General features: G+C 64.5%; 55 protein-coding genes and 2 tRNA genes (1 of these 57 only partly in view). 34 read left to right on the forward strand and 23 right to left on the reverse strand.

Going from position 1 to position 54,461, the window contains the following annotated elements; all coding sequences use genetic code 11:
• The coding region (locus MXAZACID_RS19085; RefSeq protein ID WP_008492348.1) for a hypothetical protein at nt 1–194 on the forward strand (194 nt) is incomplete at its 5' end.
• 29 nt (nt 195–223) lie between these two features.
• Here the strand turns inward: MXAZACID_RS19085 and MXAZACID_RS01940 are convergent.
• The 5 genes from MXAZACID_RS01940 to MXAZACID_RS01960 all read right to left on the reverse strand — a co-directional run bounded on the left by MXAZACID_RS01940 (nt 224) and on the right by MXAZACID_RS01960 (nt 3,513).
• Nucleotides 224–1,546 carry an MFS transporter gene (locus MXAZACID_RS01940; RefSeq protein WP_008492349.1) on the reverse strand — a complete coding sequence of 441 codons (1,323 nt, stop codon included), beginning with the start codon at nt 1,544–1,546 and terminating at the stop codon, nt 224–226.
• Between the two features lie 99 nt (nt 1,547–1,645).
• Complete coding sequence (locus MXAZACID_RS01945; protein ID WP_008492350.1) at nt 1,646–1,828, reverse strand: hypothetical protein; 183 nt, start codon at nt 1,826–1,828, stop codon at nt 1,646–1,648.
• A 113-nt stretch (nt 1,829–1,941) separates the two neighbouring features.
• Nucleotides 1,942–2,850, reverse strand: coding sequence for a L,D-transpeptidase (locus MXAZACID_RS01950; protein ID WP_205619720.1), 909 nt, complete (start codon nt 2,848–2,850; stop codon nt 1,942–1,944).
• Between the two features lie 124 nt (nt 2,851–2,974).
• A complete protein-coding gene (locus MXAZACID_RS01955; RefSeq protein ID WP_008492352.1) occupies nt 2,975–3,328 on the reverse strand; it encodes a hypothetical protein in 354 nt (117 codons plus the stop codon).
• A gap of 111 nt (nt 3,329–3,439) precedes the next feature.
• Nucleotides 3,440–3,513: transfer RNA gene (locus MXAZACID_RS01960), tRNA-Cys, on the reverse strand.
• Nucleotides 3,514–3,674: 161 nt separating this feature from the next.
• Between MXAZACID_RS01960 and MXAZACID_RS01965 the strand changes: the two genes are divergently transcribed.
• The 7 genes from MXAZACID_RS01965 to MXAZACID_RS01995 all read left to right on the forward strand — a co-directional run bounded on the left by MXAZACID_RS01965 (nt 3,675) and on the right by MXAZACID_RS01995 (nt 11,446).
• Complete coding sequence (locus MXAZACID_RS01965) at nt 3,675–4,346, forward strand: protein-L-isoaspartate O-methyltransferase (RefSeq protein WP_008492354.1); 672 nt, start codon at nt 3,675–3,677, stop codon at nt 4,344–4,346.
• 17 nt (nt 4,347–4,363) lie between these two features.
• Nucleotides 4,364–5,866, forward strand: coding sequence for a TolC family outer membrane protein (locus tag MXAZACID_RS01970; protein WP_008492355.1), 1,503 nt, complete (start codon nt 4,364–4,366; stop codon nt 5,864–5,866).
• A gap of 103 nt (nt 5,867–5,969) precedes the next feature.
• Nucleotides 5,970–6,860, forward strand: a complete 891-nt coding sequence (locus MXAZACID_RS01975) for a DUF2497 domain-containing protein (protein WP_008492356.1) — start codon at nt 5,970–5,972, stop codon at nt 6,858–6,860.
• 144 nt (nt 6,861–7,004) lie between these two features.
• Complete coding sequence (locus tag MXAZACID_RS01980; protein WP_008492357.1) at nt 7,005–9,650, forward strand: valine--tRNA ligase; 2,646 nt, start codon at nt 7,005–7,007, stop codon at nt 9,648–9,650.
• Between the two features lie 7 nt (nt 9,651–9,657).
• Nucleotides 9,658–10,674, forward strand: a complete 1,017-nt coding sequence (locus MXAZACID_RS01985; RefSeq protein ID WP_008492358.1) for a glycosyltransferase family 4 protein — start codon at nt 9,658–9,660, stop codon at nt 10,672–10,674.
• A complete protein-coding gene (locus MXAZACID_RS01990; RefSeq protein WP_008492359.1) occupies nt 10,671–11,114 on the forward strand; it encodes a GNAT family N-acetyltransferase in 444 nt (147 codons plus the stop codon). Before MXAZACID_RS01985 ends, MXAZACID_RS01990 begins: the two co-directional genes overlap by 4 nt.
• The gene (locus MXAZACID_RS01995; RefSeq protein WP_008492360.1) at nt 11,111–11,446 is read left to right on the forward strand and encodes a hypothetical protein; all 336 of its coding nucleotides are present in this window, start codon (nt 11,111–11,113) and stop codon (nt 11,444–11,446) included. The genes MXAZACID_RS01990 and MXAZACID_RS01995 overlap by 4 nt, the downstream gene beginning before the upstream one ends.
• Before the next feature lie 165 nt (nt 11,447–11,611).
• Here MXAZACID_RS01995 and MXAZACID_RS02000 read toward each other — a convergent pair whose 3' ends face one another.
• From MXAZACID_RS02000 to pepN, 3 genes are read right to left on the reverse strand one after another with little or no spacing between them, the layout of a single operon-like run.
• On the reverse strand, nt 11,612–12,295 hold the full coding sequence (locus MXAZACID_RS02000) for a glutathione S-transferase N-terminal domain-containing protein (RefSeq protein WP_008492361.1): 684 nt from the start codon (nt 12,293–12,295) through the stop codon (nt 11,612–11,614).
• A complete protein-coding gene (locus tag MXAZACID_RS02005; RefSeq protein ID WP_008492362.1) occupies nt 12,292–12,978 on the reverse strand; it encodes a glutathione binding-like protein in 687 nt (228 codons plus the stop codon). The genes MXAZACID_RS02000 and MXAZACID_RS02005 overlap by 4 nt, the downstream gene beginning before the upstream one ends.
• Before the next feature lie 11 nt (nt 12,979–12,989).
• On the reverse strand, nt 12,990–15,575 hold the full coding sequence (gene pepN / locus MXAZACID_RS02010) for an aminopeptidase N (protein WP_008492363.1): 2,586 nt from the start codon (nt 15,573–15,575) through the stop codon (nt 12,990–12,992).
• A gap of 58 nt (nt 15,576–15,633) precedes the next feature.
• On the opposite strand from pepN, the gene MXAZACID_RS02015 reads away from it, so the two are divergent.
• On the forward strand, nt 15,634–16,773 hold the full coding sequence (locus MXAZACID_RS02015) for a GNAT family N-acetyltransferase (protein WP_008492364.1): 1,140 nt from the start codon (nt 15,634–15,636) through the stop codon (nt 16,771–16,773).
• A 110-nt stretch (nt 16,774–16,883) separates the two neighbouring features.
• Here the strand turns inward: MXAZACID_RS02015 and MXAZACID_RS02020 are convergent, their stop codons facing one another.
• The 5 genes from MXAZACID_RS02020 to MXAZACID_RS02040 form a co-directional block, all read right to left on the reverse strand.
• A complete protein-coding gene (locus tag MXAZACID_RS02020; protein WP_008492365.1) occupies nt 16,884–17,990 on the reverse strand; it encodes an ABC transporter substrate-binding protein in 1,107 nt (368 codons plus the stop codon).
• 75 nt (nt 17,991–18,065) lie between these two features.
• Complete coding sequence (locus tag MXAZACID_RS02025; RefSeq protein ID WP_008492366.1) at nt 18,066–18,785, reverse strand: ABC transporter ATP-binding protein; 720 nt, start codon at nt 18,783–18,785, stop codon at nt 18,066–18,068.
• A complete protein-coding gene (locus MXAZACID_RS02030; RefSeq protein ID WP_008492367.1) occupies nt 18,782–19,609 on the reverse strand; it encodes an ABC transporter ATP-binding protein in 828 nt (275 codons plus the stop codon). The genes MXAZACID_RS02025 and MXAZACID_RS02030 overlap by 4 nt, the downstream gene beginning before the upstream one ends.
• A 3-nt stretch (nt 19,610–19,612) precedes the next feature.
• Nucleotides 19,613–20,884, reverse strand: coding sequence for a high-affinity branched-chain amino acid ABC transporter permease LivM (gene livM / locus MXAZACID_RS02035; RefSeq protein WP_008492368.1), 1,272 nt, complete (start codon nt 20,882–20,884; stop codon nt 19,613–19,615).
• Between the two features lie 2 nt (nt 20,885–20,886).
• Nucleotides 20,887–21,795 (reverse strand): branched-chain amino acid ABC transporter permease, encoded by a 909-nt coding sequence (locus MXAZACID_RS02040; RefSeq protein ID WP_008492369.1) that lies wholly within the window; start codon nt 21,793–21,795, stop codon nt 20,887–20,889.
• A 191-nt stretch (nt 21,796–21,986) separates the two neighbouring features.
• On the opposite strand from MXAZACID_RS02040, the gene MXAZACID_RS02045 reads away from it, so the two are divergent.
• Both MXAZACID_RS02045 and MXAZACID_RS02050 read left to right on the forward strand, forming a co-directional pair.
• Nucleotides 21,987–22,062: transfer RNA gene (locus tag MXAZACID_RS02045), tRNA-Lys, on the forward strand.
• Nucleotides 22,063–22,267: 205 nt separating this feature from the next.
• Nucleotides 22,268–23,104 carry an EAL domain-containing protein gene (locus tag MXAZACID_RS02050; RefSeq protein WP_083878410.1) on the forward strand — a complete coding sequence of 279 codons (837 nt, stop codon included), beginning with the start codon at nt 22,268–22,270 and terminating at the stop codon, nt 23,102–23,104.
• Nucleotides 23,105–23,222: 118 nt separating this feature from the next.
• Here MXAZACID_RS02050 and MXAZACID_RS02055 read toward each other — a convergent pair whose 3' ends face one another.
• The gene (locus tag MXAZACID_RS02055; protein ID WP_008492373.1) at nt 23,223–23,654 is read right to left on the reverse strand and encodes a CoA-binding protein; all 432 of its coding nucleotides are present in this window, start codon (nt 23,652–23,654) and stop codon (nt 23,223–23,225) included.
• A gap of 41 nt (nt 23,655–23,695) precedes the next feature.
• On the opposite strand from MXAZACID_RS02055, the gene MXAZACID_RS02060 reads away from it, so the two are divergent.
• Nucleotides 23,696–25,429 carry a glycosyl hydrolase family 17 protein gene (locus MXAZACID_RS02060; RefSeq protein ID WP_008492374.1) on the forward strand — a complete coding sequence of 578 codons (1,734 nt, stop codon included), beginning with the start codon at nt 23,696–23,698 and terminating at the stop codon, nt 25,427–25,429.
• On the opposite strand, the gene MXAZACID_RS18120 is transcribed toward MXAZACID_RS02060, so the two are convergent.
• Entirely contained in the window at nt 25,417–25,824 is a 408-nt protein-coding gene (locus MXAZACID_RS18120; protein ID WP_008492375.1) for a GFA family protein, read from the reverse strand. The genes MXAZACID_RS02060 and MXAZACID_RS18120 overlap by 13 nt on opposite strands.
• Nucleotides 25,824–26,402, reverse strand: coding sequence for a cupin domain-containing protein (locus MXAZACID_RS02070; protein WP_008492376.1), 579 nt, complete (start codon nt 26,400–26,402; stop codon nt 25,824–25,826). The genes MXAZACID_RS18120 and MXAZACID_RS02070 overlap by 1 nt, the downstream gene beginning before the upstream one ends.
• Nucleotides 26,403–26,629: 227 nt before the next feature.
• On the opposite strand from MXAZACID_RS02070, the gene MXAZACID_RS02075 reads away from it, so the two are divergent.
• From MXAZACID_RS02075 to MXAZACID_RS02110, 8 genes are all read left to right on the forward strand, one after another.
• A complete protein-coding gene (locus tag MXAZACID_RS02075) occupies nt 26,630–27,739 on the forward strand; it encodes an ABC transporter ATP-binding protein (protein WP_008492377.1) in 1,110 nt (369 codons plus the stop codon).
• Complete coding sequence (locus tag MXAZACID_RS02080; RefSeq protein ID WP_008492378.1) at nt 27,736–28,650, forward strand: ABC transporter permease; 915 nt, start codon at nt 27,736–27,738, stop codon at nt 28,648–28,650. Before MXAZACID_RS02075 ends, MXAZACID_RS02080 begins: the two co-directional genes overlap by 4 nt.
• On the forward strand, nt 28,647–29,483 hold the full coding sequence (locus MXAZACID_RS02085; RefSeq protein WP_008492380.1) for an ABC transporter permease: 837 nt from the start codon (nt 28,647–28,649) through the stop codon (nt 29,481–29,483). Before MXAZACID_RS02080 ends, MXAZACID_RS02085 begins: the two co-directional genes overlap by 4 nt.
• On the forward strand, nt 29,483–30,544 hold the full coding sequence (locus tag MXAZACID_RS02090; protein ID WP_008492381.1) for a spermidine/putrescine ABC transporter substrate-binding protein: 1,062 nt from the start codon (nt 29,483–29,485) through the stop codon (nt 30,542–30,544). The genes MXAZACID_RS02085 and MXAZACID_RS02090 overlap by 1 nt, the downstream gene beginning before the upstream one ends.
• A 53-nt stretch (nt 30,545–30,597) precedes the next feature.
• Complete coding sequence (locus tag MXAZACID_RS02095; RefSeq protein WP_008492382.1) at nt 30,598–31,947, forward strand: glutamine synthetase family protein; 1,350 nt, start codon at nt 30,598–30,600, stop codon at nt 31,945–31,947.
• A gap of 147 nt (nt 31,948–32,094) precedes the next feature.
• A complete protein-coding gene (locus MXAZACID_RS02100) occupies nt 32,095–33,351 on the forward strand; it encodes an FAD-binding oxidoreductase (RefSeq protein ID WP_008492383.1) in 1,257 nt (418 codons plus the stop codon).
• 67 nt (nt 33,352–33,418) lie between these two features.
• Nucleotides 33,419–34,288: a universal stress protein gene (locus MXAZACID_RS02105; RefSeq protein WP_008492384.1), complete on the forward strand. Its 870-nt coding sequence runs from the start codon at nt 33,419–33,421 to the stop codon at nt 34,286–34,288.
• A gap of 202 nt (nt 34,289–34,490) precedes the next feature.
• On the forward strand, nt 34,491–36,050 hold the full coding sequence (locus MXAZACID_RS02110; protein ID WP_008492386.1) for a Do family serine endopeptidase: 1,560 nt from the start codon (nt 34,491–34,493) through the stop codon (nt 36,048–36,050).
• Between the two features lie 79 nt (nt 36,051–36,129).
• On the opposite strand, the gene hrcA is transcribed toward MXAZACID_RS02110, so the two are convergent.
• On the reverse strand, nt 36,130–37,197 hold the full coding sequence (hrcA, locus tag MXAZACID_RS02115; protein WP_008492387.1) for a heat-inducible transcriptional repressor HrcA: 1,068 nt from the start codon (nt 37,195–37,197) through the stop codon (nt 36,130–36,132).
• 51 nt (nt 37,198–37,248) lie between these two features.
• Here hrcA and rph point away from each other — a divergent pair, with 51 nt between their 5' ends.
• Nucleotides 37,249–37,962, forward strand: coding sequence for a ribonuclease PH (gene rph / locus MXAZACID_RS02120; RefSeq protein WP_008492388.1), 714 nt, complete (start codon nt 37,249–37,251; stop codon nt 37,960–37,962).
• Nucleotides 37,963–38,126: 164 nt separating this feature from the next.
• A complete protein-coding gene (gene ispD / locus MXAZACID_RS02125; RefSeq protein ID WP_008492389.1) occupies nt 38,127–38,804 on the forward strand; it encodes a 2-C-methyl-D-erythritol 4-phosphate cytidylyltransferase in 678 nt (225 codons plus the stop codon).
• A gap of 9 nt (nt 38,805–38,813) precedes the next feature.
• Here ispD and MXAZACID_RS02130 read toward each other — a convergent pair whose 3' ends face one another.
• Nucleotides 38,814–39,521: a hypothetical protein gene (locus tag MXAZACID_RS02130; protein ID WP_008492390.1), complete on the reverse strand. Its 708-nt coding sequence runs from the start codon at nt 39,519–39,521 to the stop codon at nt 38,814–38,816.
• 157 nt (nt 39,522–39,678) lie between these two features.
• Here MXAZACID_RS02130 and MXAZACID_RS02135 point away from each other — a divergent pair, with 157 nt between their 5' ends.
• Nucleotides 39,679–40,389, forward strand: a complete 711-nt coding sequence (locus MXAZACID_RS02135; protein ID WP_008492391.1) for an SIMPL domain-containing protein — start codon at nt 39,679–39,681, stop codon at nt 40,387–40,389.
• Nucleotides 40,390–40,410: 21 nt separating this feature from the next.
• Here MXAZACID_RS02135 and MXAZACID_RS02140 read toward each other — a convergent pair whose 3' ends face one another.
• Nucleotides 40,411–41,310 carry a LysR substrate-binding domain-containing protein gene (locus tag MXAZACID_RS02140; protein ID WP_008492393.1) on the reverse strand — a complete coding sequence of 300 codons (900 nt, stop codon included), beginning with the start codon at nt 41,308–41,310 and terminating at the stop codon, nt 40,411–40,413.
• A gap of 103 nt (nt 41,311–41,413) precedes the next feature.
• On the opposite strand from MXAZACID_RS02140, the gene MXAZACID_RS02145 reads away from it, so the two are divergent.
• On the forward strand, nt 41,414–41,638 hold the full coding sequence (locus MXAZACID_RS02145) for a DUF1127 domain-containing protein (RefSeq protein ID WP_039884660.1): 225 nt from the start codon (nt 41,414–41,416) through the stop codon (nt 41,636–41,638).
• Between the two features lie 111 nt (nt 41,639–41,749).
• Here MXAZACID_RS02145 and MXAZACID_RS02150 read toward each other — a convergent pair whose 3' ends face one another.
• Nucleotides 41,750–42,781, reverse strand: coding sequence for an aspartate-semialdehyde dehydrogenase (locus MXAZACID_RS02150; RefSeq protein WP_008492395.1), 1,032 nt, complete (start codon nt 42,779–42,781; stop codon nt 41,750–41,752).
• Nucleotides 42,782–43,181: 400 nt separating this feature from the next.
• Here MXAZACID_RS02150 and MXAZACID_RS02155 point away from each other — a divergent pair, with 400 nt between their 5' ends.
• Nucleotides 43,182–43,448 (forward strand): hypothetical protein, encoded by a 267-nt coding sequence (locus MXAZACID_RS02155; protein WP_008492396.1) that lies wholly within the window; start codon nt 43,182–43,184, stop codon nt 43,446–43,448.
• A 31-nt stretch (nt 43,449–43,479) separates the two neighbouring features.
• On the opposite strand, the gene MXAZACID_RS02160 is transcribed toward MXAZACID_RS02155, so the two are convergent.
• Entirely contained in the window at nt 43,480–44,856 is a 1,377-nt protein-coding gene (locus tag MXAZACID_RS02160; protein ID WP_008492397.1) for an MDR family MFS transporter, read from the reverse strand.
• A gap of 97 nt (nt 44,857–44,953) precedes the next feature.
• Here MXAZACID_RS02160 and MXAZACID_RS02165 point away from each other — a divergent pair, with 97 nt between their 5' ends.
• From MXAZACID_RS02165 to MXAZACID_RS19975, 7 genes are all read left to right on the forward strand, one after another.
• Complete coding sequence (locus tag MXAZACID_RS02165) at nt 44,954–45,526, forward strand: DUF2889 domain-containing protein (RefSeq protein ID WP_008492398.1); 573 nt, start codon at nt 44,954–44,956, stop codon at nt 45,524–45,526.
• Nucleotides 45,527–45,666: 140 nt separating this feature from the next.
• Nucleotides 45,667–46,230, forward strand: a complete 564-nt coding sequence (gene atpH, locus MXAZACID_RS02170) for an ATP synthase F1 subunit delta (protein WP_008492399.1) — start codon at nt 45,667–45,669, stop codon at nt 46,228–46,230.
• Between the two features lies 1 nt (nt 46,231).
• Nucleotides 46,232–47,764, forward strand: coding sequence for a F0F1 ATP synthase subunit alpha (atpA, locus tag MXAZACID_RS02175; RefSeq protein WP_008492401.1), 1,533 nt, complete (start codon nt 46,232–46,234; stop codon nt 47,762–47,764).
• A gap of 4 nt (nt 47,765–47,768) precedes the next feature.
• A complete protein-coding gene (locus MXAZACID_RS02180) occupies nt 47,769–48,644 on the forward strand; it encodes a F0F1 ATP synthase subunit gamma (RefSeq protein WP_008492403.1) in 876 nt (291 codons plus the stop codon).
• Nucleotides 48,645–48,654: 10 nt separating this feature from the next.
• The gene (atpD, locus tag MXAZACID_RS02185; protein ID WP_008492404.1) at nt 48,655–50,088 is read left to right on the forward strand and encodes a F0F1 ATP synthase subunit beta; all 1,434 of its coding nucleotides are present in this window, start codon (nt 48,655–48,657) and stop codon (nt 50,086–50,088) included.
• A gap of 3 nt (nt 50,089–50,091) precedes the next feature.
• Nucleotides 50,092–50,352, forward strand: coding sequence for a F0F1 ATP synthase subunit epsilon (locus MXAZACID_RS19970; protein WP_008492405.1), 261 nt, complete (start codon nt 50,092–50,094; stop codon nt 50,350–50,352).
• Complete coding sequence (locus tag MXAZACID_RS19975; RefSeq protein WP_008492406.1) at nt 50,321–50,509, forward strand: hypothetical protein; 189 nt, start codon at nt 50,321–50,323, stop codon at nt 50,507–50,509. The genes MXAZACID_RS19970 and MXAZACID_RS19975 overlap by 32 nt, the downstream gene beginning before the upstream one ends.
• 90 nt (nt 50,510–50,599) lie before the next feature.
• Here MXAZACID_RS19975 and MXAZACID_RS02195 read toward each other — a convergent pair whose 3' ends face one another.
• Complete coding sequence (locus MXAZACID_RS02195; RefSeq protein ID WP_008492407.1) at nt 50,600–51,361, reverse strand: GDSL-type esterase/lipase family protein; 762 nt, start codon at nt 51,359–51,361, stop codon at nt 50,600–50,602.
• Complete coding sequence (locus MXAZACID_RS02200) at nt 51,358–52,191, reverse strand: undecaprenyl-diphosphate phosphatase (RefSeq protein WP_026439992.1); 834 nt, start codon at nt 52,189–52,191, stop codon at nt 51,358–51,360. The genes MXAZACID_RS02195 and MXAZACID_RS02200 overlap by 4 nt, the downstream gene beginning before the upstream one ends.
• Before the next feature lie 116 nt (nt 52,192–52,307).
• On the opposite strand from MXAZACID_RS02200, the gene MXAZACID_RS02205 reads away from it, so the two are divergent.
• Both MXAZACID_RS02205 and MXAZACID_RS02210 read left to right on the forward strand, forming a co-directional pair.
• On the forward strand, nt 52,308–53,447 hold the full coding sequence (locus MXAZACID_RS02205) for an MFS transporter (protein ID WP_008492409.1): 1,140 nt from the start codon (nt 52,308–52,310) through the stop codon (nt 53,445–53,447).
• Nucleotides 53,444–54,461: the 5' portion of an SLC13 family permease gene (locus MXAZACID_RS02210; RefSeq protein ID WP_039884662.1), read on the forward strand. The gene runs 203 nt beyond the window's last position; 1,018 of the gene's 1,221 nt are visible here — the first part of the coding sequence; the start codon lies at nt 53,444–53,446; its stop codon lies off the right edge, out of view. The genes MXAZACID_RS02205 and MXAZACID_RS02210 overlap by 4 nt, the downstream gene beginning before the upstream one ends.

Consider the following 54,461-nt stretch of genomic DNA (forward strand, 5'->3'; position numbering starts at 1 on the left):
AACAGGCGCCCGGGCTTTCTGCGGCCAGCCTCGCCAAGCTGGCGGCGCGCTTCGGCCCGGCCCGGCGGTCCTTGCGCCGCTTCGGCGTCGGGCGCGATTGGGCGGTGCCGAAGGCAGAGACGCGGCCGGGGATGACGCTGGAGGATATGTTCTCCTTCGAGACCCAATGCCGTCTGATGGGCGCCGAGGCCTGAACGCAGGGGGGAGCCTCCTGCCAAGAAGCTCAGTCGGCAGCCGTGGCGGAGAGCGGTGTTGAGAGCGCCTCCAGCGATTGCCCCTCGGCGGGAACCGCCAGGAATGCCGCCAGCACGCCCGCCCCGGCCATCAGCGCCCCGGCGAAGAGATAGCCCCCGCAAATGGCCAGCGGCGAGCCGTCGCCGATGAGCCGGCCAAAGACCAGAGGTGCCAGCACGCCCCCCAGCGCGGTGCCGAAGGCGTAGAACAAAGCGATCGCCAGGGCCCGGATTTCCAGCGGAAACAGCTCGCTCGCGGTGAGATAGGCGGCGCTGGCGGCGGAGGAGGCAATGAAGAAGATCGCCGCCCAGGCCAGGGTCTGCGTCGTCGCGTCGAACCATCCGTGCAGAAACCCGTAGCCGGTGGCGGCGAGCAGCACGCCGGAGAGGATATAGGTGGCGGCCAGCATGATCCGCCGCCCCAGCGTATCAAAGAGCCAGCCCAGCCATAGCGGCCCGAGAAAATTCCCTGCCGCCAGCGGCAACAGATACAAGCCGGCGCGCCCCTGTGGGACGTGATAGAAGCGCGTGAGCATCAGCGCGTAGGTGAAGAACAGCGCATTATATAAAAACGCCTGCGCCGCCATCAGCGCCAGCACCAGAATGGTGCGGGCGCGGTAGGTGCGCAGCAGCACCGGCAGGATCACGCCCAGCCCGAAGCTCTTGCGCGGCTGCAGCGTCAGTTTCGGCAGATCGTCTGGCACGTCACTGTCCGTCCGTGCCTCGATCTCGCGCATCAGCGCCTCGGCCTCCTGCGCGCGCCCATGGGTGATCAGCCAGCGCGGGCTCTCAGGGATGATCCGCCGCAGTGCCAGCACCCCCAGCCCGATCACCGCGCCAATGCCAAATCCCAACCGCCAGCCGAGATCTTCCGGCAGCCAATGCGGATTGAGCAGGACCAGGCTCATCCCCGCGCCGATCACCGCCCCCAGCCAATAGGTGCCGTTGAGGCCGAGGGCGACGCGCCCGCGCAGCCGGGCCGGGATCAGCTCATCCACCGCCGAATTCACCGCGGCATATTCCCCGCCGATGCCCAGCCCCGTCAGCAGCCGGAAGGCCCCCAGCGCGGCGCCGTTCCAGGCAAAAGCGCTCAGCGCCACCCCGGCCAGATAGCAACCCAGCGTGAGGAAGAAAATCCGCCGCCGGCCGAACCGGTCTGTCGCCGCCCCGAACAGCAAGGCCCCGGCCACGGCCCCGGCGAGATAGCAGGAGCCGATCGCCCCCACCGCCTGCGGGCTGAGATTCAGCGTGTGCGGGCTGGTCAGCACCGCGCCCAGCGCGCCGATGATGGTAACCTCCAGCCCGTCCAGCATCCAGCTCGCCCCGAGCCCTGCCAGCACCAGCGCGTGAAAGCGGCTCCAGCGCAGCCGGTCGAGTCGCGCCGGGATATCGGTGGTGATCCGGCGAATGGCTCAGAACCCGGCGAAGCTGGCGGGATTCTGCGCCGTATCCTCGGTCTCGATCTCCGCCGGCTGGGTGATCCGCTTGCGCTGCGGCTTGGCGTTCAAATCTTCCCCGCCCGTCGGCGGGCTGGTCTGCGGGCGCGGGGCTGGTGTACTCTTGGCGGGTTCCTGGCGGGGATTATGATTTTTCATGCCCCCTTCTAGCAAACCGCGCCGGGGCAATCCTGACCTCTGAATGAGGAGCCCGTCACGATCTCCCGCCCGCGGGCGCCGGGGCGGAGCCCGATAATCACCGCCGCCCCGGCTCAGCTGTGATTGATGCTCTTCATGTAATTCGCCCAGTTCTGCTCGATCTGCTGCGCCTCCTGCGGGTCGGACAGCGGCGCGTCGGGCTCGGAGCTGTCGACTACCACCAGCTTGTCCCCGGCCAGCGGCGATTGCACATGGTCCGGTCCGAACAGCCAGGCAATTTCCGGATCGCTTGCTGCCTTCGGCGCCAGGTCCGCGTCGAGCAGCCCGTGATGGTCGATGAAGACATTGAACTTGGTGGGAATATGGATGCAGGCCTCGGACTCCGGCGTGCCCAGCTTGGGCTCCAGATAGACCGGATCGGTCGCGTGCATTTCCAGCCGCACCACCGCCACCTGGCCGGGATGGCGCCAATCGGCGGTGGTGGACCAGCCGAAATCATAAACCCGCAAGCCCTTGGCGCCGATGCCGCGAATGCCGTTCTGGTTCACCGTGCCCTGGGCGCGGTAGCCGGGGATGCTGCCATCATTGATCATCACCCCCACCGGGGTCTTGAAATGCTCGGCCTGGCCTGGGCGGCCGGTGCTCACTTTTACCGCCCCCAGTACTTCCCATGCGGCGCCGGGCTGGGCGAACACCACCAGCAGGCGCTGCACCTTCACCGCGCGGTCCACCACCATCACCAGCTGCGGATGATCGATCGGCACATTGCGGGTCTGCAGCGCCTTGCGGGCGAGGGCGATGGCGCGGTCGCGTTCCGCCTGCGGCACCGCCACATCCTGGGTGCCGAGGGCCAGCTTCATCTCGTCGGCGAGGTGGAGGGCCTGCGCCGCCGGGTCGGCGGGCGAGACAGCGGGCTGAGCATTCTGCCCCGCCTGCTGGGGCGCCGGGGCGATGGTGGTCACGGGTTGCGCCCGCGCCGGGCCAGCCGCCGCGAGGGCGAGCGCGATCAAAGCGGCAGCCAAGGGGGGGACGAAAAACACTAAAAGTCTCGGGCATGACGAATCCGCAGTCTAAGCCCCTCAAATTGTCTCGTCCGGGCCGCGCAAGTCAAATTTTATCGTTGAAATACCGGTGGTTTGCGGAAAGTCATGGCGATGGGGTGACAGCCTTGGGGGGCAGGGACAGCAAATCGTCCTGGACTTTTTTCAGCTTCTCCGGGGTCAGCCGGCCGCCGGAGAGCGGGGCCAGATCCGACAGGCTCATGCTGTTGAACATCTGATAATGGGGGCTGGCCATCATCCCCGGCAGATCGCGCTCCAGCACCGCCTTGCCGCGCGGATCCGCCGCGATCTGGTCGATCGGCGTTTGCAGCGAAAAAGGCTCCGCGACAGGGGGGGATAAGACCGGCGCCGGCGGCGTTGGCGCTGTCCCGCACCCCGAAAGAGCGGCGAGCAGTCCCAGACAGAGAGGAGATTTCCAGAGTCGCGGGGCTTCGAGCATGGCCCATCTTAGAGCCTCGGTGGGGATTGTATAGAACAAGCCGCGTTGGCCGGCGGCGGGGCGCGCATCCCCGGCTTGTGGCGGAGGGACGCTGTCGGGGGCACCGATAAATGGAGGTCCGGGCGGGAATCGAACCCACATTCGCGGATTTGCAGTCCGCTGCATCACCACTCTGCCACCGGACCGGCTTGGTGTGGGCCCTATATCCTCGGGCGGGGGGCGTCGGTCAAGCCGGGTTTCACGGCTTTGCCAAAAATCTGCGCAGGCGGCCGGGTGGAACCGCCGCAGTTGAGTTTGCCACCGCCCCGCCGCTATAAGGTTCGCACTTGCGAAGCGGAAAGGTACCATGGCTCATACCGATGAATTTGCGACGGCGCGCGGCAATATGGTGGATTCGCAGGTCCGCCCCAACCATGTGCATGATCTGCGGGTGATCGGCACCATGCGCGTGCTGCCGCGCGAAGCCTTCGCCCCGGTGGCCGCCCAGGCCTATTCAGATGCCGATCTGAAGCTGGGCGAGGGGCGGTATATGCTCAAGCCGATGGTCACGGCGCGGCTGGCGCAGATGGCCCTGGCGCCGTCCGCTTCCACCCAGCAGAAGCTGCATATTCTGGTGATCGGCGCCGGCCGCGGCTATCTCGCGGCGCTGCTGAGCCTCGCCGGGGCCGATGTGGTGGCGCTGGAAGAAGAGCCGCGCCTGAATAATGGCGCCCTGGCCGCGCACGCGCCGCTGGTGCAGGCGGTGAGCGGCCCACTGGCCGCCGGCTGGCCGGCCGCCGGCCCTTACGATGTCATCGTCATCGAAGGCGCGGTCACCGAGATCCCCGCCATTCTGGCCGCGCAGCTCACTCCGCAGGGGCGGGTGGTGACGATTCTGGCGGATGACGCCGCCCCCGGCGCGATCGGGCGCGCGGTGATCGCCGAAGCGGTACCGGGTGGCTATACCAGCCTGCCGGTGTTCGATTGCGCGGCCCGGCTGCTGCCGCAATTCGCGCCAGCCCCCGCCTTCGTATTTTGAACCGGGAGGGCAGAGCCTTGCCGCGCCTGTTCTGGCTGTCCGGCGTGGCGCTGGCGATGCTGCCCGCCGCCGCCTGCGCCGCCCCGCCCGCCAATCTCACCGATGCGCTGGTCGCGGCCTATTATAACAACCCCACCCTGCAGGAGCAGCGCGCGGCGCTGCGCCAGGCGGATGAAGAGGTGCCAACCGCGCTGGCCGGCTGGAAGCCGACGGTGGAGTTGCAGGGGCAGTTTGGTCGTGTCACCGGCGCCGAGAAATACAACACCACCTCCTTCGATCCGCTGACCCAAAAATACGTGACCACCTCCAGCAAGGTGCCGGAAAACGGGACGGAGAAGACCGCCCAGGTCACGGTGACGCAACCGATCTATAAGGGCGGCAAAACCATCGCCCAGACTCGGCAATCGAAGAACGATGTCGCCGCCGCCCGCGCGCAGCTGCTCTCCCAGGAGCAGACGATCTTCCAGAATGTCGTGCAGGATTATGTCGCGGTGGTGGCCGACCAGAAGCTGCTCGCCTTGCAGCAGAGCAACCAGGACGTGCTGACCAAGCAGCTGCACGATACCCAGACCCAGTTCAATCTCGGCGAAATCACCATGACCTCGGTGGCCCAGGCTCAGGCCTCGCTGGCGCAGGCCCAGGAGCAGGTGCAGGTGGCGCAGGGCAATCTGCGCATCGCCCGGGAGAATTTCCGGCAGCTGGTGGGTGAATATCCGGCCGATGCGCTGGCGCCGCCGCAGCCTCTGGTGTTGCCGGTCAGCGGCAAGGCGGATGCCGGCAAGGTGGCGGTGGCCAATAATCCGGACGTGGTGGCCGCGGAATTCAACGATGCCTCGCAGAAGGATGCGGTGGATGTCGCCTTCTCGGCGCTGATGCCGCAGCTTTCGTTGCAGGCCTCGGCCTATAAGCAATCCGGCAGTTCCGGCCAGAACACCTATACCAGCGGCGCCTCCTTCATCGGCCAGCTGACGGTGCCGCTCTATCAGGGCGGCTCGGAATATGCCGCCATCCGCCAGGCCAAGGCCAAGGAGCAACAGGCTTTCGCCGCCGTGCTGGTGGCGCAGCGCAAGGCCTATTCGCAGGCGACCCAGAGCTGGGAGGGGATGGTCTCATCGCGCGCCGCGGTGCTGGCCAGCAATGCGCAGATCAAGGCCGACGCGATCGCCCTGGACGGGACGGAGCGCGAGGAGCTGGTTGGCACCCGCACCACGCTGGATGTGCTCAATGCCCAGCAGGCGGTGCTCACCTCCCAGGTGCAGCAGGTGCAGAATATCGCGCAGATGGTGAATTATTCCTACGCCATCGCCGCCGCGATCGGCCGATTGACCGCGCGGGACTTGAATTTGCCTGTACATGCGTATGATGATCAGAAATATTACGACGCAGTTAAGTATGCCGGATTCGGAACGGGTGCGGCGGCGGATCGGCGGGCGGGCATCGCGCCAGATGGCGAGCTGCTGAATGCCCCGCCTGTTCCGCCGGTGGTACCGGTATCTGATTCGGCGCAGACCGCGCCCTAGAGCCTCACGCTTTTCGCGCGAGGCTCTAGAGTTGATATTAGCGAGCAAATTTATCCGGTCGAACGAGTCGGTTTGATCGGATGTTGCCCTAGAAGGAGGCAGGATGAGCGACGGCGACGGCATTTCCAACCGCCCCGGCCCGGCCAGCGCGGCGGAACCTTCGATGGAGGAGATCCTCGCCTCTATCCGGCGGATTCTGTCCGAAGAAGAGAGCGGCGGCAAGCGCCAGGCGGCCTCTGACGAGCTGGTGCTGCGGGCCAGCATGCGCGTACTCTCGCCCGAACTGCCCGCCTCCGCCACCGAGCCGCCGCGCACACCGGACCCGGTCATTTCGCCGGAAGAGCCGTCCTTGCCGCAGCCCGGGCATTTCGCCCAGGCGCCGAGCTTCGAGCCGCCGCCTGCCCTGGAACCCGCGCCGATCACCATCCATGTCGAGCCCGAGCCGGTGCCGACCCCGGTCTGGCAGCAAACGCCGTTTCCGCCCGCTGACGAGCAGGCCCCGCCGGCTTATTATCAACAACCGGCGGCGCCGGCCTACCCCCAGGAACCGGCGGCACCGTTCCATGACGCCGCGCCCGCGCAGCCGGCCTATCCGCCGCCGCATGAGCCGATTTATCAATCTCCTCAACCGCCCTCGATTTTCTCGGCCCAGCCCGCATCCGAGACGCTGTTTCCGATGCAGGCCGAGCCCTCTTATTTCGACCCCCAGCCCAGCCAGAAGGATGAGACCATGGACGAGCAGTTTCAGGGCCCGGAAGGGCTGGTCGGCGATCAGGCCGTGTCCGATATCAGCAACTCGATCGGCGCGCTGGTGCGCAGTGTCAGCGCCGAGCGCGCCGCTGGCGTCGGCCGCGCCGGTGTCACCATCGAGGATATCGTCCGCGAGGAGATGAAGCCGGTGCTGAAGGCCTGGCTGGATACGCATCTGCCGAGCCTGGTGGAGCGCATGGTCCGCGCCGAGATCAATCGTGTGATCGAACAGGCGCAGCGCTGATCCCCTCCCCAGACTAGCCTTTTCAAAGACGGGGGGAACGGCCGTAAGGCGCCCCCCCCAAGCCCGCCCCGGCGCGCCCCGCCGGTTTTTGTTTTCCCAGTAAGTTCGCCCAGGCCCGGGCGTTGAGGTTTTGACGTGACGACATTGGATAAGAGTTTCGAGCCGGCCTCCTGCGAGGCGCGGCTTTATGCCGGTTGGGAAGCTTCCGGCGCCTTCGCCGCCCAGCCGGGCCGCGACGCCGAACCCTACACGATCATGATCCCGCCGCCGAACGTCACCGGCAGCCTGCATGTGGGCCACGCGCTGACGATGACGCTGCAGGATATTCTGGTCCGCTACCGGCGCATGCAGGGGCGCGACGTGCTCTGGCAGCCGGGCACCGACCATGCCGGCATCGCCACCCAGATGGTGGTGGAGCGGCTGCTGGATAAGGAAGGGGTCTCCCGCAAGGAACTCGGCCGTGAGACTTTCCTCTCCCGGGTCTGGCAGTGGAAGGCGGAATCCGGCGGCAACATCACCCGCCAGCTGCGCCGCCTCGGCGCCTCGCCGGACTGGGCGCGTGAGCGTTTCACCATGGATGAGGGGCTCTCCGTCGCCGTGCGCGAAGTGTTCGTGCGGCTGTTCGAGGAAGGGCTGATCTACCAGGATAAACGCCTGGTGAACTGGGACACCGCCTTGCAGACCGCGATCTCGGACCTTGAGGTCGAGAGCCGGGATGTGAAAGGCCATATGTGGTATATTCGCTATCCGGTTGAGGGGGACGAGGAGATCATCGTCGCCACCACCCGCCCGGAGACGATGCTGGCGGATACCGCCGTGGCGGTGCATCCCGAGAACGAGACGTACAAGCATCTGATCGGCAAGATCGTCACTTTGCCGCTGACCGGCCGGAAGATCCCGGTGGTCGCCGATGAGTATGCCGACCCGGAGAAAGGCACGGGTGCGGTGAAGATCACCCCGGCGCATGATTTCAACGATTTCGAGGTCGGCAAGCGGCACGGGCTGGAGATGCCCTCGATGCTCGACAAGCAGGGCCGCATCACGCTGGCTGAACTTGGCGAGATGCCGGATTTCGTACGCTCGCTCGAAGGGCTGGACCGGTTTGCCGCGCGAAAACTGATCGTCGCCGAGCTGGAGGCGCAGGAGCTGCTGGTGGAGGTGAAGCCGCACCCGCATATGGTCCCCTATGGCGACCGCTCCGGCACCGTGATTGAGCCGTTCCTCACCACCCAATGGTATTGCAACGCCCATGTGCTGGCGCAGCCGGCGATCAAGGCGGTGGAAGAGGGGCGGATCAATTTCGTGCCCAAGCAATGGGAAAACACCTTCTTCGCCTGGATGCGCGACATCCAGCCCTGGTGCATTTCCCGTCAGCTCTGGTGGGGCCATCGCATCCCGGCCTGGTATGACGAGGCGGGCAAGGTGTACGTGGCGCGCACTGCGGAAGAGGCACAGGCCAAGGCCGGGGGCGGTGTGACGCTGACCCAGGATGAGGACGTGCTGGATACCTGGTTCTCCTCCGCCCTGTGGCCGTTCTCGACCCTGGGCTGGCCGGAACAGACGCCGGAACTGGCGAAATATTACCCGACCGATACGCTGGTGACCGGCTTTGACATCATCTTCTTCTGGGTCGCCCGGATGATGATGATGGGGCTGCATTTCATGGGGGATGTGCCGTTCCGCACCATCTATATCCATGGGCTGGTCCGCGACGAGAAGGGCCAGAAAATGTCCAAATCCAAGGGCAATGTGCTGGACCCCCTGACCCTGATCGACGAATACGGCGCCGATGCGCTGCGCTACTCCGTCGCCGCTGCGGCGGGGCAGGGGCGGGATGTGAAGCTGGGGGCGAAGATCGTCGAAACCAATCGTGGCTTCATCACCAAGATCTGGAACGCGGCGCGCTTCCTGGAAATGAACGGGGTGAAGCCGAACCCGGATTTCAAGCCGGAGAACGCGAAATTGCCGCTCTGCCGCTGGATTTTGGAGTGTGCGGCGTCGGCGTGTAATGCGGCGACTGCGGGTCTCGAAAATTTTCGACCCGACGATTATGCCAAAGTTTGCTACCATTTTGTTTGGGACGAATTTTGCGATTGGTTTGTCGAACTCGCAAAACCAAGCTTTTCAACGGGCGATGCCGAAGAGGTTCGCAATACGGCTGCTTACGTGCTCGGGGTTATGCTGCGATTGTTGCATCCCCTAATGCCTTTTGTCACTGAAGAGCTGTGGGACCATTTTGGTTACGGCTCGTCCGGAGCGCTGATCACTGCTCGTTGGCCGCAAGAGGAAAGCGTACTTCACAGCGGCGATCGACCGGTTGGCCCCCGAGAGATAGATTGGCTTAAGGCGATTATTTCGGAAATTAGGTCCGTGCGATCCGAGATCAATGTTCCCCCGTCGGTAAAGTCCGAGGTGTTGCTGCAGGATGCGTCGCCCAAATCATTGGAGTGGGCAGAGACATATTTTGAAGCGATCTCCCGCCTCGCCCGCGTGTCAAAAATCGGCCCGCTCGACGGTCCGGTGCCGAAGAATGCCGCCCAGGCGGTGCTGGGCGAGGCCACGATCATCCTGCCGCTGGAAGGGCTGATCGACCTCGAAGCCGAGAAGAAGCGCCTCGCCGCCGCGTTGGCGAAGGCCGAGAGCGAGTTGAAAAAGGTGCAGGCCAAGCTCGGCAATGCCGATTTCACCTCCCGCGCCCCGGAAGCGATCCTCGAAGAGCATCGCGAGCGCGAGCAGAGTTTCGGCAATGAGGTGACGCGCCTTTCGGCGGCGCTCTCCCGCCTCGCCTGAGGGCCGCATGCGCATCCTGCTGGTCAACCATGAATTCACCATCACGGGGGCCAGCACGGTGCTGCTGCGGCTGGCGGCGCATTTGCAGGCGCGCGGCCATAGCCTGACCGTGCTGCCCGCCAACCCGGAAGACGGGCCGATCAAGGCCGCCTATGAGGCGCTTGGGATCGGCATCGCCACCGGGGCGGCGTTGAGCGCGTTCGATATCGCCATCGCCAACGGCATCGGCACCACCCAGGCGGTGATCGATATTGCGGGCCGGGTGCCGACCATCTGGTTTCTGCACGAGGCGGAGGTGGGGCTGCGCATCCTGCTCAAAAATCCGGCGCTCGGGCAGGCGTTCGGCATCGCGGCGGCGGTGGTGTACCAGACCGCCTATCAGGCGGAAATCTATCGCTCCTTCACCTACGCGCTGCCACCGCGGAAATTTCACATCATCCCGAACGGGCTGCCCCCCTTGCCGGAGAGCCTGCCGGCGGTGCGGCCGAAAGCCCGGCCCTTGCGGCTGGTGCAGGTGGGTAGCGTGGAGCCGCGCAAGCGCGGCGGTGATCTGATCCGCGCCGTGGCCGCCGCCGGGCTGGATATGGAATGCGTGCTGTGCGGGCGGGTTTATGAGCTGGATGAGGCGGCGCGGCGCCTGGCCGAGGCCGAGCCTTCACGCTTCATCCTCACCGGCGAGGTGCCGCCGGAAACCGCTCTGGCCTGGATCAAGTCCGCCGATATCAGTGCTCTGGTTTCGGAGAGCGAGTCACAGCCGGTTTCGGTGATGGAGGCAGCGCGGTTCGGCAGACCTTTGCTGCTGTCCGATCTTGGGATCTATCGCGGCATATTCACCCATGGGCAGAGCGCGTTGATGGCGCCGGTCGGGCATGTGGCGCTGCTGGCCGCCAATCTGGCGCTGCTGGCCGGTAATCCCGGCTTGCGTGCGCAGCTGGGGCAGGCGGCGGCGCAGGCGGTGCGCGGCTTCACCGCGGCACGGTTCTTTCTGCAATTCGAGGCGGTAATCGCCGGGCTGGCGGCATGAGCCTGCGCATCCGCCCGCTGGAGGCTGAAGACCGCGCCGGCTGGGAGGCGCTGTGGCAGGGCTATTTGCGGTTCTATGAGGAAGATTTGCCCGGCGAGGTGACCGAGATCGTCTTTCAGCGCCTGCTCGACCCGGCCGAGCCGATGGTTGCCTTGGTTGCCGAGGGTGAGGGCGCCTTGCTGGGGCTGGTGCATTGCGTGTTTCATCGCGGCACCTGGTCGGTGAGCGATGTCTGCTATCTGGAAGACCTCTTCACCGCGCCGGCGGCGCGCGGCCAGGGGGTGGGGCGGGCGCTGATCGAGGCGGTGTATGAGCTGGCGCGCGGGCGCGGCGTGGGCCGGGTCTATTGGGTGACGCAGGAGGGCAACAAGACCGCCCAGGCGCTTTATGAAAAGCTCGCCGAGCGGGCGGATTTCATCCAGTACCGGAAAAGCCTGTGAGTCATATTGCCGCTCTGGGGCTGCTGATCCTGGCGGCCTGCCTGGAAGCCGGCGGCGATGCGCTGGCCCGGACGGCGCTCCACGCCCATGCGCTGCCCGTCCGGCTGGGGTTTTTCAGCGCGGCGGCGTTGGTGCTGTTCATCTATGGGGTGACGGTGAATTTGCCGCCCTGGGATTTCGGGCGGCTGCTGGGCGTTTATGTGGCGCTGTTTTTCGTGGTGGCGCAGCTGATCAATCTGTTCGCTTTCGGCGTGCGCCCTGGCCTGCCGGTGCTGGCGGGCGGGGTGCTGATCCTGGCCGGCGGGCTGCTGATGACGTTTTGGAATAAATAAAAGTTTTCGGGCGAAAGACCGGCATGCTTGGCGACGCTGTCGTCATCCCCCCGGACATTCATGGGGAGTTTTTGAAAAAACTCCCCATCCCTTCGGCGCCTTTCCAACGCTGCTGTGCAGCGTTGGAACCTTCGGCGCCGACGCCCCCAAAACCTTCCGCAAATTTCAGGCGGCGGGTGTGGCGTCTTCCAGCCCATACGTCCCCAGCACCCGCTCCATCCAGCCCAGGAGCGCGTCGCCCGGCTGAAATAGCGGTGTGGAGGACATCAGCCGCCCCCATTGCAGCGCGCCGAAGACGATATGGTCCGCCCAGTTCGGCGCTTCGCCGGCGAGGAAGGCCTGGTCGGTCAGCAGCTTGCGTAATGGCCGCAGCACCAGGTCGAGCCGTTCCAGCGCCAGATGCCGGGTGGCGTCGAACTCCTCCAGCCGGCGCCCCAGCATCGCCTCGCGGGTCAGGCGGAAATACTCCTGATCCTTCGGGTGCAGCCGGCGATGAATATCCGCCACCACCACCTGCGCCAGGGCAGGATGCAGCGACATCTCCGCCCATTGCTTGACGAACATGCTCAGCGCCCGGGCTGGCGGCTCGCCGAACAAGGAGGCCTCGTTCGGGTAGGTGCGCTCCAGGTAATCGGCGATGATCTGGCTGTCGGAGACGATGTTGGCGCCATCCAGCAGCACCGGCACCTTGCCCTGGCCGGATGCGGCAAGCGCCTCCTTTTCGGTGAAATGCCAGGGAATGGTTTCGTAAGCGAGGTTCTTGTGCGCCAGCGCCAGCTTCACCCGCCAGCAATAGGGGGAGAAGCGGGTGCCGTCGGCGGCGGTGAGATCGTAGAGGGTGCGGTTCATCGCGCCGTCTGGCCGAACAAGATCTTGTTGGCATCCTGGGTCACGGTTGGCGCGCTGTTGATCGCCTTGGCCTTCTCATAAGCGCGCTGCACCGCCGGGCGCGCGCTCATGCGCGCGAACCAGGCTTGCAGATGCGGGAAATCCTCAAGCTTCTGCTGCTGGCGCTCATAGGGGACGATCCAGGGATAGCTCGCCATATCCGCGATCGAGTACTCGCCAGCGATATAATCACGCCCTTCCAGCTGCTTGTTGAGCACGCCGTAGAGACGGTTGGTCTCCTTCACATAGCGTTCCATCGCGTAAGGAATGCGCTCGGGCGCGTATTGCACGAAATGATGGTTCTGCCCGGCCATCGGCCCCAGCCCGCCCATCTGCCAGTACAGCCATTGCAGCACCTCGAAGCGCGGGCGCGGGGCCTTGGGGAGGAACTGGCCGGTCTTGTCGGCCAGATATTCCAGAATGGCGCCGCTCTCGAAAATACCGAGCGGCGCGCCGCCATCGGCGGGGGCCATGTCGCGGATCGCCGGGATGCGGTTATTTGGCGCGAAGGCCAGGAAATCCGGGTTGAACTGCTCGCCTTTGGAGATGTTCACGGGGAAGATCTTGTACTCCAGCCCGGCCTCTTCGAGGAAGATGCTGACCTTATGGCCGTTCGGCGTGGTCCAGTAATAAAGCTCGATCATTGCGTCACTCCTTACGCCAGCGCCTTCGCGGCCAGCTCATATGTGTTGGGGCTGAGATGTTCACGCGCCAGGATGCGTTCAAGCTCAGCCTTCATCAGCCCCTGGCGGCCAGCATCGAAACGCCGCCAATGGCCAAGGGCGGTGACCAGCCGCGCGGCGATCTGCGGGTTGGTCTCATCCAGCCGCAGCACGAAATCCGCCAGCAGCTTGTAGCCGGTGCCGGATGCGTCGTGGAACACCGCCGGATTGCCGGTAAAGGCGCCGATGAGGGCGCGCACCCGGTTGGGGTTGCGCAGATCCATCGCCTCGTGCGTGGCCAGGGCCTGCACCCGGGCCAGCGTATCCGGCGCATTGCTGCGGGCCTGCACGGCGAACCATTTATCCAGCACCAGCGGGGTGGATTGCCATTCTTCGAAGAAGGCCGCCAGTGCCTGGTCACGGGCCGCGCCTTGCGTGTCCACCAGGCAGGCGAGGGCGGCCAGGCGCTCGGTCATGTTGCCGGCCTTCGCGAACTGGGTGGCGGCTGGGCCGCTCTCGCCGGCGGCGGTGAGATAGCCCAGAGCCGCATTGCGCAGCGCCCGCGCGCCCATGGCGACCCCGGAGACATCCTCCGGCGCGGCGCCGGCAAACCCGTCATACACGGCCTGGAATTCCGCCTTCAGCGCCATCCCCAGCGCCTTGCGGGCGGCCTGGCGCACGGCATGGATGGCATCCGGGTCCACCACCTCCATATCGTCGGCGAGCAGGCTTTCCATCGGCAGCACCAGCGCCTCGGCGGCAAAGGCGGGGTCGCGTTTGGCGTCGGCCAGAATCGCGGCGATGGCGTCTTTCAGCCCGGCATCCAGGCTGAAGCCCTTGCCCTGTTGATGGGCGGCCACAGCGTCCAGCAGCACCGCGCTGGCATAGCGCTGCAACGCATCCCAGCGGTTGAACAGATCCCCGTCATGCGCCGCCAGGAAGGCCAGACGCTCGCAGCTCTGGCCTTTCAGCTTCACCGGGGCGGAGAAATGCCGGAATAGCGAGACGGCCTTCGGCGCCTGTTTCAGTTCGAAATCGAAGCGCTGCGATTTTTCGCGCAACAGCAGGGTTTCGGCATGCAGCTCGGCGCCTTTCTCCTCCAGCAGCGCCATGGCGACCGGGATCAGCAGCGCCTGCTTCTCCGGCTGGCCGGGTGTGGGGGCGGTGTGCTGATGCAGGGTCAGGGTGAAGGTGTTGGAGGATTCGTCCCAGCTCTCTTCAAAACTCACCTCAGGCGTGCCGGCCTGGCCGTACCAGAGCATTAGCTGCTTCAGGTCGATGTCGGTGGCGGATTGCATCGCCGCCCAGAAATCCTCCACCGTCGCGGCGGAGTTGTCGTTCTTGGCGATATATTCATCCATGCCGCGCCGGAATGCCTCCGGCCCGATGATGGTGCGGTACATCCGCACGATCTCCGCACCTTTTTCGTAAATCGTCGTGGTATAGAAATTGTTGATTTCCAGATAGCTGGCCGGGCGGACCGGATGCGCCAGCGGGCCGGCATCGTCGCGGAACTGGGTGGCGCGCAGCAGCCGGACATCGGCGATGCGCTTCACCGCCGCCGAGAACTGGTCCGACATATATTGCTGGTCGCGGAAGACGGTGAGGCCCTCTTTCAGCGAGAGCTGGAACCAGTCCCGGCAGGTGACGCGATCGCCGGTCCAGTTATGGAAATATTCATGCGCGATGACGCGCTCGACATTCTGGAAATCCGCATCGGTGGCGGTTTTGGAATCGGCCAGCACATAGGCGGTGTTGAAGATGTTGAGGCCCTTATTCTCCATCGCCCCGGCATTGAAATCCGAAACCGCGGCGATGTTGAAAATATCGAGATCATATTCGAGGCCGAAAACCTCCTCGTCCCATTTCATCGAGCGCTTCAGCGCGCCCATGGCGTGATCGCAGCGCGTCTCGTCGCCGCGCTCGACCCACACGCCCAGCTCCACCTTGCGGCCGGAGGCGGTGGTGAACTCATCCTTCACCGCCACCAGATCCGCCGCCACCAGCGCGAAGAGATAAGAGGGTTTCGGGTGCGGGTCTTCCCACTCCGCATAGGCCTTGCCGTTTTCCACGCCGCTTGCCAGCTTGTTGCCGTTGGAGAGCAGGATGGGGAATTTATCCGCATCGGCGCGCATGCGCACATGGTAGCGCGCCATCACGTCCGGCCGGTCCGGGAAGAAGGTGATCTTGCGGAACCCCTCCGGCTCGCATTGGGTGAAGAAGCCGGAGCCAGACATATAGAGGCCGGAAAGCTCGGTATTGGCGGCGGGATCGATGCGCACGCTGGTCTCCAGCACCGCCTCGTCGGGCAGCTCGGGCAGGGTCAGGCTGTTCGCATCCAGCGTGTAGCGATTATCGCCCAGCGCCTCGCCATTCAGCGCGATGGAGAGCAGCTCCAGCTTGCGGCCATCGAGCTTCAGCGGGCCCGGGGCGTTGCGGCGCAGCTGCAAGCGCGCATGCACGATGGTCGCCTCCGGCGCCAGCTCGAAATCCAGCGAAACCTTGTCCACCAGGAAGGCGGGCGGGCGGTAATCCGCGAGGTTCACCGGGGTGCGGGTCGGGGTCTGTCCATCAGCCATGCGTCTGTGCTTCCTGTTCCTGCTAGCGAAATGCCGCCGCCACCGCATATGGTAGGGCATGGACGGTGAGACATCTCTACAGCTTGAGATTTTTCCGACGATTGCCGAGATCGGGCAAGAGGCATGGGACGGGTGCTTCAGGGAGGATAACCCGTTTATCTCCTATGCGTTTCTCTCAAGCCTGGAGGAAAGCGGCTCTGTCGGCGGGCGTAGCGGTTGGCATCCCCGGCATCTGGCGTTGCGCGACGCGGCGGGCGGGCTGCAGGCGGTGGCGCCGGCCTATGCGAAAACCCATTCCTACGGCGAATATGTGTTCGACCAGGGCTGGGCCAATGCTTTCGAGCGCGCCGGCGGGCGCTATTATCCGAAATTGCAGGTGGCATCGCCTTTCTCCCCGGTGCCGGGGCCAAGGCTGCTGGGGGCGACGCCGGAGGTGATGGCGGCGGCGCTGGAGGCGAGTTGCAACGCCACCAAAACCTCCTCCGCGCATGTGACCTTCTGCACCGAGGCGGAGTGGGAGGGGCTGGGCCGGGCCGGCTGGCTGCAGCGGCTGGGCATGCAGTTTCACTGGGAAAATCCAGGCTATGAGAGCTTCGAGGAATTTCTCGGCGCGCTCTCCTCGCGCAAGCGCAAAGCCATTCGCCGTGAGCGGCGCGACGCCCAGGCGGGGCTGACCTTCCGGGCGCTGAGCGGGCCAGAGCTGACGCCGGCGATCTGGGCGATATTCTATGAATTCTATCTCTCCACAGTCGAGCGCAAATGGGGCGGGGCGTATCTGACCCCGGAATTCTTCCCGCTGCTGGGCCAACGCCTGGGGGAGCGCGTGGTGCTGATGCTGGCGGAGCGGAACGGCAAGCCGATCGCCGGGGCGCTTAATCTGCGCGGCGACGGCGTGCTGTACGGGCGCAATTGGGGGGCGCTGGAGGATGTGCCCTTCCTGCATTTCGAGCTCTGCTATTACCAGGCGATCGACTACGCCATCGCGCACGGGCTGAAGCGGGTGGAGGCCGGGGCGCAGGGGCAGCATAAGATCCAGCGCGGCTACCTGCCCAAGCCCACCTACTCGGCGCATTATATCGAACATCCCGGCCTGCGCGCGGCGGTGGCGGAATTTGTCGCGGCCGAGCGCGAGGAAATGCTGAGCGCGATGGAGGCGATGGCGGCCGAGGGGCCGTATCGGCGGGATGGGGAGAGTTAGGCTAAAAATCTTGGGTTAATCCGGTCGACAGCCTGCGGGGCGGCCAGATTCCGCCCGACATAAAAAAGCCCTGCATAATGCCGGGCTTTTCCGTTTTCTGGGCGCAGGCCTTACGGCTTCAGCGCGTACATGGCGTAATTGCCGTCATGCCACTTGTAGATGGCGTAGGCGGCGTTGACGACGTCGCCCTTGGAGTCGAACTTGATCGGCCCGAGCACGGTGTTCCACGGCCCGCCCGCCTTCAGCTCTTTCGCGACCTTGGTGGGGTTGGTGGTGCCGGCCTTCTTGGCGGCTTCCGCCCAGACCTGCACGGTGGCGTAGGAGTACAGCACATAGCCGGACGGGTCTTCCTTCGCGGCGGTCAGTTCGGCGACGACCTTGGCGGCGGCCGGGTCCTTCTCGGCCGGCGGCGGGAAGGTCATCAGCATGCCTTCAGCGGCGCTGCCGGCCACCTGCCACAGGGCGGAGGTCACGGCCGCGTCTTCCGAGAAATATTGCGGCGTGAAGCCCTGGGTGACGCCTTCGCGCATGATCAGGCCCATATCGGAATAATAGCCGCCCATATAGACCAGGGTGATGCCCTGCTCCTTCATGCGCGAGATCAGCGCGGAGTAGTCCTTGTCGCCGGCGGTGTAGGAGGTGTTGTAGGCCACCTTCACGCCCAGCTTCTTCAGGTTCAGCCGCACCTGGTCGGCAATGCCCTTGCCGTAGGTGGAGTTATCGTCCAGCACCGCGATCTTCGCCTTGGGGAAGTGCTTGGCGATATATTCCGCGGCCACCTTGCCCTGCTGGTCGTCACGGCCGCAGGTGCGGAAGGTGTAGGGGCTGCCATCATCGGTGTAGGCCGGGTTGGTCGAGGCCGGGGAGATCTGCAGGATGCCGGCATCCTCATAGACCTTGCTGGCCGGGATCGAGGAGGCGGAGCAGAAATGCCCGTCCACCATCACCACGCCATCGGAGACCAGCGTGTTGGCGGCGGAGACGGCCTGCTTCGGATCGCAGGCATCGTCCACCGGCACCGGCACCAGCTGCTTGCCGAGCACGCCGCCGGCCTTGTTGATGTCGGAGATCGCGAGGTCGAAGCCGGTCTTCATCTGCACGCCGAAGGCGGCGTTGGAGCCGGTGAGGGGACCGGCCATGCCGATCTTGATCTGCGCATGGGCGAGGCCGGTGCCGAGCGCCAGCAGCGCGGCGGTGCCAAAAAGGATGTTACGCAAAGTCTGCTCCTGTTGTTTATGGTGACGATCTTAGACAAGGTGCAAAACGAGTATGAGCCCAAAAAATGGGCCGTATCAATGGCTGCCTTCGAGATAGGCGGCCCTGATTTCGGGCTTGGCGAGCAGTTCCGCGCCAGTGCCCTGCATGGTCAGCTGACCATTGACCAGAACATAGGCGCGGTGCGCCAGGCGCAGCGCCTGGTTGGCATTCTGCTCGACCAGCAGAACGGTGAGCCCGGTTTCCCGGTTGAGGTCGCGGATGGCACCGAAAATCTGCTTGATCACCAGCGGAGCCAGGCCCAGCGAGGGCTCGTCCAGCAGCAGCAGCTTCGGCTTGCTCATCAGCGCGCGGGCAATGGCCAGCATTTGTTGTTCGCCGCCAGAGAGCGTGCCGGCGCGTTGCGCGAAGCGCTCCTGCAGCCTGGGGAACAACGCGAACATCTTTTTCAGGTTCACGTCGTAATCTTCGTAATCGATCACCTGCGCGCCCATCAGCAGGTTTTCCTCGACACTCATGCGCGGGAAAATTCGCCGCCCTTCCGGCGACTGGGCGATGCCCTTGCGGGCGATCTGGAAGGCGGGAAGGGTGGTGATGTCCTCGCCATAATACAGCACTCGGCCGGTCTTGGCCTTGGGCATGCCGAAAATGGTCATCATCAGCGTGGATTTGCCGGCGCCATTGGCGCCGATCAGGGTGACGATCTCGCCTTCCGGCACCTCGATGGAGACATCGCGCAGCGCCTGGATTGGGCCGTAAAAGCTGCTCACCCCCTGGAGTTCGAGAACATTGCTCATGCCACGCTCTCCGCCACCGGCGCGTCGGGGTCGTCCTCGTCGCCCTCGCCGAGATAGGCGGCGATGACGGCGGGGTCGTTGCGGATCTCGGTCGGGCTGCCATCGGCGATCTTCTTGCCGTGGTCGAGCACGATAATATGGTCGGAAATCTTCATCACGACGCCCATGTCATGTTCGATGAGCAGCAGCGAGCAGCCTTCATCGCGGATTTTCAGAAGCAGCTGGTTGAGCCCGGCGGATTCGCGCGGGTTGAGGCCGGCGGCCGGCTCGTCCAGGCAGAGCAAGGCGGGCTCGGTGCACATGGCGCGGGCGATTTCCAGGCGGCGCTGGTCGCCATAAGGCAGGGCGCCGGCGGGATCGTCGGCGCGGGCCATCAGCCCGGTCTGGTCCAGCCAGTGCTTGGCCAGCTCGATCGCCTGTTTCTCGGCCTTGCGATAGCCGCCCAGCCCGAGCACGCCGAGCACGCCGAAGCCGGTTGCCGATTGCAGCTTGTTATGCTGCGCGATCAGCAGGTTTTCCAGCGCCGTCATGCCGCCGAACAGGCGGATATTCTGGAAGGTGCGCGCCACCTTGCCCTTGGAGGCGACCTGGTGGCCGGCCAGCTTCTCCAGCCGCACGATTTTGCCCAGGCTGGGCGACATCGCGATGCTGCCTTCGGTCGGCTTGTAGAAGCCGGTGATGCAGTTGAAGAGCGTGGTCTTGCCCGCACCGTTGGGGCCGATGACGGCGGTGATATGGCCGCGCTCAGCGGCGAAGGACACGTTATTGACCGCGGTGAGGCCGCCAAAACGCATCGTCAGGTTGGAGACGGAGAGAATGGTCATGGCTCAGCCCTTGCCTTCGGCGCGCAATTCCGCGCCGATCATTTTCGCTTTGCCCAACGAGACCGAGGGGCGGCGGATGGAGATGAAGCCGCGCGGGCGCACCACCATGATGGTCACCAGCGCCAGGCCGAAGATCAGCATGCGGTAGATCTGCAGCGATTGCAGCAATTCGGGAATGCCGATCATCACGCAGGCGGCCAGCACCACGCCGAGCTGGCTGCCAGCTCCACCCAGCACCACGATGGCGAGCACGGTGGCGGATTCGATGAAGGTGAAGCTATCCGGGCTGATGAAGCTCTGCCGTGCGGCGAAGAAGCAGCCGGCGAAGCCACCGAACATCGCGCCGATGGCGAAGGCGGTGAGTTTGGTGTTGCGCACATTGATGCCAAGCGAGCGGCAGGCGATCTCATCCTCGCGCAGCGCCTCCCAGGCGCGGCCCAGGGGCTGTTTGCGCAGCCGCAGCGTCACCCAGTTGGTGAGCAGCGCCAGCGCCAGGATCACATAGAAAAGATAGGCGGTTTTCTGCCAGGGCATCGGGTCGACGCCGAAGAAGCCGGCGAAGGTGCCCGGGCCGCCGGCCATGGAGAATTTCAGCCCGAACAGGCTAGGGGCTGGCATGCCGAGCAGACCGTTGGGCCCGCCGGTGAGCGAGACCCAGTTGGTGATGACCAGCCGGATGATTTCCCCGAAAGCGAGGGTGACGATGGCCAGATAGTCGCCACGCAGCCGCAGCACCGGAAAGCCCAGGCACACGCCCCAGAAGGCGGCGAGGATGCCGGCCAGCGGCAGGCACTCCCAGAAGCCGAGCCCGAAATTCGAGGCCAGCAGCGCGAAGGAATAGGCGCCGACGGCATAGAAGGCGACGTAGCCGAGATCGAGCAGGCCGGCGAGGCCGACGACGATGTTCAGCCCCCAGCCCAGCATCACGTAAGTGAGGATGAGCACGCCGAGATCGATATAGGCGTTGGGCATGCCGGGCAGCAGCGGGAAGATGATCGCCACCGCCAGCAGCACCGGGCCGATATATTTTGCCGCCCGGGCGGCGGCGGCGCCATTGCTGGGCTTGGCGGTGCGCTTGCCGCGTAGCCTGTGCCAGGCCAGCATCGCCATGCGGGCGATGAAGGTGGCGGCCACCGCCAGCGCCAGCCGCTCCGGCGTTGGGCCGAGCGTGAGATTGCCGGAGGTGCCGTCCCCCAGATGCACGCCGAGGAAGGGGGCGAAAATCAGCAGCGCGAAAAATGCGCAGAGGCCCGCATCTTTGAGATCTTCCAGCATGATCAGACCTTCTCGATCTCGTGGCGGCCGAGCAGGCCGGAGGGCATGAACATCAGCACGATGGCCAGGATCGAATAGACCGCCGCGTCCTTATAGGCGACGGTGGCATAGCCGGACCAGAACGCCTCGATCAGCCCGATCAACAGCCCGCCCAGCACCGCGCCCGGCAGCGAGCCGATGCCGCCCAGCACCGCCGCGGTGAAGGCTTTGATGCCGGCATTGAAGCCGATATAGAAATCGATCACCCCGTAATAGAGCAGGAACATCACCCCGGCGAAGGCGGCCAGGGCCGAGCCGATGACGAAGGTGAGGCTGATCGTGCGGTTGGTGTTGACGCCCAAGAGGGCGGCCATTTTCGCATCCTGCTCAACCGCGCGCATCGCCCGGCCCAGCGGGGTTTTGGTGACCAGATAGGTGAAGGCCGCCAGCAGCACGAGGGTGACGATGATGATGGCGAGCTGCATCCAGGTCAGCTGCACAACGAAATCGCCCTGCTTCAGCAGCACGATGCCGCCGGGCAGCAGGTTGGGAATCGCCCGCTCCAGCGCACCTTGGCTCACCTGCACGTAATTTTCCAGCACGATCGACATCCCGATGGCCGAGATCAGCGGCGCCAGGCGAAAGGAGCCGCGCAGCGGCCGGTAGGCCACGCGCTCGATGGAGAAGCCGTACACAGCGCAGATGAAGGCTGAAATGACGAAGGCCGCGGCGAGGGCCACGGGCAGGGAGGTGACGGTGGACAAGGCTGTCAAGATGATGATGCCGACGAAGGCGCCGATCATAAAAACATCACCATGCGCGAAATTGATCATGCCGATGATGCCGTAGACCATTGTATAGCCAATGGCGATCAGGCCATAGATCATGCCTAGCGTCAGGCCGTTGATCAGTTGCTGCAGTGCATAGGCCATGTGCACGTGTTCCTTAAAAAAGCCGTAATCATGCGCCTATTGGATATGACCAATGCGTTAAGGTCAATGCCCGGGGGCATTTTGGGCGGGCTGGACCCGATCGACAAAAACTTTCCCCCGGGGGCTTTTCAAGCTCAAAATCAGCCGTTATAGAGCCGCCCACCGCAGCGCCTCACGGTGCCGCACAGGTTGGGTGCATAGCTCAGTTGGTAGAGCAGCTGACTCTTAATCAGTAGGTCCAAGGTTCGAATCCTTGTGCACCCACCAACCTTCCAAATTTTTCTAGACATACCGCCAAGCGCTGGAATGATTACCGGGGCTTAAGCTTTTCCTGCGAAACTTCGCGTCTGTTCGTCAGTCCCGTTGCGGGGGCTGGTATTTCAGTGGCGGCGGTGAAGGGAAGGCTCAAGTGTCAGCGGATACCGGGCTTTATCAGGCTCAACACGCAATTTGCCCGTACGCGTCCCCTTCCATGGGTGGACGTGGAGAGGGCGGGGAATGTGCTGCCGCCTTGCCCGGCCAGGACGGGATGCTGGCCGAAATGGCGCAGGCGATCCGCCGCAACGAGTTGATCATGCATTATCAACCGAAAATCCGGCTGGATACGCGCGAAGTGGTTGGTTTCGAGGCGCTGGTGCGCTGGCAGCATGGGCGCAAAGGGCTGATTGGCCCGTATCATTTCGTGCCGGCGGTTGAAAGCTCGCCGCTGCTCGCCGCCTTTACCGACAAGACGATCGAGCTGGCGCTGGGGCAATGCGCTTTATGGCAGGCGCGCGGCCATTTCCTCAAAATCGCGATCAATATCTCCGCGCGGATGCTGGAGGATGACGAGTTCGTGCCCCGGCTGCTGCGTCAGCTGGCGTTTTACGAGGTGCCGGCCGCGCGCATTTCGCTGGAGCTGACCGAGACTGCGCTGCTGGTCAATCTCGCCAAGGGGCAGGCCATGGTCCATCAGCTGCGCGACCATGGGGTGAGCCTCTCGATCGATGATTTCGGCGCGGGATATACCTCTTTTACTTATCTGCGTGAATTCATGGTGCCGGAAATCAAGCTGGATTGCGCGTTCGTGACAGATCTGGAGGTGAATCGCTTCAACGCCTCGCTGGTGCGCAGCCTGGCGATGTTCTGCGAGGCGCTGGGGGCGGATTTCGTCGCCGAGGGCGTTGAGCGCCGGGATGATTGGCCGACCCTGCTCGGGCTCGGCTGCCGAATCGCCCAGGGCTATTCCATCGCCCGGCCGATGGCGGGGGAGGATGTGCTGCCGTGGCTGCGCGAATGGGCGAAGCCGGCGCTGGCGCTGCCGGCCTGAGGTTCAGCCGGCAGGAAAGTTTATAAAGGTTTTGGGTGGGTTATCGGCGTTGCCAGAACCCCAGACGTTTTTGCCGCTTTTTTTTGGAAAAAAGCGGCACCAAAAAACTTTTGAGAATTCAGGTTAGGGGGCCGGCGACGCCAAGACGTGGCATTTCCATCGCCGGGCAGCGATTCATCACCACATTCAGCCCGGCGGCCCGCGCCTCCTCGGCGGCTTTCTGGTTGATCACGCCCAATTGCATCCATACCGTCTTGGCGTGCAGGCCAATCGCCTCGCGCACCGGCGCCAGCGCTTCCGAGGGGCGGCGGAACACGTCCAGCATGTCGAACGGCGCGGCTTCCGCCAGCGTGGCCACCACTTTGCGGCCATGGATCTCCGCCCCCGCCAGCGCCGGGTTCACCGGCACCACGTCATAGCCATGGTTGAGCAGAAAGCGCATCACCCCATAAGAAGGCCGGTCCGGCTTGGCGGAGGCGCCGACCAGGGCGATGCGCCTGGTGCCGGTGAGGATGCGGGTGAGGTCCTGGTCATTCGTCTCGTCGGTCATGTCTCTTTTCCAAAACCGGGCCATTGGCTAAGCCATTGGCCATGATCAAAGGTCTTTCCACCTGCGTGCTGCTCAGCCTGCTCACCATTCTGCTCTGGCGGGGGCCGAATCAGCCTCAGGCTGGAGATGTGACCATGCCGGCCGGCAAGTTCAACTCCTTGTCCTATGCCCCCTACCAGTCCTGGCAGACGCCGATGGACAAGGATTTTCCCACCCCTGCGGAAATTTCACGCGACCTCAACCTGATCAAAGGCCAGGCGGATGGCATCCGGACCTATTCGGCCATCGAGGGCACGCCGGCGGAGACGCTGGCGCGGATCAAGGCCGGGACCGATATTGCCGGGCTGGCGAAGAAGGCCGGCTTGAAAATGTGGCTGGGCATCTGGCTCAGCGCCAACCCGGCCGATAACGCCAAGGAAATGGCCATCGGCATCGCCGAGGCGAAGGCCTATCCGGATACCGTCACCCGGGTGATTGTCGGCAATGAGGTGCTGCTGCGCCGGGATCTCTCGGTGGATGATCTGATCAAGGATATCGACAGCGTCCGCGCCCAGGTGAAGCAGCCGGTGGCCTATGCGGATGTCACGGATTTCTGGGAGCAATTCCCGCAAGTGGCGCCGCATGTGGATATCGTGATGATCCATTTCCTCCCCTATTGGGAAAATACCCCGCTTTCGGTGGATGACGCGCTGGCGGAGATCGACTCCACCACGGCGCATTTCAAGCGGCTGTTCCCGGGCAAGCAGATTTCCATCGGCGAGACCGGCTGGCCCTCGCGCGGGCGCTGGCGCGGGCCGGCCGCACCTTCGCGGGTGAATGAGGCAGTGTTTCTGCGCCGCTTCGTCGGGCTCGCGGCCAAGGAGGGGGTGGATTACAACCTGATCGAGGCGTTCGACCAGAACTGGAAATATGAGGATGAGGGCGTGGCCGGGGCCAATTGGGGCATCTGGAACGCCGACCGGGTGCAGAAATTCCCGCTGAATGGCCCGGTGGTCGAGCATCCCTCCTGGCCCTGGTATGCGGCGCTGGCAGCACTTTCGGGCTGCCTGCTGTTCGCCGCGGTCGGGTTTCGCAATCTGCGGCTGGCGGTGCCGGCCTTTGCGTTGGGGAACGGCTTTGCCATTGCCTGCATGGGCACGCTGCCGATGCTCTATGATAACTGGCTGCGGCTGGATGCGCTGGTGAATTTGCCGCTGCAGGCGCTGCTGGCGGTGCTGGCGTTGCGCCGGGCGGATGCGATTCTGGCGCGCCGCCCGGTGGCTCCGGCGCGCAGCGGGGCGCAGGCGCTGGCGGGCTGGCGGCACCTGCGTCCGGGGCTGGATTATGGCGGGCTCTGGTTCTTGTTCCTGGCCTCGGCGGCGGTTTTTGAGGCGCTGCTGGTGTTCGATGGGCGCTATCGGGATGCGTCCGATGGCGGTGTTCATCGTGCCGGCGATGGCCTCGGTGCTGCGGCTCTGGACCAAGGACCGGCCGGCGTTGGGCTGGGAGGAATGCCTGGCTGGTGGCGCGCTGGCGGTGCTGGGGGTGGTGGATGTGGCGATCGAGGGGCTGGCCAATCTGGATTTCGTGATGTGGAATGTCGCGGCGTTGGTGCTGGCGGCCCCGGTGCTGCTCGCCTACGCGCAGCGCAAAAAAATAAAAGTTTTTGGGGTGTGGCCCTTTTTTCAAAAAGGGCCACGAAACGTCTGGGATGTTGGCACCGCTGCTGCCACCACCCCAAACGCTTTTCGCCGCTTTTTGAAAAAAGCGGCACCAAAAACTTCTATAAATCATAAGGCGGGGATTTTTCGAACGCTGGCAGCCCCGCATCCAATCCCTGCCAGGACACGCGCTCGCACACCCAGCCCTGCGTGGTCGGGCGGATTGCCTCCGGCTCGTCCAGCGAGCCCAGCGTCACCCCTACCGAGCGCCCCTCCGGGTCCGTCATGTAAAGCGGTGTGCCGCAATCGCCGCAGAACCAACGCGTCGCCGCCTTGGAAAACGCAAAGCCGCGCGCCGTGCCCTTGGTTACCGCAAAGCGGGCAGGGGGCACCTGCACCCAGGGCAGCCCCGCCGCGCCGGAGGCTTTCCGGCATTCCCGGCAGAAACATATATCCGCCACATCGCCGGGCAGATGCTCCAGCCGATAGGCCACAGCCCCGCACAGACAGCCGCCGGTGAGGAGCGCCATCAGAAGGTCGGCGGCGAGTTGGCGCTGATCAGCACGCAAGGCTCCTCGCCCTGGTTGCGGAAGCGGTGCGGAATATCGGAGCGGAAATAATAGGCGTCGCCCGGATTGAGTACGCGCTCCTGCACCCCCACCGTCACCGTCAGGCTGCCCGAGACGATGATTCCGCATTCCTCGCCCTCATGGCGCAGCATCGTATCGCCAGTATCGGCCCCCGGCTGGTAGGTTTCGCGCAGCATGCCCAGCGCCCGGCCCTTGGCCTTGCGCCCGACCAGCCGCATCGACATTTCCGGCTGGTAGGCGATCTCGGTCAGCTCCGCGGCGGTGAAGAACACCTCGTCCGAAGGCGAGAAATCCAATGTGAAGAAATCCGCCAGGGTCAGCGGAATGCCATCGAGAATTTTCTTCAGCGAGGAAATCGAGGGGCTGACCCGGTTCTGTTCGATCAGCGAAATCGCCCCGTTGGTCACCCCGGCGCGGCGCGCAAGTTCGCGCTGGGTCAGCCCGAAAATCTGCCGGACCAGCTTCAAGCGCGTGCCGATATCGTCCGTACTGGTTTCGGCCGGGAGGGGCACTGACATAAAACTTCGATCCTTGCGTTTAGTATTTTCAACAATTTACCTATAAACCTCGGCCTGTTGCAACAAAAAGCCGTCCGTTCGGCGAAAAGTCCTACCGAATATTCTTGACGCCTCTCAGGCAGTTAAGCGAGAGTGCGGCATTAACAAAACTTGAGGGTTTGCGTGCTGTGGACCAGAAAGCCGTATAAGAATAATCAAATTTCAGGCTGTTGGCGGAGGAAAGGCTGATGTCCTCCACGTTAGCCATCGCAGGTACCGAAGCCCAGACGGGGGCGCGCGGTGCAATCTCGCTGAGCGGGATTACGCGCATTTTCGCCGGCACGATTCCGGCTGTCGATCATATCGACCTTGAGATCAAGGCCGGCGAATTCTTCACCCTTCTCGGCCCCTCGGGTTGCGGCAAGACCACGCTCTTGCGGATGATCGCGGGTTTCGAGACGCCCGATGAGGGGCGGATTTTGATTTCCGGGCGGGAGATGCAGTCCGTGCCGGCGCATGAACGCCCGGTGAATACGGTGTTCCAGTCCTACGCGCTGTTTCCGCATCTCGATGTCGAGCAGAATATCGGCTTTGGCCTGCGCATGCGCGGGGTGAAATCGGCCGAGCGCAAGCAGCGCGTCGATGCGATCATGGAGATGATGCAGATCGGCGCTTTCGCCAAGCGCAAGGCCGCACAGCTCTCTGGCGGCCAACGCCAGCGTGTGGCGTTGGCGCGCGCGCTGGTGAATGAACCGGAAGTGGTGCTGCTGGACGAGCCGCTTTCCGCTTTGGATGCGAAGCTGCGCGCGGAATTGCAGATCGAGCTGCTGCGCATGCAGAAACGCCTTGGCATGACCTTCATCTTTGTCACCCATGACCAGCACGAGGCGCTGGTGATGTCCGACCGGATGGCGGTGATGAGCAAGGGCAGGATCCAGCAGATCGGCCCGGTGCTGGATGTGTATGAGCGGCCGCGCAATGTCTTTGTCGCGGAGTTTCTGGGGCTCTCCAATATCTGGCAGATCACCCCGATCAGCGACCATGAGGCGGAAACGCCTTTGGGGCGGCTCACCATTTCCGAAATGTTGCCGGCGGCGCGCATGGCGATGATCCGGCCGGAAAAGATCTGGCTCTATAGCGAGGACGCCGCGCCTTATGGCCGGCCCAACCAGTTTTTCGGCATCATCCGCGAAGCGATCTATATGGGGGCGGCGACGCAATATCGCGTCGAGGTCGGTGAGAACAAATTCGTGCTCGCTTACGACACCAACAACCAGGCGGCCGAGCGCAGCTGGCGGCCGGGGGAGAAGATCGTCGTTGAGCTGAAGCCGGAGAACATCATGTTGATCGAGCCATGAGCGGCGCTGTCACCGAAGTGGCGCTGGAGCAGGCGCGCCAGCGAAGGCGTCTGTGGATGACATCCGGCCCAGGATTATTCTGGATCGTTCTGTTTCTGTTGATCCCGAGCCTGGTGCTGCTGGGCATCGCCTTCATGAGCGCCGATGATTACGGCGCGCCGATCCTGCCGCTGTCGCTGCAGCCGTTCCAGCAGGTGGCGGGGTTTTCGCTGCTGGGTTGGGATGCGGGCAATATCTCCATCCTGCTGCGTTCGCTGCAGCAGGCGGGCATCGCCACGCTGGTCTCGGCGGTGTTGTCCTACCCGCTGGTGTTCTTCATCCTGTCACGTCCTGAACCCATCAGGCCGCTGCTGCTTTTGTTCATCGTGCTGCCGAGCTGGACCAACCAGGTGGTGCGCACCTATGCCTGGCTGGAACTGTTGGGGCCGAACGCGCCGCTGACCTGGGTGGCGCATCATCTGCATCTGGTAGCACCTGATCTGGGCATCGCCCCGGGCAGTTTCGCGGTGACCACCGGGCTTGCCTATAATTACCTGCCCTACATGATCGTGCCGCTCTACGCCTCGGCGGAGAAGCTGGACTGGACGCTGGTGGAAGCCGGGCGGGATCTTTACGCCTCCGGGGCCAAGCTGTTTTTCCATACCGTATTTCCCCAGACTCTGCCGGGGCTTTTGTCGGGTGTCATCTTCGTGGCCATCCCCGCTTTCGGCGATTACGTGGTGCCGCAACTGCTGGGTGGCGACAAGGCGTTGATGATCGGCTCGCTGATCGCCAACCAATTCACTGAAACGCCGGACTGGCCCTATGGTGCGGCGCTGACCTTGATCATGCTCGTCGTCACCGGGCTTGGGCTTGTCGCCTTCCGGGTGCTCAGCCGCAGGCTGGGCGGGGCCGAGGAGGCGTCGATATGATCCCGCGCAATGTCCGCCGCGCGCTGGCCGGCTTTTCCTGGCCGATCTATGTGCTGCTCTACACGCCCCTGGCGCTGGTGGCCTGGTATTCCTTCGCCCCGGCGCCGCATACGCAGGGGCTTTCGGTCTATGCCTACGGGGTGATGCTGCACGACCATAGCGTCTTCGCCGCCCTGCGCCGTTCGCTGATATTGGCGATCGGCTCGGCGATCATCTCCACCGTGCTGGGGGTGTTGCTGGGCTATGGGCTCTCGCGCTTCCGCACGCCCGGCGCGAAGGGCGTGCTGGCGAATATGCCCAGCCTGATCATCTACACGCCGATCATCATGCCGAGCCTGGTGTTTGGCATTTCCGAACTGATTTTCTTCAATTTCGTGCATCGCTTCACCGGCCTGCTGGGAGCAGGGCTGGGCACGATGATGATCGCGCATATCACCTTCCAGGTCCCCTACGTGACCCTGACCGTGTTCGCGCGCCTGGCCGGGCTGGACCAGAATCTGTTCGATGCCGCGCATGATCTCTATGCCAACGGGTTGAAGAGCTTCTGGCACCTGATCGTGCCGGTGGTGCAGCCGGCGATCATCGGCGGTTTCCTGCTTGGCATCACCTTGTCGATCGATGATTTCACCATCAGCTTCTTCACCGCCGGCCCCGGCAGCGTGACCTTGCCAATCTATATTTACGGCGCCATCGCCCGCAAGGGTGTTACACCCGAGATCAACGCCATCGGCACGTTGATGATCGGTGCCGTCATTCTTCTCGCCGTGCTTCATTTCATCATCACCAGGCACCGCGCCCGCGGCGCCGAACTCGCAGCAAAAGGAACCATCTGATGAAACGCCTCTCCCTCCTCGCCGCCGGCGCGTTGGCGCTGGGGCTGGTCGCGCCGCAAATGGCGAAGGCCGACCAGCCGACTTTGAATCTGTTCATCTGGTCCGATTATATTTCGGAATCGATCATCGACGGGTTCGAGCTGCAATGTAACTGCAAAGTCGTCGAGACGGATTACGAGAGCAACGCCGAGATGGAGGCGAAGCTGCGCGCCGGCGGTGATTCGCAATATGACGTGGTGGTGCCGTCCTCCTACTACGTGCCGGAAATGGTCGATGAGGGCTTGCTGCAGCCGGTCGATCATGCGGCGCTGACCAATTTCAAGAACCTCGCCGCCCGCTTCCAGAACCCGACCTACGACCCGGGCGACAAATATTCCATCCCCTACCAGTGGGGGACCACCGGCATTGTCTATGACCCGTCCAAGATCAAGGATCCTGGCGATGGCTGGGGGATTCTCTTCGACCCCAAGGTGAACCCGAACTATCCGTTCGTGATTCCGAAAGGCGAGGGACGTGACCAGATCGGTGCCGCCTGCGCCTATCTCGGCTATGGCTTCAACTGCTCTGATCCGAAACAATGGATCGAGGCGGCGAAGCTGATCAAGGCGACCAAGGCGCGGCCGAATTTCGCCGGCTTCGTCGATGAAACCCCGGCGCGCGACCAGATGAAGCACGGGCTCATCGCCGCCTCCATGGCCTATAATGGCGACATCGCGGGCTGCAAGGCCGATGGCACCTGCCTGAAGCTGAAATTCTACCTGCCCAAGCAGGGCTCCGAAATCTGGGTGGATACCATGGCCATTCCCGCCCATGCCCCGCATCCTGATCTCGCCAACGAGTTCATCAACTACATACTGGATGCCAGCGTCGGCGCCTCGCTCTCCAACTTCAACCAATATGCCAGCCCGAATGCGGCAGCGCAGCCGCAGCTCTCTGGTATCATGAGCTCTGAGCTGATCACGCCCACCGCTGAACAGATGAAGAATCTGCAGTTCCTGGCTCCGCTCACCGGCGCCAAGTACAAGCTGTTCAACCAGATCTGGACCAGCGTCCTGCAATAACCCGCGCGCGCGGCATCTTCTTGTTAGGTGCCGCGCCTTTTCATGAGGATAACATGAGTGAACAGATCAATCTGAAAGACTGGTTCGAGGAACATCGGATCACCGAAGTCGAGTGCCTGGTGCCCGACATTACCGGCATTCCCCGCGGCAAGATCATGCCGGCGGAGAAATTCATCAAAGGTGGCGCGCCGCGTCTGCCGGAGGCGATTTTCATCCAGTCCGTCACCGGCGAATATCCGGATGACCCGACCGACAAGCTGACCGATCCCGCGATCATCGACATCAAGCTGGTGCCGGATACCTCCACGGTGCGTCTGGTGCCCTGGGCGCATGAGCCGACCGCGCAGATCATCCATGATTGCCAATACGCGAACGGCACGCCGGTGCCGATCGCGCCTCGGCAAGTCCTGCAGCGTGTGCTCAAGCTTTACGAAGAGCGCGGCTGGCAGCCGGTGCTGGCGCCGGAGCTGGAATTTTATCTGGTCGGGCGCAATACCGATCCTGATTACCCGCTGGTGCCACCGGTTGGCCGCTCCGGCCGCCAGGAGAGCGGACGGCAAGCCTACTCGATCGACGCGGTGAACGAGTTCGATCCGCTGTTCGAGGAAATGTATGATTTCTGCGACCTGCAGGAGATGGATCTCGACACGCTGATCCATGAGGAAGGGGCGGCGCAGGTGGAGATCAACCTGCTGCATGGCGACCCGCTGCACCGTGCAGACCAGGTGTTCCTGTTCAAGCGCACGGTGCGCGAGGTGGCGTTGCGGCATAATATCTACGCCACCTTCATGGCCAAGCCGATGAGCAATGAGCCGGGCAGTGCGATGCATGTGCATCAGAGCATCGTCGATCCGAAGACCGGCAAGAACCTCTTCGCTGGTGCCGACGGTAAGGCCAGCCCCTTGTTCAAGAGCTATCTCGCCGGCCTGCAGAAATATATTCCCGCGACCATGCCGATTTTCGCGCCGAATGTGAATTCCTATCGCCGGCTCACGCGTTTTTCCAACGCGCCGATCAATCTGCAATGGGGCTATGACAATCGCACCTGTGGCTTGCGCGTGCCCTTTGGCGATGCGGCGGCGATGCGCGTGGAAAACCGGGTGCCGGGGGCGGATGCGAATCCATATCTGGCTTTCGCGGCGACGCTGGCCTGCGGCTATCTCGGCATGGTGCAGGAATTGCAGGGCACGCCTGAGCAGATCGGCTCCGCCTACGCGGGTGAGTACACGCTGCCGCGCGAGTTGTCCCATGCGCTGGATCTGATGGACCGCTCGGCGGAAATCCGCGAGGTGTTGGGCGACCAGATTGTCGATGTACTGGTGGCGGTGAAGCGGCTGGAATACGAGACCTATCTGCGGGTGATCTCGTCCTGGGAGCGTGAGCATCTGTTGCTGAACGTCTAAAAGTTTTTTGGTGCCGCTTTTTTACAAAAAAGCAGCGAAAACGTTGGGGGCGGTGGCGACGACGGTGCCACTACCCCGAACGTCTGTGGGGACTTTTTGAAAAAAATCCCCACATCCCCAAAAACTTCTAAAACTTTAGGCCCTCGGATGGATAACAATTATTACCATGCCACGCGGCGTGTGGATTTTGCCGCGCCGGCGTTGGATCAGGATATCGAGACGGATGTCGCCATTATCGGCGGCGGCATCTCGGGCGTTTCCGCAGCGCTGCATCTGGCCGAGCGCGGCTTTCGGCCGGTGCTGCTGGAAGCCAAACAGATCGGCTGGGGCGCGTCCGGGCGCAATGGTGGCCAGGTGCTGCCGGGCTTTGGTGCCGGGCAGCATAAAATCACCCAGCTCGTCGGCGCCCAGGAGGCGCGCAAGCTGTGGGACATGTCGGTGGAGGCGGTGGATCTGCTTTATGCCCGCATCGCCCAGCATGATATCCCCTGCGATCCGCGCCACGGCTATCTGCATGCCGCCCTGAAGCCCCGCCATGTGCGGGAGCTGCGCGAGGAGCAGGAGGCGCTGGCGAAACTCGGTGCGCCCGTCGGGGCGCTGCTGGAAGGGGCGGCATTGCGCGCCCGTCTCGCCAGCCCGCGCTATATTGCGGCGCTGGAGGATAAGCTCGCCGGGCATGTGCATCCGCTGAACTACACGCTGGGCCTGGCCAACGCGGCGCAGGCGGCCGGGGCGCGGATGTTTGCGGGCAGCCCGGTTGCGCGCATCGAGGAGGGCGATATTGTCACCTTGCATGTCGGCCCCCGCCGGGTGCGGGCGAAGCATCTCATCATCGCCGGCGGGGCCTATCTGGAGGGGCTGGAAAAGCGCCTGCGCGGCTATGTCATGCCGGTCGGCACCTATGTGATGGCGACCGAGCCGCGGGCCGATGTGCGCGCGCTCATTCCCGGCAACGAGGCAGTGGCGGATCTGAATTTCGTGCTGGATTATTATCGCCGCTCGGCGGATGACCGCATGCTCTTCGGCGGCCGCGTCTCTTATTCAAAGCGCCCGCCGCGTAATCTGGGGGCGGCGATGCTGGCGCGGGCGGTGAAGGTGTTCCCGCAGCTCAAAGATGCCAAGGTGGAGTTCGCCTGGGGCGGGTTCGTCGACATCACCCGCAACCGCGCCCCGCATTTCGGCCGGCTGGGGCGCAATATCCTGTTCCTGGAAGGCTTCTCCGGGCATGGGCTGGCCCTCACCGGCCTGGCCGGCAAGCTGGCGGCGGAGGCGGTGGCGGGGCAGGCGGAGCGGTTTGACGTCTTCGCCCGCATCCCGCATGCGCGTTTCCCCGGTGGCGAGGCGCTGCGCACCCCGGCTCTGGTGCTGGCCACGAGTTGGTTCCGCCTGCGCGATTTGCTTTGAGTTTGCCACTTGAGGCCTTAAGTGCAGTATAATCCGGTTACGGTTCTGTTCTTGAAGGCTTGAAAGCATGTCGGTTCGCAAATTCCTTCTTCCTGTCAGCAGCATGGAGTCCGCCGCGGCGGCGCTGCAGGCCGGGCTGCTGCTGGCCCGCATGTGGAATGCGCATCTGGAGGTGCTGCATATCCAGTCCGACACGCGTGAGATCGCCCCTTTCGCGGGGGAAGGGCTGTCGGGCGCGCTGATCGAGGACATGATGAGTGCGACCGAACGCGAGGGCGGGGTGCGTGTGCGCGGGCTGCAGGCGCTTTTCGCGGAGGCGACGGAAGCCGCCGTGGTGCCGATTGCCGCCGCGCATCGTGGCACCAATGAGCCGAGTGCCAGCTTCACCACCCTCACCGGGCGCGAGGAGCAGCTGGTGGCGCATAAAGCGCGTCTGGCGGACCTGACCATCGTGCCGCACCCGCTCTCCGGCGAGGATGTCTCCGCCGCCGAGGCGCTGCATGCGGTGCTGTTCGATTCCGGCCGCCCGGTGCTGCTGGCACCGGTGGCGCCGCCCGCCAGCATCGGCAAGCGCATCGCCATCGCCTGGAACGGCACCTCCTATGCGGCCTCGGCCCTCGCCTCCGCCATGCCCTTCGTGCGCCAGGCGGAAGCGGTGCGGATTCTGGTGTGCGAGGATTATACCCGCCCCGGCCCCAGCGCGCAGGAGGTGCGCGACTACATCTCGCATCACGGCGTCGAGGCCGACATCGCCATGTTCACGTCGGTGGAGCGCAATATCGGCGCCGGGCTGCTGGCGGCGGCGCGCGCCTTCAATGCGGATCTGCTGACCATGGGGGCCTATTCCACCTCCTCACGCCTGCGCCAGCTGATCCTGGGCGGGATTACCCGGCATGTGCTGGAAAACGCGCATCTCTCGGTGCTGATGAACCGCTGAAGCCGGGTTTTCCGGGCATTTCGCGGCAAATCTGGCGCTGATCTGAAACAATCTCCCCGCGGATTGAAACGAGCGCGCATGGGGGGTGAAGAAATGTAACCCCCGGGGCTGTTACAATTGAGATCGCGCCCCCCTAGTGGCATTTAAGTCACACATCGCCGTTCAGCGGCCCCATTGTCCAGTCAGACGCAGGAGATAGATCATGATCAAACAATACCGGACGCGTGCCACGGCTTCCGCTTTTGCCCTGCTGGGCGCCACGGCCCTGGCTGCTGTCAGCGTTGTGCCGGCGAGGGCCGCCGACCCGTCCATGGACGCGACCCAGGTGGTGCAGAAGAATTTCACCCCGGTGCCAGATTTCTCGCCCCTGGTGAAAGCGGTGATGCCGGCGGTGGTCTCCGTCGATGTGAAGCTGAAGCTGGACCAGGCCGCCGATGACAGCAGCTCCGGGCCCCAGGCGCAGAACGGCTTGCCGCCGGGCTTCCCGCAGATCCCTGGCTTTCCCCCCGGCTTTCCTTTTGGCTTCAGTGGCCCGCAGCAGCAGCCGCAGGCGGTTGAGGCCAAGGGCTCGGGCTTCATCATCGATGCCAACGGCACCATCGTCACCAATAACCATGTGGTGAAGGGCGCGAAGACCGTGACGGTAACGCTCTCCAATGGCGATACCTACCCGGCGAAGATCCTCGGCACCGATCCCAAGACCGATCTGGCGGTGTTGAAGATCGACGCGAAGAAGCCGCTGCCCTATGTCGAGCTGGGCGATTCCAAGGATGTCGAGCCCGGCCAGTGGGTGATCGCGATGGGCAACCCGTTCGGGCTGGGCAATACGGTGACGACCGGTGTGGTCTCCGCCCTGGGCCGCGATATCGGCGATGGCCCGTATGACCGTTTCATCCAGACCGATGCGCCGATCAATGAAGGCAATTCCGGTGGGCCGCTCTTCAACCAGAAGGGCCAGGTGATCGGCATCAATACCGCCATCCTGTCGCCCTCCGGCGGCTCGGTCGGCATCGGCTTCTCCATCCCCTCCGATATGATCAAGCGCGTGGTCACCCAGCTGGTGGCGCATGGCAAGGTGACGCGCGGCTTCCTCGGCGTTTCCGCGCAGATGATCTCGCCGCAGATGGCGCAGGCGCTGAAGCTGCCGATGAGCAACCCGAACAAGGATGGCGCGCTGATCGCCGCCGTGGCGCCGAACAGCCCGGCCGCCAAGGCGGGGCTGAAGGCGGGCGACGTGATCACCGCCGTGAACGGCCAGGCCGTGACCAATCCGGGCGATCTGGCCGAGGACATCGCCAATATCGACCCGAGCGGCAAGGCCGACATCACCTATCTGCATGGTGGCAAGTCGCAGGATGTCAGCGTTGCGGTGGAAGAGATGCCGAGCAACCCGGATGCCAGCTTCGAGCACGGCAATGGCGGCAATGGCGGAAGCCAGCAGAATGCCTCGCCGGCGGCGCTGGGCGTGACCTTGGCGCCGCTGACGCCGGATCTGCGCAACCAGCTCAACCTGCCGGATGATGCCTCGGGCGCGGTGATCGTGAATGTGAAGCCGAACTCGCCGGCGGATCAGGCCGGGCTGCAGCAGGGCGATCTGCTGGTCGGCGTCGGCGCCACGGATGTGAACAGCCCGGATGAGGCGGTGAACGCGATCAAGGCCGCGCGCAAGGGCGGGGCGGATGCGGTGGCGCTGCGCATCGTCCGCCAGGGCCAGGCTCTGTTCGTCGGCATCGCCCTGGGCGACGGCAAAAACGGAAACTGACAAAAGTTTTTGAGGGTGCGGGGAACTTTTTCCAAAAAGTTCCCCGCACGGGCCGGTGCCAGGGCACCGGCCTTTTTTATTACCCCAGCAACCGCCCGATCACCCGCGCGGTATAGTCAACCACCGGAATGATCTTCCCGTAATTGATCCGCGTCGGCCCGATCACCCCGATCGCGCCCACGATCCGGTCCTGCGCGTTGCGCGCCGGGGCGACGATCATCGAGACGCCGGCGGAGCCAAACAGCCCCGATTCGGCGCCGATGAAAATCCGCACCCCGTCCGATTCCTCGGCCAGATCCAGCAGCTTCAGCAGCGTCTCCTCGGTTTCCAGCCGCTCGAACAGAGCCTGGATGGCGGATAGTTTTTCGAGCTGGTCGATATCCTCCAAAAGCCGCCCCTGGCCGCGCAGAATCAGCGAGCCGGAGCGCCCTTCCTGGCCCCAGGTGGCGAGCCCGGCTTCGATGACGGCGCTGGTCAGCTCGTCCAGCGCACTGCGGTCGGCGGTCAGCTCGGCGCGTACCCGGCCGCGCAGCTCGGTGAGGGTGAGGCCGGCGAGCTGGGCGTTGAGGAAATTGCTGGCCTGCTGCAGGGCCGAGGGCGGCAGGCCGGGCGGGGTTTCGATGATGCGGTTTTCCACCTGGCCATCGGCGGAGACCAGCACCACCAGCGCGCGCCCCGGCGAGAGCGGCACGAATTCGATATGTTTCACCGGCCCTTCGCCCTTCGGGGCCAGCACCAGCCCGGCGGCGGCGGACAGGCCGGAGAGCAAGGTGGAGGCCTGGGCCAGCGTATCCTGCATCGAGCGGCCGGAGCCGGCGAGGGCGAGGTTGATATTGGTCCGCTCCTCCTCCGAAAGCTCGCCGAATTGCAGCAGCCCGTCCACGAACAGCCGCAGGCCGCGATCCGTCGGCAGCCGGCCGGCGGAGGTGTGGGGGGAGAAGAGCAGTCCGGCATCGGTGAGGTCCGCCATCACGTTGCGGATGGTGGCGGGCGAAAGCTTGTGCGGAAGCAGGCGCGAAAGGGTGCGGCTGCCCACCGGCTCGCCGGTTTCGACATATTGTTCGACGATTTCGCGCAGCACGGCGGCGGAGCGGATGTCGAGCCCGGGCGGGAGCCGGGGCGGAGGGGATTTCTGTCTATGGTCCATCGGGCTAGGCTCGGATAATAGCACGGCGCAGCAGATGTAAGGAGTCAGATCATGCGGCCCTCCGGCAGAGAATTCAACGCCCTGCGCCAGGTCTCCATCGAGACCGGGTTTTCCCATCATGCCGAGGGCTCGGCGCTGATCCGCATGGGGCGCACCGAGGTGCTGTGCACCGCCAGCGTCGAGGGCCGGGTGCCGCCGTTCATGCGCGGCCAGGGCGAGGGCTGGGTGACGGCCGAATACGGCATGCTGCCGCGCGCCACCCATACGCGCGGCGAGCGCGAGGCGGCGCGGGGCAAGCAATCCGGCCGCACCCAGGAGATCCAGCGGCTGATCGGGCGCAGCTTGCGCGCCGTGATCGACCGCAAGGCGATGGGCGAGATCACCGTGACGCTGGATTGCGACGTGCTGAATGCCGATGGCGGCACGCGCTGTGCGGCGATCAGCGGCGCCTATGTGGCGATGGTGCTGGCTTTCCGGCAGTTGAAGGCGAAGAACGTGATCAAATCCATGCCGATGCTGGGGCAGGTGGCGGCGGTGTCCTGCGGGATTTATCAGGGCCATCCGGTCCTGGATCTGGATTATGCCGAGGATTCGGCGGCGGATGCGGATGCGAATTTCATCCTGACGGCCGCGGGCGGGATTGTGGAAATCCAGGCGACGGCGGAGAAATCCAGCTTTGACGAAGCGGCCTTCAACAAGCTGCTGGGCCTGGCCCGGCAGGGGACGGCGGAGTTGTTCAAGGCCCAGAAAGCGGCGTTGGGTTAAGGTATAAAAGTTTTTTGGTGCCGCTTTTTTTCAAAAAAGCGGCGAAAACGTCTGGGGCGGTGACAACGCCGTCGTCAACACCCCGAACGTTTGTGGGGACTTTTTGAAAAAAGTCCCCACACCCCCAAAAACTTTTGCAAATTTGGGTGAGAAGGGCAGGGGCTATGAATATCGGGCTGATTGTGGCGGCGGGGCGGGGCTATCGCGTTGGCGGGCCGCTGCCGAAGCAATATCTGCCGCTTAAAGGGGCGCCGATTCTGCGCCACACCATCCAGGCCCTCACCCGCCATCCGGAAATCGACGCGGTGCAGGTGCTGATCCACCCGGACGACCAGGCTTTGTATGACGAGGCCACCGACGGGCTGGAGAAGTTGCTGGCGGTGCGCTTCGGCGGCAAGGAACGGCAGGATAGCGTGCGGCTGGGGCTGGAAGCGATCGCTGTGTTGAAGCCGGATAATGTGCTGATCCACGACGCGGTGCGCCCCTTCATCGCGCTGGAGACCATCTCGGCGGTGCTGGAGGTGCTCGGGCGCGGCGCCTCGGCCATCGTCGGCGTGCCGCTCGCCGATACGCTCAAGCGCGTGCAGGACGGGGTGGTTGCCGGCACGGTGAGCCGGGCCGGGCTCTGGCGCGCGCAAACCCCGCAGGGCTTTCGCTTCCAGGATATCTATAAGGCCCACCGCCACGCGGTGCAGACCGCGCCGGAGACGGATTTCACCGACGATGCGATGATCGCCGAGCATGCCGGGCTGCGGGTGGAGATGGTGCTCGGGGCGGAGGATAATTTCAAGATCACCACCGCCGCCGATCTGCTTCGGGCCGAGGCCATGCTGGCCGGCTGAAGGCACGGCTCAGTCGTAAATCCCGCCTTCCCGGCTGGGCCCGGCCTTGTCGAGCTTGGTCTTCATCACCCGCACCAGCTTGGCGATGGAGGCCATCGTGACCTTCCCGTTATCGATCGGCGAGATGACATCCATGCTGAATTCATTTCTGAATTTGGCCGGGATGACCAGCGCGGTGGCATGGCCTTCCGCCATGTTCATTTGCCGTTGATTAAGGACTCCGCGGCTCACGCCGCCGCCATCGCGCTGGAGATACTGGTCGTAATCGAGACCGCTGATTACCTTATTCGTGAGGGGCTTCTTTGACGTGCCCCTCAGCCAGTTCGTCAGCCCCTCCACCCCGCTCGTCGCCTTGACCAGCCCAAATTTGACGGTGTTGTTGCTGAGCTGTTGCATGCCGCCACGCACGCCGCTGAGCGTGGTGCTCTTATGCTTGCTGCTGTCACCGACCCGCATGGCCCAGACGAAGACCTGCCCGGAAATCGGCCTTTCGAAGAGCCTTCCGGTGCAGCTGGCGAGGCCGTCGATCAACGTGGTCATGGTCCTGGCGTAGAGCGCCAAGCCTTTGTCGCCGGTGAAATCGATCAGCATGGGGGAGTAGCGTTCCCTGTTCTCGACCAGGGGCGGGGAAACGCTCGCAAAGGTATCGATGATGTGGTGGGCTTTATTCTGATCCAGAAGATCGGCAACATTGAAAGGACATTGATAAACCCGCATGAAACGCTCCGACGAGGCCTTTTTGATGGTTTCGGCATTCTTTTATCGCAATATATAGCAATTCGAAATAATTTTAGCCAGGCTTGGTGCAAGGCGCGTTCTGGCGCGGGCTGGGGTTTGCGCCTAAATTCGAGTCGCTTTGCTGGAGGAGCGACATATGGCACCGAAAATCATCTATCTGGTTCCGGTTCTCAGCGCGCTGGCGCTGCCCGCCGCGGCGCAGACCGCGTCCGCGCAGACCAATCTGTCGCTGAGTGCCGAAGGCAGCGTCAAGGTCGAGCCGGATGAGGCGGTGGCGCAGTTCAATGTGCAGGCGGATGCGCCGAACGCCGCCGCCGCCCAGGCCAAGGTGAACCAGGCGATGAGCAAGGCGCTGGCCGCGGCAAAGGCCTTGCCGAATGTGGTGGCCACCACCGGCGGCTATAACAGCTACGCCAGCACCCCGAACGGCCAAACCCGGCCGCAATTCACCGCGACGCAGAGCCTGACCCTGACCCAGCCGGATAAAGGCGGCGTGCCGGACAAGGCGTTTACCGATCTGCTCGGCCAGTTGCAGGCGGATGGGCTGCTGCTGAACGGGCTCAGCGGCGAACTCTCCGATGCCGGGCGGCAGAGCGCGCAGCGCGATGCGATCCGCGACGCGTTGGCGCATCTGCGCGCCGAGGCGGCGGATATTGCCGATACGCTGCATAAAAAGGTCGGCGCGCTGAAGCAGCTGAGCGTGAATGGCGCCTCCGCGCCGTTGCCGCCCGGTCCCAGGGTGATGATGATGAAGGCCGCCGCCGCGGCGCCGCAATTGGCGCCTGACAAGGTGACCATCAGCGCCAGCGTGTCGGCGCAGATCGAGCTGACCAGCACCGGGAATTAGAGCTTCGCGCTTCATGCGAGGCTAAGCCGCCCAGCCGGCGGTTTGCGCCTCGCGTGTTGCTTCGTCCTCGATATGCTCGGCCAGCCGGTCGGTCACCGGCTGCGGGGCGTTTTTGCCCTTCAGCATCAGCACGCAGAAATCCGGCAGTTTCGGCAGCCCGTCCTCGCCCGGGCGTAAGGCGCGGGTGCCTTCCGGCAGCCGGTTGGGAATGCCGCAGGTCACCGCTAACCCGGCCAGAACCGGCACCAGCGAGCCGATGGCGCTGCCCGAGACATAGGCGATGCGATAGGGCAGGTGGGCCTCATCCAGCCCGCGCAAGGCGGCGCGCCGCCAGCTGCAATCATGCTCGGCCAGCGCCAGAGGCAGCGGGTCCAGCTTGTGCGGGGCGAAGCGGGTGGAGGTGATCCAGGCCAGCGGGCCACGAATCAGCTCTTGTGCCGGCCAGTTGCGCGTCTCATGCCCTTCGGAAATCAGCGACAGATCCAGCTGCCCGGCCTTCAGCCGGCCCATCAGCTCGGTTGAGGGCAGGCAGACCACCTCCACCTCCACCGCCGGATGGGTCTGGGCGAAGCGACGCAGCGCGCCGGGGAGGAATTGCAGGGCGTAATCATCCGGGGTGCCCAGACGCACCTTGCCGCTGATCTCCGGCGCCTGGAAGGCGGACCAGATGGAATCATTGAGCACCAGCAGCTCGCGCGCGCGGGAGAGCAGATATTGCCCGTGCGGCGTCAGCTCGATGCCTTCGCCCCGGCCGCGCTTGAGCAGCGTCTTGCCCAGAATCTCCTCCAGCTTGCGCATCTGCATGGAAATCGCCGCCTGGGTGCGGCCCACGCGCGTACCCGCACGGGTGAAGTTATGCTCCTCCGCCACATAGATGAAGGCGCGCAACAAATCGGGGTCGAGACCGGCGGGGAGGGGCATAGGATAAGATTATGTGATTTTTATGATAAAAACAATTCGTTTTTCTTATTCAACCCGTGCGCCTAGATTTTCCGTCAGTGAAACAACACACGGAGTGAAGACCATGCTGAGCATTGCCGAGCGGGTGAAGGCGGCGGCATCGCCGCACCCGGTGACGCGGCCGAACGGGCTCTGGGCGCGGATCATGCGGATGCGCAATGTGATCGTGGGGCGGCGGGCGATCATGCGCATGGATGCGCGCATGCTTGGCGATATCGGCCTCTCCCACGCCGAAGCGTTGGAAGAGGTCAACCGCAAACCCTGGGACGACACGCCCCGCCCGCGCTAAAAAATCAAAAATTTTTGGGGGGTCTGGGGCGCTTTTTTCAAAAAGCCCCCCAGAGTCTTTGCCAAAAAAAGAGCGGCCCGAGGCCGCTCTTTTTCGTCGTGCAGTGCGCCCTTACGCCGCCTGCTTCTTCAGCAGCTTCTGCTTGATCAGCACCTCGGCGATCTGCACCGCGTTCAGCGCCGCGCCCTTGCGCAGATTGTCGGAGACGCACCAGAAGGCCAGGCCGTTCTCCACCGTCGGGTCCTTGCGCAGGCGCGAGACGAAGGTCGCGTCCTCGCCCTGGCACTCGATCGGGGTGATATAGCCGCCCGGCTCGCGCTTATCCTCGACGACGATGCCCGGCGCCTTGGCCAGCGCCTCGCGGGCTTCCTTCACCGAGACCGGGTTTTCGAATTCGACGAACACCGCCTCGGAATGGCCGATGAACACCGGCACGCGCACGCAGGTGGCGATCACCGGCACGTTGGGGTCGAGGATCTTCCTGGTCTCGACCGCCATTTTCCACTCTTCCTTGGTGGCGCCGTCATCCATGAACACGTCGATCTGGGGGATGACGTTGAAGGCGATATCCTTCTGGAACACCTGGGCGCGTCCCTTCTCGTTCACGAAGGAGACCTTGGTGTTGTTGTAGAGTTCGTCCATGCCCTCTTTGCCGGCGCCGGAGACGGACTGGTAGGTGCTCACCACCACGCGCTTGATCTTGAAGCGGTCATGCAGGGGCTTGAGCGCCACCACCATCTGGATGGTCGAGCAGTTCGGGTTGGCGATGATGTTGCGCTTGGTGTGCAGGGCGATATCCTGCGGGTTCACCTCGGGCACCACCAGCGGCACGTCCGGGTCCATGCGGAACTGGGAGGTGTTGTCGATCACCACGCAGCCGGCCGCCCCCGCGCGCGGCGCGTGAATGGCGGAGACGGAGGCGCCGGGGGAGAACAAAGCGATGTCCCAGCCGGTGAAATCGAAGGTTTCCAGATTCTGCACCTTCAGCACCTTATCCTCGCCGAAGGAGACTTCCTGGCCGGCGGAACGGCCGGAGGCCAGGGCGGCCACCTCGGAGACGGGGAAGTCGCGCTGGGCAAGGGTTTTCAGGATCTCGCGCCCCACCGCACCGGTGGCACCGACGACCGCAACCCTGTAGGACATGACGCTTACTCCAAAAATAAAAGTTCGGGCACCGGGGTTACGGCGAAATGTGCTTGCGCGCAAGCGTTTCACGCCAGAGTGCGAGGGGGGATGCGTGAATAGCATAAGTGTGGGGCACAGCGCCCCATTTTAGGCGCATATGAACGCCTGGACATCTGACTTGAACGCGAACGCTCACACCGCACTGCGCCGCCCTGGGCCGTTTTTCCGGTATTACCCACCCGGCTGGCCCTGTGCGGCAATGGCGCTGGGCTGGGTGGCATCGGCGCCATCGCCGTGGCTGCTTTGGATCAAGCGGTTGCCGGCGCCCAAAAAAGTTAAAAATCTGGAACGAATCACTAAAACTTGAGTGGCTTTTTAGGCATTCGAGATGGCAGAACCATACCAGGAGAGGGGTGCAATGGGCGGCGGCGCGGTCAATGGCATGTTCTGGGGCATAATCGGGCTGGTGCTGGGTATCGCGGCGAGCATCGATAATATTCTGCTGGCCGGCATGCAGGGCCTTGGGATCTATCAGCCGCAATGGCAGGTCTGTATTCTGATTTTCATCGTGGCGCTGGCCGTGATGATGGTAATGCGCGTGCTCGGGGCGTTTCTCGGCTGGCTGACCCTGATTTTCTCCGCGGTGCTGCTGGTGCATTTCGTGTTTCCGGCGCTGGGCCACTGAGCGCCCGGGCGGTGTGCGGCGCCTGGCTGTCTCAGGGGCCGTTATGCAGCGTGATCTCGCGCATCCGCCAGCTCAAAGCCAGCCCGCCCAGTGCCATCGCCAGGCAAAGCCCGAAGCCCAGCCGGTAGCCGCTGACCGGGTCGGCAAAGCCGCCATCCAGGGCGGCGCCGGCCAAGGTGGCGCCGAACACCCCGCCAATCGCCCGCAACAGCAGCAGCATGCCGGTGGCGATGCCGATTTCCGGCAGATCGGTCAGCGCCTGCACCGCAAGGATGGTGGTGGGCTGCAGCATCCCCACCCCGAAGCCAATCAGTGCCGAGACCGGCACCGGGGCGAAGAGCGGGTTGAGCGTCATCACCAGAAATGCCGTGGAGGCGAGGCTGGTGCCGGTGACGAACATCGCCCGCAGCTTGCCCGTCCGCCGGGCGATCTGTCCGGCCGTATAGGCCCCCGCGACGCCGGTGAGCAGGAAGGGCACCAGCTCGATGCCGGCCTGGGCCGGCTTGTCATGAAAGAAACGCTGCAGCAGCAGCGGGAACATGAAGATGGCGCCGAACAGGGCGAAATTATTCAGCGCCGCGAGGGCGATGGTGCCGCGCAGCCGGATCAGCAGGCCGGAGGGCATCAGCGGGTGCGGGCTGCGCCGCTGCTGGACGCGCAGGGCGAGGAGTCCGAGCAGGCCGGCCAGCACCAGCCCCGCTTCCGGCCAGGAGAGCCAGCGCAGATCCACCCCGCCCAGGCTGATCGCCATCAGCAGCAATGTGCTGGCGCCGATCAGCAGCCCGGCGCCGCTGAGATCGAACCGGCCGCGACGGCCATTGATCGGCAGATCCTTCAGCCCGCGTATGCATAGCGCCAGGGCGCACAGCCCCAGCGGCAGATTGACCCAGAAAATATAACGCCAGGAGAGGTTTTGCGCGAGCCAGCCGCCCACCACCGGCCCCGCGCCGGAGGCCAGCGCCCACATCGAGGCGAAATAGGCCTGGTAGCGCCCGCGCTCGCGCGGCGGCACCGCATCCGCCACCGCCGCCTGGGAGACGGTGATCAGCGCGCCGCCGGCCAGCCCCTGCAAGGCCCGGCCCAGCAGCAAGGCCGGCACCGACCAGGCCATGGCGCAGAAGAGGCTGGTGAGCACGAAGGCGACGAGAGCCGGGCCCAGCACCTTGGCGCGGCCGAACTGATCCGAGAGCTTGCCATAAAGCGGGGTGGTGGCGGTGGAGGCGAGCAGATAGGCCGAGACCACCCAGGAGAGATGCGTCTGGCCGTGCAGGCTTTGCGCCATTTGCGGGATGGCGGGCAGCACCACGGTCTGGTCCAGCGCGGCCAGGAGCATGCACAGCATCACCCCCTGGACGACGCGCAGGCGCTCGGCGTGGCTATAGCGGCGCGGCTCTGCCTGCCCGTCCATGGCTGATCATCCTTATCGGCAATTGTGCTGACCCTTTTGGCCATGGCATGGATTTTGGCAAGATTGCCCGCGCCGGGCCCAGCCATAGGAAACAAGTATGCCTCTCTCCGCCGCCACCGCCCCCCGCCGCCTGCTGCACACCCGCGAGGTGACGCTGCAAGGCTATCTGCGCGAGGACGGGCTGATCGAGGTCGAGGCGCGGATGACCGATGTGAAGAGCTACAGCATGGCCAATATCGACCGCGCCGGCATCCCCGCCGGGGTGCCGCTGCATGATATGTGGATTCGCATGACCCTGACCGTCGAGGAGATGGAAATCGTCGCCTGCGAGGCGGCGATGGATTCGACACCCTATAATATATGCCCGCAAACCGCGCCGAATATGGCGCGGTTGGTCGGGTTGAAGATCGGCAAGGGGTTTTTGCGCGCCGCCGCGCAGCGCGTGGGCGGGGTTGAGGGCTGCACACATCTGCGCGAATTGCTGCAGCCGGTGGCCACCACCGCCTACCAGACCCGCTATTCCGTGCTCAATCACGGGCCGGACGGGGGGGAGGGCAAGGACAAGCCGGGCCTCGCGCCGGCGCTGCTGAATACGTGCCACTCTTACAATGAAACCGGGCCGGTGGTGGCGAGGCTGCGCGCGGAGGCGGAACTCTCTGCGCCAAACTGACACAAACCAAGGGCTTGAAGCGCCGTTTGCGGGGGCGGGGCACTTATGGCCTTGCTGCGGCGGAAACCCTATGTTACTGCCCCGCCAAGCCTTGCAAGAGGCATTATATTTCAGAGCACGGCAACAAGGCAGGATAAACTTTGGTCGATATCACGGATAATCGTGTCACTGGCCTGGCCGGGCGTTATGCTGCGGCGCTGTACGCGCTGGCGCATGAGCAAGGCGCGCTGGACCAGACCATCGAGCAGATCGCGGCGCTGGGCCGCCTGATCAAGGAGAGCAAGCCTCTCGCCGCGCTGATCGCCAACCCGCTGACCGATGCCGGCAAGGCCGGCAAGGCGCTGGATGAGGCGCTGGCGGCGCAGGGCGTGTCCACGTTGGTGCGGCATTTTGTCGGCGTCGTCGCCGCGAATCGCCGCCTGCGCGACCTGCCGATGCTGATCGAGGGCTTCGCCGCCTATGCCGCCGCCAAGCGTGGCGAGGCCGTCGCGGTGGTCACCTCCGCCCATGCCTTGTCCGATACCCAGCGCGCCCAGCTCACCGCCCGCCTGGCCGAAGCTGGCCATGGCACCGTGCGGCTGATTGAAAAGCTCGATGCCGGGCTGCTCGGCGGTCTGCGCCTGCAGATCGGCGACAAGCTCTACGACACCACCCTCAAATCGCGCCTTAACCGGCTGAATTATTCTCTCAAGGGAGCTGCCTGATATGGAGATCCGTCCCGCCGAAATCTCCGAGATTCTGAAGCGTCAGATCGCGGATTTCGACACCGAAGCCAATGTGGCCGAGACCGGCCAGGTCCTCTCCGTGGGGGATGGCATCGCGCGCGTGTTCGGTCTCGCCAATGTGCAGGCCGGCGAGCTGGTGGATTTCCCCGGCTCCGGCCTAAAGGGCATGGCGCTGAACCTGGAAGCCGACAATGTCGGCGTGGTGATCTTCGGCGACGACAAGACCATCCGCGAGGGCGACACCGTCACCCGCACCGGCCAGATCGTCGACGTGCCGGTGGGCAAGGGGCTGCTGGGCCGCGTCGTTGACGCGCTGGGCAACCCGATCGACGGCAAGGGCCCGGTGATGTACGCCGAGCGCCGCCTGGTCGAGACCAAGGCGCCGGGCATCATCCCCCGCAAATCCGTGCATGAGCCGATGCAGACCGGCATCAAGGCGATCGACGTGCTGGTGCCCGTCGGCCGTGGCCAGCGCGAGCTGATCATCGGCGACCGCCAGACCGGCAAGACCGCGCTGATCGTCGACACCATCATCAACCAGAAGGCGGTCAACGCCTCTGGCGATGAGAGCAAGAAGCTGTACTGCATCTATGTCGCGGTCGGGCAGAAGCGCTCCACCGTCGCCCAGCTGGTGCGCACGCTGGAGGAATACGGCGTGATGGAATACTCCATCGTCGTCGCCGCCACCGCCTCCGACCCGGCGCCGATGCAGTATCTGGCCCCGTATACTGGCTGCGCCATGGGCGAGTATTTCCGCGATAACGGCATGCATGCGCTGATCGGCTATGACGATCTGTCCAAGCAGGCGGTCGCCTATCGCCAGATGTCCCTGCTGCTGCGCCGCCCGCCGGGCCGCGAAGCCTATCCGGGCGACGTGTTCTACCTGCATTCGCGCCTGCTCGAGCGCGCCGCCAAGATGTCCGACGAGTATGGCGCGGGCTCGCTGACGGCGCTGCCGGTCATCGAAACCCAGGCCGGCGACGTGGGCGCCTACATCCCGACCAACGTGATCTCGATCACCGACGGCCAGATCTTCCTGGAGACCGAGCTGTTCTTCAAGGGCATCCGCCCGGCCATTAACGTCGGCCTCTCGGTCTCGCGCGTCGGTTCCGCCGCGCAGATCAAGGCGATGAAGCAGGTGGCCGGCAAGATCAAGCTGGACCTGGCGCAGTACCGCGAAATGGCGGCCTTCGCCCAGTTCTCCTCCGATCTCGACCCCGCCACCCAGAAGCTGCTGGCCCGCGGCGCGCGCCTGACCGAGCTTTTGAAGCAGCCGCAGTTCAAGCCGCTCTCGGTTGCCGAGCAGGTGATCTCCGTGTTTGCCGGCACCCGTGGCTATTTGGACGGCGTCGCGGTGGACAAGATCGGCCAGTTCGAGATGCAGCTGCTTTCCGACATCAAGGTGAACGCGCCCGAGATCGTGAACGCGATCGAGGCCGACCAGCAGATCAAGCCCGAGACGGAAAAGGCGCTGATCGCGTTCATCGAGACCCTGCTCCGCACCTTCGGATAAGCCCATGCCCTCGCTGAAAACCCTGCGCAACCGGATCAACAGCGTCAAATCGACGCAGAAGATCACGAGCGCCATGAAGATGGTGGCGGCGGCCAAGCTCCGTCGCGCGCAGGCCCAGGCCGAGGCCTCGCGCCCCTATGCCGTGCGCATGGCGGAGATGCTGGCGGCCCTGGCCGCCTCCGAGGCGGGCAACCCGAACGCCTCCAAGCTGCTGGTGGGCAATGGCAAGCGCCAGACCCATTTGTTGCTGGCGGTGACGGCGGATCGCGGTCTGGCCGGTGGCTTCAACGCCAATATCGCCAAGCAGGTGCGCCAGAAGGCGGCGCAGCTCACGGCCGAAGGCAAAACAGTGAAAATCTTCGCGCTCGGCCGCAAGGGCAATGACAGTTTGCGCCGCGACATGGGGGGCAGCATCACCGGCACCAAGAACTTCGTCGGCAAGAAGGTCGTGACCTTCGCGGATGCGGAAGAGGTGGCGCAGGAGATCATTCGCGGCTTCAAGGCCGGCGAGTACGATACCGTGACGCTGATCTTCAACCGCTTCCATAATGTGATGACGCAGAAGCCGGTCGAGCAGCCGCTGATCCCCGCCGCGGCGCCCAACGCGAACGATAACGCGATGGAGCATAATTACGAGGTGGAGCCGGATGACGGCACGCTGCTGGACCGTCTGCTGCCGCGCAATCTGGCGGTGCAGATCTACGCGGCCCTGTTGGAAAACGCCGCCGGCTTCTACGCCGCGCAGATGACCGCGATGGACAGCGCCACCCGCAATGCCGGCCAGATGATCAAGAAGCTGACGCTGAGCTATAACCGGGCCCGTCAGGCGAACATCACCAGAGAGCTGATTGAAATCATTTCCGGCGCGGAAGCCGTTTGAGGACATAGACATGACAAGCAACAACACCGGCCGTGTGACCCAGATCAATGGCGCTGTTGTCGACGTTCAGTTCGACGGCGCGCTGCCTTTCATTCAGAACGCCCTGGAGACCCAGATCGGCGAGCGCCGTCTGGTGCTCGAAGTGGCGCAGGAAATCGGCGAGCGCACCGTGCGCTGCATCGCCATGGACAGCACCGACGGCATGGTCCGCGGCCAGTCCGTGACCGATACCGGGGCCGCCATCTCCGTGCCGGTCGGCCCGGGCGTGCTGGGCCGCATCCTGAACGTGATCGGCGAGCCGATCGATGAGCGCGGCCCGATCGTGGCGACCGCCCGCGCGCCGATCCATAACGATGCCCCCTCCTTCGAGGAGCAGGCCGGTTCCGCCGAGATCCTGGTCACCGGCATCAAGGTGGTGGATCTGCTGGCTCCATATCTGAAGGGCGGCAAGGTCGGCCTGTTCGGCGGCGCCGGCGTGGGCAAGACCGTGCTCATCCAGGAGCTGATCAACAACATCGCCAAGGGCCATGGCGGTGTGTCCGTGTTCGCGGGCGTTGGCGAGCGGACCCGTGAGGGTAACGATCTGTACCATGAAATGATCGATGCCGGCGTCATCAAGCTGAACGAGGACGGCACCACCGACGGTTCCAAGGTCGCGCTGGTCTATGGCCAGATGAACGAGCCGCCGGGTGCGCGCGCCCGCGTCGCCCTCTCCGGCGTGACGATGGCCGAGTATTTCCGCGACCAGGAAGGCCAGGACGTGCTGTTCTTCGTGGACAACATCTTCCGCTTCACTCAGGCGGGTGCGGAAATGTCCGCGCTGCTGGGCCGCATCCCCTCCGCGGTGGGCTATCAGCCGACCCTGGCGACGGATATGGGCGCCCTGCAGGAGCGCATCACCTCCACCAAGAAGGGGTCCATCACCTCCGTGCAGGCCGTGTACGTGCCCGCCGACGATCTGACCGACCCGGCCCCGGCCAACACCTTCGCGCATCTGGATGCGACGACCGTGCTGAACCGCGCGATCGCCGAAAAGGGCATCTACCCGGCCGTGGATCCGTTGGACTCCACCTCCCGCTCGCTCGACCCGCGCATTGTGGGCGAGGAGCACTACAAGGTGGCGCGCGACGTGCAGCGCATTCTGCAGACCTATAAGGGCCTGCAGGACATCATCGCCATCCTGGGCATGGACGAGCTCTCCGAGGATGACAAGCTGGTTGTGGCCCGCGCCCGCAAGATCGAGCGCTTCCTGTCGCAGCCGTTCCATGTCGCCGAAGTCTTCACCGGTTCGCCGGGCGTGTTCGTCGGCATCGAGGACACCATCCGCTCCTTCAAGGGCCTGGTGAATGGCGATTACGACCATATGCCGGAAGCGGCCTTCTACATGGTCGGCGGCATCGACGAGGCGATCGCCAAGGCCGAAGCCCTGGCGGCGAAGGCCTGATCCATGCCCTTGGCCCTGGAAATCATCAGCCCGGAGCGGCTGCTGCTGGCCCGTGAGGTCGACATGGTCGTGGTTCCGGGGACGGAAGGCGATCTCGGCATCCTGCCGGGCCATTCCAAGCTGGTCACCAGCCTGCGCGGCGGGCTGGTCGATATCTACGAGGCCGGGAAGATCACCGACCGCTTTTTTTGTCACCGGCGGTTTCGCCGAGGTGACGGAAGGCCGCTGCTCGGTGCTGGCGGACGAGATCATCCGCCAGGCTGATCTCGATCCGGCGGCGGCGCAGGCGAAGCTGGCGGAGGCCGAGGCGGCCTTCGCGGCGGTGAACCTGCAGGATGCCGACGCCTATCGCGAAGCCTCAGATACGCTGATCTCCGCCCAGGCGATGGTGGATAGCGTGGCGCTCGCGCCCGCGGCCTGAAATTTTTACGTTGCTCCCTGAGTAACCTTAAGGCGCCCCTCGCGGGGCGCCTTTTTTATGGGCCGGCGCAGCGGTGGACTCCGAGCGCTGTCAGTTCTCGTATTTTTTCACGATCGGGGCGATGGCCTGGGCGATCATCGTCATGCCCTCACGGTCAGGATGCAAGGCCGGCTCCGGTGGGGTGAGATGCGGGTCGACAAAGAGCGAGGCGTCGACCTTGCCGTCCTTGATGAACAGATGCCGCAGATCGACGAAGGTGACGCCTTCATTCCCCTCATAGTGCTTGGCGAGATCGGCGTTGGTGGCGATGGTCTGCGCATCCACCCAGGGGCCGCGAATGCAGGGCAGCACGCCCAGCAGCAGGATATGCGCCCCGGGCAGGCGCTTCTGGGTGTTCGCCACCACGGATTCGATGCCGGGCACCGTCATCGCGGCGTCCCAATGTACCCGGCCGAAATTATTGGCGCCGATCAGGATGATGGCGAGCTTCGGGTGCAGCCCTGCCACCTGGCCATGGTCGAGCCGCCAGATCAGCGAGGCGGTGGTGTCGCCGATGAAGCCGAAATCCAGCGTGTCGTAGGCGCCGTAATATTTGTCCCAGACCGGCTTGATGTCGTCATAGCCATGCCCGCCCTGGCGCTGCCAGTAATAGGTGATCGAATCGCCCAGCCAGACCAGCCTGGCGTTGGGATGCGCGGCCTTCTCGACCAGCGTGGCGTGCCAGCGGGCATTCCACCAGGGCAGGTCGGTGCGGCCGATCGGCGCCTCGGCGAGATTGACCTTGGCTTGGGCGGCGGTGGGGGCGAAGGCAGGGGCGAGCAGCAGGGCGGCCGCCAGCAGAGCGCGCCTCACAGCCCGCCCCACAGCAGCGCCAGCGAGGCCACGCCGGCCAGCGCGCAATAGATCGCGAACGGCTTCATCGCCCACTCATCATGATCCTTGAAATAGCGCATCAGGAAGGCGGTGCTGGCATAGGCGACGATGCCGGAGACGATGGCGGCGACCAGCGAGATGCCGAACAGCGCATGCAGCTCATGCGCCTTGATCAGCTTCGGCACTTCGGCGGCGGCGGCGGCGAGGATCACCGGCGTGCCCATCAGGAAGGAGAATTTCGCCGCCCCGGCATAGGAGATGCCGCGCTGCAACCCGCCGACGATGGCCGCCCCCGAGCGCGAAATCCCCGGCAGGAAGGCCAGGCACTGGAAGATGCCGATGATCAGCGCGTCCACATAGCCGATGGTGGTGCCGCGCAAAGGCTGGCCGCGCCGGCGCTCGCCGGCCAGCAGCACGATGGCGTTGAGGATGAGAAACCCGGCCGCGATCATCGGGCTGGCGAAGAGATGGGCGATATGTTTCTTCAGCAGCGCGCCGATGATCACCGCCGGGATGGTGGCGACGATCAGCTTGCCCAGCAGCGCCCGGGCGGAGGCGTTTTCGGCCTCATAGCCCAGCCCCAGCACGCCGCGCGCCATCACCAGCCATTCCACATAGAAATAGGCGATCAGCCCGAAGGCGGTGCCCAGATGCAGCATCACCAGGAAAGGCAGGAAGCTCGGCGCCGCCTGGTCCACATGCCAATGCAGCAGGGCCGGCACCACCACCGCATGGCCCAGCGAGCTGACGGGGAAGAGTTCCGTCGCCCCCTGCAGGATGGCAAACAGCACGGCATGCAATAAATCCATGAAAATCATCCCCTCAGCTATGGCGCGGTCAAGCCGGACGCCCCATTTGCTGCTTCGCAGAATTTTCCCGCGCCGTTAAGTCGAGGCCCATGTCTGAATCATCTCCGTCCCGACAAATGGTTGGGTTGCTTGCCGCCTCCTGCGGGATTGTCGTGGCGAATATTTATTATGCGCAGCCGCTGATCGGGTTGATCGGCCCGGCGCTGCATATGGGCGGGCAGGCGGAAAGCTTGATCGTGACCCTGACCCAGCTCGGCTATGCGGCGGGGCTGCTGTTCCTGGTGCCGCTGGGGGATCTGGTGGAGAATCGGCGCCTGGTGGTGCTGACCATCGCGGCGGCGATCATCCCGCTGCTGCTGGCTGGATTCGCCTGGGATGCGCGGGTGATGCTGGTGGTCTCGGCCTTGATCGGGGTGACCTCGGTGGCGGTGCAGATGCTGATCCCGCTGGCGGCGCACCTGACACCTGAACATCAGCGCGGCAAGGTGGTGGGGATGGTGACCTCCGGGTTGCTGTTCGGCATCCTGCTGTCGCGGCCTGTCGCCTCGACCATCGCGGCGTTCTCCTCCTGGCGGATGGTGTTCTTTCTCTCCGCCGCGGCGATGGCCGGGATGGCGGTGCTGCTGAGCCGCAAATTGCCGCATCGGCAGCCGGCGGCGAACCATCATTATTTCGAGCTGCTGGGCTCCTTGTTCACGCTGCCGCTGCGCTTCGCGGTGCTGCGCCAGCGCGCCTTGGTGCATGCCGCGTGCTTTGCCGGGTTCTCGCTGTTCTGGACCGGGGTGCCGCTTTATCTGGCCGCACAGTTCGGCTTCACCCAGCGCGGTATCGCGGTGTTCGCGCTGGTGGGCGCGGCGGGGGCGCTGGTGGCGCCCTGGGCCGGGCATATGGCGGATCGCGGCCATACGCGCGCCGGCACCATCCTGGCGCTGCTGGGCGTGATGCTGGCCTTTCTCATCGCGGCTTTGGGGGCACAGATCCATTCGGTGCTGGTGCTGGCGCTGGCCGGCATCGTGCTGGATTCGGCGGTGCAGACCAATCTCGTGCTCAGCCAGCGCTCGATCTATATTCTCGCCCCTGAACTGCGTTCGCGGCTGAATGGCGTGTTCATGGCCGGGTTTTTTCTCGGCGGCGCGGCGGGCTCGGCCGCGTGCGGCGTGCTGTTGGCGCAAGGTGGCTGGATTGGGCTGTGCATCGCCGGCGGGGCTTTGGGGCTGGTGGGGCTGGGTTATTTTCTCAGCGTGCGCCGGAGATGAGCCTTGGTCTTGTGTTGCTGATCGTCGCGGTCAGCCTGGGCTGCATCATGGCGCGGCCCTTCGGGGTGAAGGAGGCCTGGCCGGCGCTGGCCGGGGCATTGCTGCTGGTGGGCCTAAGCGCGCTCTCGCCGCGTGGCGCGCTGGCGGCGGTGGGGCAGGGGGGGCAGGTTTATCTGTTTCTCATCGGCATGATGCTGCTGGCCGAGCTGGCGGTGCTGGAAGGCGTGTTCGACTGGGCGGCGGCGCATCTGGCGCGCTGGGCCGGGGGCTCGGCGCTGGCGCTGTTCACGCTGGTTTACGCGCTGGCGGTGGTGATTACGGCCTTGCTCTCCAATGATGCGACGGCGGTGGTGTTCACCCCGGCCGTTGCCGCCATGGCCGGGGCGGCGGGGGCGCGGGACAAGCTGCCCTATCTGCTGATCTGCGCTTTCGTCGCCAATGCCGCCTCGTTCCTGCTGCCGATTTCAAATCCGGCCAATCTGGTGCTGTTCGACGGGCATATGCCGCGCCTGGGGGAATGGCTGCGATTGTTCGGCCTGGCCTCGGTGCTGGCGATCCTGGCGAGTTACGCGACCTTGTGGCTGACCCAGAAGGCGCATCTGCGCGAGAGGTTGCAGGTTCCGGATGAGAGCGTGCCACTGCGCACCGGCGGGCGCTGGACGTTGGCCGGGCTCGGGGGGGCGGCGCTGCTGCTGATCGCCGCGGCGGCCTTTGGCTGGGCCTTGGGCACGCTGACCTTCCTGCTCGGGGCCGGGTGCCTGGTGCTGGTCAGCCTGCTGACGCGCACCCCACCCTGGCAGGCCCTGCGCGGCGTCTCTTGGAGCGTGCTGCCGCTGGTGGCCGGGCTGTTCGTGATGGTGGCAGCGTTGGACCAGGCCGGGCTGGTGCGGGTGCTTTCCGGCTTCGCGCATGCCGGGATTGGGCCGGTGGGGGCGGGGCTGGGGCTGCTCAGCAATCTCGCCAATAACCTGCCGGTCGGGCTGCTGGCGGCGCATCTCTTCGCCCAGGCCCCGG

The sequence above is a fragment of the Acidocella sp. MX-AZ02 genome, from assembly GCF_000306035.1.
Taxonomy (GTDB): domain Bacteria; phylum Pseudomonadota; class Alphaproteobacteria; order Acetobacterales; family Acetobacteraceae; genus Acidocella; species Acidocella facilis.

What these genes read in the sequence shown, in the direction of transcription:
- MXAZACID_RS01940 (WP_008492349.1), bottom strand. Translation starts at nt 1,546, where the DNA reads ATGCTGGACGGGCTGGAGGTTACCATCATCGGCGCGCTGGGCGCGGTG.
- MXAZACID_RS01945 (WP_008492350.1), bottom strand. Translation starts at nt 1,828, where the DNA reads ATGAAAAATCATAATCCCCGCCAGGAACCCGCCAAGAGTACACCAGCC.
- MXAZACID_RS01955 (WP_008492352.1), bottom strand. Translation starts at nt 3,328, where the DNA reads ATGCTCGAAGCCCCGCGACTCTGGAAATCTCCTCTCTGTCTGGGACTG.
- MXAZACID_RS01965 (WP_008492354.1), top strand. Translation starts at nt 3,675, where the DNA reads ATGGCTCATACCGATGAATTTGCGACGGCGCGCGGCAATATGGTGGAT.
- MXAZACID_RS01975 (WP_008492356.1), top strand. Translation starts at nt 5,970, where the DNA reads ATGAGCGACGGCGACGGCATTTCCAACCGCCCCGGCCCGGCCAGCGCG.
- MXAZACID_RS01985 (WP_008492358.1), top strand. Translation starts at nt 9,658, where the DNA reads ATGCGCATCCTGCTGGTCAACCATGAATTCACCATCACGGGGGCCAGC.
- MXAZACID_RS01990 (WP_008492359.1), top strand. Translation starts at nt 10,671, where the DNA reads ATGAGCCTGCGCATCCGCCCGCTGGAGGCTGAAGACCGCGCCGGCTGG.
- MXAZACID_RS02000 (WP_008492361.1), bottom strand. Translation starts at nt 12,295, where the DNA reads ATGAACCGCACCCTCTACGATCTCACCGCCGCCGACGGCACCCGCTTC.
- MXAZACID_RS02005 (WP_008492362.1), bottom strand. Translation starts at nt 12,978, where the DNA reads ATGATCGAGCTTTATTACTGGACCACGCCGAACGGCCATAAGGTCAGC.
- pepN (WP_008492363.1), bottom strand. Translation starts at nt 15,575, where the DNA reads ATGGCTGATGGACAGACCCCGACCCGCACCCCGGTGAACCTCGCGGAT.
- MXAZACID_RS02015 (WP_008492364.1), top strand. Translation starts at nt 15,634, where the DNA reads ATGGACGGTGAGACATCTCTACAGCTTGAGATTTTTCCGACGATTGCC.
- MXAZACID_RS02025 (WP_008492366.1), bottom strand. Translation starts at nt 18,785, where the DNA reads ATGAGCAATGTTCTCGAACTCCAGGGGGTGAGCAGCTTTTACGGCCCA.
- MXAZACID_RS02030 (WP_008492367.1), bottom strand. Translation starts at nt 19,609, where the DNA reads ATGACCATTCTCTCCGTCTCCAACCTGACGATGCGTTTTGGCGGCCTC.
- livM (WP_008492368.1), bottom strand. Translation starts at nt 20,884, where the DNA reads ATGCTGGAAGATCTCAAAGATGCGGGCCTCTGCGCATTTTTCGCGCTG.
- MXAZACID_RS02040 (WP_008492369.1), bottom strand. Translation starts at nt 21,795, where the DNA reads ATGGCCTATGCACTGCAGCAACTGATCAACGGCCTGACGCTAGGCATG.
- MXAZACID_RS02050 (WP_083878410.1), top strand. Translation starts at nt 22,268, where the DNA reads ATGGGTGGACGTGGAGAGGGCGGGGAATGTGCTGCCGCCTTGCCCGGC.
- MXAZACID_RS02055 (WP_008492373.1), bottom strand. Translation starts at nt 23,654, where the DNA reads ATGACCGACGAGACGAATGACCAGGACCTCACCCGCATCCTCACCGGC.
- MXAZACID_RS02060 (WP_008492374.1), top strand. Translation starts at nt 23,696, where the DNA reads ATGATCAAAGGTCTTTCCACCTGCGTGCTGCTCAGCCTGCTCACCATT.
- MXAZACID_RS18120 (WP_008492375.1), bottom strand. Translation starts at nt 25,824, where the DNA reads ATGGCGCTCCTCACCGGCGGCTGTCTGTGCGGGGCTGTGGCCTATCGG.
- MXAZACID_RS02070 (WP_008492376.1), bottom strand. Translation starts at nt 26,402, where the DNA reads ATGTCAGTGCCCCTCCCGGCCGAAACCAGTACGGACGATATCGGCACG.
- MXAZACID_RS02075 (WP_008492377.1), top strand. Translation starts at nt 26,630, where the DNA reads ATGTCCTCCACGTTAGCCATCGCAGGTACCGAAGCCCAGACGGGGGCG.
- MXAZACID_RS02080 (WP_008492378.1), top strand. Translation starts at nt 27,736, where the DNA reads ATGAGCGGCGCTGTCACCGAAGTGGCGCTGGAGCAGGCGCGCCAGCGA.
- MXAZACID_RS02085 (WP_008492380.1), top strand. Translation starts at nt 28,647, where the DNA reads ATGATCCCGCGCAATGTCCGCCGCGCGCTGGCCGGCTTTTCCTGGCCG.
- MXAZACID_RS02090 (WP_008492381.1), top strand. Translation starts at nt 29,483, where the DNA reads ATGAAACGCCTCTCCCTCCTCGCCGCCGGCGCGTTGGCGCTGGGGCTG.
- MXAZACID_RS02095 (WP_008492382.1), top strand. Translation starts at nt 30,598, where the DNA reads ATGAGTGAACAGATCAATCTGAAAGACTGGTTCGAGGAACATCGGATC.
- MXAZACID_RS02100 (WP_008492383.1), top strand. Translation starts at nt 32,095, where the DNA reads ATGGATAACAATTATTACCATGCCACGCGGCGTGTGGATTTTGCCGCG.
- MXAZACID_RS02105 (WP_008492384.1), top strand. Translation starts at nt 33,419, where the DNA reads ATGTCGGTTCGCAAATTCCTTCTTCCTGTCAGCAGCATGGAGTCCGCC.
- MXAZACID_RS02110 (WP_008492386.1), top strand. Translation starts at nt 34,491, where the DNA reads ATGATCAAACAATACCGGACGCGTGCCACGGCTTCCGCTTTTGCCCTG.
- hrcA (WP_008492387.1), bottom strand. Translation starts at nt 37,197, where the DNA reads ATGGACCATAGACAGAAATCCCCTCCGCCCCGGCTCCCGCCCGGGCTC.
- rph (WP_008492388.1), top strand. Translation starts at nt 37,249, where the DNA reads ATGCGGCCCTCCGGCAGAGAATTCAACGCCCTGCGCCAGGTCTCCATC.
- ispD (WP_008492389.1), top strand. Translation starts at nt 38,127, where the DNA reads ATGAATATCGGGCTGATTGTGGCGGCGGGGCGGGGCTATCGCGTTGGC.
- MXAZACID_RS02130 (WP_008492390.1), bottom strand. Translation starts at nt 39,521, where the DNA reads ATGCGGGTTTATCAATGTCCTTTCAATGTTGCCGATCTTCTGGATCAG.
- MXAZACID_RS02135 (WP_008492391.1), top strand. Translation starts at nt 39,679, where the DNA reads ATGGCACCGAAAATCATCTATCTGGTTCCGGTTCTCAGCGCGCTGGCG.
- MXAZACID_RS02140 (WP_008492393.1), bottom strand. Translation starts at nt 41,310, where the DNA reads ATGCCCCTCCCCGCCGGTCTCGACCCCGATTTGTTGCGCGCCTTCATC.
- MXAZACID_RS02145 (WP_039884660.1), top strand. Translation starts at nt 41,414, where the DNA reads ATGCTGAGCATTGCCGAGCGGGTGAAGGCGGCGGCATCGCCGCACCCG.
- MXAZACID_RS02150 (WP_008492395.1), bottom strand. Translation starts at nt 42,781, where the DNA reads ATGTCCTACAGGGTTGCGGTCGTCGGTGCCACCGGTGCGGTGGGGCGC.
- MXAZACID_RS02155 (WP_008492396.1), top strand. Translation starts at nt 43,182, where the DNA reads ATGGGCGGCGGCGCGGTCAATGGCATGTTCTGGGGCATAATCGGGCTG.
- MXAZACID_RS02160 (WP_008492397.1), bottom strand. Translation starts at nt 44,856, where the DNA reads ATGGACGGGCAGGCAGAGCCGCGCCGCTATAGCCACGCCGAGCGCCTG.
- MXAZACID_RS02165 (WP_008492398.1), top strand. Translation starts at nt 44,954, where the DNA reads ATGCCTCTCTCCGCCGCCACCGCCCCCCGCCGCCTGCTGCACACCCGC.
- atpA (WP_008492401.1), top strand. Translation starts at nt 46,232, where the DNA reads ATGGAGATCCGTCCCGCCGAAATCTCCGAGATTCTGAAGCGTCAGATC.
- MXAZACID_RS02180 (WP_008492403.1), top strand. Translation starts at nt 47,769, where the DNA reads ATGCCCTCGCTGAAAACCCTGCGCAACCGGATCAACAGCGTCAAATCG.
- atpD (WP_008492404.1), top strand. Translation starts at nt 48,655, where the DNA reads ATGACAAGCAACAACACCGGCCGTGTGACCCAGATCAATGGCGCTGTT.
- MXAZACID_RS19970 (WP_008492405.1), top strand. Translation starts at nt 50,092, where the DNA reads ATGCCCTTGGCCCTGGAAATCATCAGCCCGGAGCGGCTGCTGCTGGCC.
- MXAZACID_RS02200 (WP_026439992.1), bottom strand. Translation starts at nt 52,191, where the DNA reads ATGGATTTATTGCATGCCGTGCTGTTTGCCATCCTGCAGGGGGCGACG.
- MXAZACID_RS02205 (WP_008492409.1), top strand. Translation starts at nt 52,308, where the DNA reads ATGGTTGGGTTGCTTGCCGCCTCCTGCGGGATTGTCGTGGCGAATATT.